We start from the raw sequence: 57,671 nt of genomic DNA, 5'->3' as shown, positions 1-57,671 counted from the left end.
CAAAAAAATTCAAATAAATATAGTATAATACTCTATAAAATAGAAAAAAAGCCCAGAAATTTCTGAGCTTTTCATCTTATTAGTCAAATAGATCTTTTGCTTTTCTACTTACCTTATCCAGGAAGCTTTCATCTTCTTCAACTTTTTCATTATTTAATTTAGCAAGTTCTAAGTATAACTCACGTTCTTTTGTTGATAGGTTTTTAGGAATTTCAATAGATACAACGATATAGTGATCTCCTTGACCATATCCCATAACGCTTTTAACACCTTTACCTGCTAGACGGAATTTACGTCCGTGTTGTGTTCCTGCTGGAACATTTAGTTCAATTTCACCTGTTAATGTACGAACATCAACTTTTGTTCCTAAAGCAGCCTGTGCTGGAGAAAGTTTTAATTCAGTGTAGATGTCATCATCTTCTCTATGGAAGTATGAATCCTCAGCAACGATTACCTCTATGAATAAATCACCTGCTGGACCTCCATTTTCTCCTGCTCCACCTTTACCACGAAGGCGAACACGTTGTCCTGAACTAATTCCTTCTGGAATTTCTACTTCGTATTCTACTTCACGGTTATTGTATCCTTTACCGAAACAGTGAGCACATTTATCTTTAATGATTTTCCCGCGTCCTTGACATTCAGAACATGTACGTTGACTTTGCATACGTCCGAATGGAGTATCTTGAATTACCGTTTCTTGTCCACTACCATTACATCTATGACATGTGTTTACAGATGAAGAATCTTTAGCTCCACTTCCGTGACAGTGATCACATTCTACATCTTTACGGATTTTAATAGTTTTTTTCGTACCAAATACGGCATCCTCAAAACTTATACGAATGCGGTGTAATAAGTCTTCTCCTTGACGTGGAGCATTTGGATTACGACGTGATCCTCCTCCACCGAAGAAACTTGAGAAAATATCTCCAAGGTCATCAAAACCACCTGAGAATCCAGAGAAACCTCCACCGAAGCCACCAAATCCACCTTGACCGGCTCCACCTTCAAATGCTGCGTGACCAAATTGATCATATTGAGCTTTTTTAGTATCGTCACTCAGTACTTCGTACGCTTCTGAAATTTCTTTGAACTTATCTTCAGCGCCCGGCTCTTTGTTGATATCTGGGTGATATTGTTTTGATAATTTACGATATGCTTTTTTAATTTCAGCTGCACTTGCGCTTTTACTTACGCCAAGTACCTCATAATAATCTCTTTTAGCCATCTTAATCTCTCCTATAATTATTTAACAAAGGGAGTGACTCAAAAATCGTGATTTCGGAGAAATCGATTTTGTCGAGTCACCCCCGCAAAGTTTATTAGATATCTAAAAGCTTTTATAAAGCAAATTTAGATATCAATAAACCACTGCGTCTATGAGTTCCCATATAAACTTTTTCAAAATTTATAACCTGTGGGTAACTCCCTTAGACTATTTATTTAATTATTTTTTCTCAGTGAAGTCTGCATCGATTGTATCATCATCATTGTTAGATGAAGTTGCTCCTGCATCTGCTCCTTGAGCTCCAGCTGCAGCATTAGCTTGCTCGTAAAGTTTCATAGTCATTTCTTGAACAGCTTTGTTTAATTCATCTTTAGCAGCTTTAATTTCTTCTAAGTTATTGTTTTTAATAGCTTCTTTTAATGTATCGTTTTTAGCTTTAATGTTATCTAATAAGCTTTGGTCTACTTTATCTTTAGCTTCTTCTAATGCTTTATCTGCTTGGAATGAAAGTTGATCAGCTTCATTACGTACGTCAGCTTCTTCTTTACGTTTAGCATCAGCGTCAGCATTAGCTTCTGCTTCTTTAACCATTCTATCGATATCTTCATCTGTTAATGAACTACTTGATTCAATAGTAATTTTTTGTTGTTTTTGAGTTCCAAGATCTTTAGCTGTAACATTTACAATACCATTTTTGTCGATATCGAATGTAACTTCGATTTGAGGTACTCCACGTGGTGCTGGTGGTATATCTGAAAGTTGGAATCTTCCAAGAGTTTTGTTGTCAGATGCCATTGGACGTTCACCTTGTAATACGTGGATATCTACTGCTGGTTGGTTATCTGCAGCTGTAGAGAATATTTGTGATTTAGAAGTTGGGATTGTAGTATTTCTTGGAATTAATACTGTCATAACTGATCCCATTGTTTCAATACCTAATGATAATGGAGTTACGTCTAATAATACTACGTCTTTAACGTCCCCTGTAATTACTCCACCTTGGATAGCAGCACCCATAGCTACTACTTCGTCAGGGTTTACTCCTTTATGAGGCTCTTTACCCATTTCTTTTTTAACAGCTTCTTGTACTGCTGGGATACGAGTAGATCCACCAACTAAGATTACTTGATCGATTTCACTTGGATTTAATCCAGCATCTTTAAGAGCTTGACGAGTTGGAATTAATGTTCTTTCTACTAAGCTGTGAGTAAGTTCATCAAATTTAGCACGAGTTAATGTGTTTTCTAAGTGAACTGGTCCGTTAGCTCCAGCTGAGATGAATGGTAGTGAAATTTGAGTTGAAGTTACACCAGATAAGTCTTTTTTAGCTTTTTCTGCTGCATCTTTAAGACGTTGCATTGCCATTTTATCTTGTGATAAGTCAATAGCTTGTTCTTTTTTGAATTCATCTACAAGGTAGTCGATAATAGCTTGGTCGAAGTCATCTCCACCTAGTAAGTTATCTCCTGATGTAGCTAATACTTCGAATACTCCATCTCCTAATTCTAAGATAGATACGTCGAAAGTACCACCACCTAAGTCGAATACTAATACTTTTTGATCTACATCTGTTTTTTCTAATCCGTATGCTAATGCTGCTGCAGTAGGTTCGTTGATAATACGTTCTACTTCTAATCCAGCGATTTTACCAGCGTCTTTAGTTGCTTGACGTTGAGCATCGTTGAAGTAAGCTGGTACTGTGATAACAGCTTTAGTTACTTTTTCACCTAAGTAAGCTTCAGCAGTTGCTTTTAAGTTTTGTAAAATCATTGCTGAGATTTCTTGTGGTGAGTATTTTTTACCATTTACATCTTCTTTGTAATCTGTACCCATGTGACGTTTGATAGAAATTACTGTGTTAGGGTTAGTAATTGCTTGACGTTTTGCTACTTCCCCTACTTGAATTTCATCACCTTTGAATGCTACTACAGAAGGTGTAGTTCTGTTACCTTCTGGGTTAGGGATTACTTTAGCTTCCCCACCTTCTAATACTGATACACATGAGTTAGTTGTTCCTAAGTCGATACCTATAATTTTTGACATATTCTTGTCCTCCTTAAATTTATAATAACTATATTTTCAAATTTATTTGTTAAAATGATTATTTCACTCTAACAAAGTCTTATATTACTTTTTTAAATGCTTTTCAGCTTTACACTGAAAATATTCTACGTAGTGGCTACATACCAATCATTTCGTTGCTACGCTCCTCATTCTTGGTGTAGCTGTGCGATTCTTACTCCTAACTTTTTTCTTCACCTTCTAGGTTCGAAAAAACTAAGGATTAATAATTACGAGTTAACCTTAACCATTGCCGGTCTGATTACTCTATCTTTTAGTTTGTAACCTTTTTGGAATGTATCTAAGATTACTCCGCTTTCTTTGTCACTTTCTTCTCCTTGCATTACTGCGTGGTGGAAGTTTGGATCGAACTGAGCATTTTCAGTTTCTACTAGTTCAACACCTTCTGATTTAAGTACTGCTTGTAATCCTTCGTATACCATTTGTACACCTTTTAAAACTGTTTGTACTTCTTCATTAGTTGACTCAACTTGTAAAGCACGTTCTAAGTTGTCCAAACTTGGTAAGATTTCTGTAATTACTTTTTGACTCTTATAAGCATTTATAGTGTCAATTTCTTGATTCTTACGTCGTTTAAAGTTTTCAAATTCTGCGTAAAGTCGTAAGTATTTGTCTTCTGACGCTTTTACTTCTTCTTGCAGTTTTTCAATTTGTTCTTGCAATAACTCTTCTGCAGTTTTTTCAACTACTTCTTCAGAGTCTGTCGTTTCTTCAGTCTCAACAGTTTCTTCTGCTGTTACTTCTTCTTGTAGAGTTTCTTTTTGTTCTTCAGTAGCCATCTCTACCTCCTAATTATTTTAAATTATTATTTAAATTATCACGAACACAAGCTATAAGTGTCATGATTTTCGAATAGTCCATTCTCTTTGGTCCAAATACGGCTATTACACCTTGACCTTTAGATGTGTTATAACTACTAGACACTAATGAAAGATCATCTATATTCCCAAGCTTAAGCTCAGTTCCTATTTTAATAGATGGTTTGTCTGTTACTTCATTATTATCTAGAAGCTCGACTATCTTATCATCTTCTAAGAGCAATACTACTTCTTTTAGTTTTTCTACATTGTCTATATCGGGTTGTTTAAGTAAATTGTACTTACCCCCTAATGCTACAGTCTTTTTAATTTTATTTTGCAACAATCTGTTTAAAGCTACCACTATCATATCGTAGTTGTTAACTTTATTCTTTAGATATTTTTCTAACTCACCGTGAATCATTACGTGAGCTGTTGCCATATCCACATCATAGAAGTAACTTTGAAGAAGTTTATTAATCTCCCCTATATCTTCTGCGGTGAAATCTGCATCAAGTTTATAGTTTTGTTGGAATACCTCTCCTATATTTGTTACTAAAATAACGAGAATACTACGACTACTCAGAAGAATAACCTCTATCTTATTAATGCGCCTATCCGTTTTTGTCGGGGCTAGTATCACCGCCGTACAATCAGTTAAGTCCGATAGTACTATTGCATTTTTTTCTAGATAGTTATTTTCTGAGACTATATCATCACCAGAAAGTTGTTTAAGTTTTTCATTCTCACTATTCGATAGTTCATAATCTTTTTTTATATAATCTACATAATAGCGATAACCTTTTTCCGAAGGTACTCGACCTGATGAAATATGAGTCTTTTTAATCAATCCTTCTTTTTCTAACTTACTCATATCATTTCTTATCGTTGCCGAACTGAAATCAATATTTTGAGCAATTTGCTTAGAACCTACAGGTTGATTAGTCGTAATAAAATTTTCGACTATAGATTGAAGAATGAGTACTTGTCTATCTATTAACATCGTCATCACCTATTCTCCAATTTTGTGTTTTAGCACTCTAAGTATCTGACTGCTAATCACATATATAATAATATCATTAAGGTCAAAATAAGTCAATAGGTTTTCGAAAAGTTTTTTGACTTTTTTTGACTTTTGTTTTTTATGCAACAAAAACTTGAAATAACTGTTCTTGTAATTTTAATTTATATTATTAAATTAAAGTTAAAAAGTAAATCAACGTTTTAACTTATTATTTTCACTTATTATTTTAGTGTGATATAATAGATACTAATACAATAGAATAAGAGGTGTTATAATGAAAAAAATATTAAAATTCTGTGCCTTACTTTTATCTTTTGCACTATTATTAACAGCTTGTGGTAGCGAGGAAAAGACAAAAGTTTATACAGAAACAAGTAATAATCAAGAACATGTATCTACTATTTATTATAAGGGCGATACAGTGAATAAAGTCATTACTGTTTCAACTCTAAATGATAATGTTTCAAACCTAGATAGCGCTCTAGAAACAGTCAAAAAATCTTTTTTAAAGAAACCAAATTTCGATGGATATACGCGCTCTGCTGAAATTAAAGATGGAAAAATTGTTCTTACTACTGAAACTGACTACAATAAACTAGATTTTGAAACATATAGAGGAAGAATCCATCTATCAGGTTCTGCCACACTTGAAAATGAAAGAAAGTTAAGTAACGTAGAAAATAATCTTAAAAAAGAAGGAGCTACTGAGAAAAAATAATACAAATTATATTAAGGTGAAAAAATGAAAAAAATATTAAAATTAATTACACCATTACTTGCAACACTATTCTTGCTTACAGCGTGTTCTAGCGAAAAAACAAAAGTATATACTTCAACTTTTAATAATAATCAAGAAAATGAAACAACTATTACTTATAAAGGTGACGTTGTAAATAAAATAAAAACTGTAGCTAATATTAAAGATCTTGGTACAGATACAGAGTCTGCTTTTGAATATATCAAAAAAACAGTTAATGAAAAAAACAAAGATATCAAAGGTGTTACATACAATGTAGAAAGAAAAGGTGACAAGGTCATAATCACTTTGAATTTAGACTTTGACAAAATAGACTTCGATAAAGATAAAGATCGTCTAGAATTTAAAACTTCTTCTTTAGATGAAGCAAGAAAATTAAGTTATGTTGAGGAAAATATCAAAAAAGAAGGCGCTACTGAGAAAAAATAATACAAATTATATTGAGGTGAAAAAATGAAAAAAATATTAAAATTAGTTACACCATTACTTGCAACATTATTCTTACTTACAGCATGTTCTAGTGAAAAAACAAAAGTATATACTACAACTTTTGGAAATGGTCAAGAAAATGAAACAACTATTATTTATAAAGGAGATGTTGTAAACAAGATAATAACTATATCTAATATTAAAGAACTTGGAGCGGATAGTAATTTTGCTTTTGAATCTATCAAAAAATCAATTGATGAACAAAATAAAGATATCAAAGGTCTTACGTATAATGTAGAGAAAAAAGACGACAAAGTAGTTATTACATGGGATTTAGATTTTTCTAAAATAGATTTTGATAAAGATAAAGATCGTCTACATCTTAAAGGTTCTTCTTTAGGTGAAGAAAGAAAATTAAGCTACGTTGAGGAAAATATCAAAAAAGCTGGTGGCGTAGAGAAAAAATAACAATTTATTAGCGTTTGAAAAGTTAGAATTAATAGTCTAATTTTTTGAACGCTTTTTATTATATAAGTAAAAATGGTTTTTATTCTCAGCTTTCTTGTATATTCAGAGAAATTCTTGTATAATATTAAACGAAATACAGTGAGGTAAATAAATTTGGAACTTATAGAACTTAAAAAAGAATTGGAAGAAGTAAATAAACAAATATCAGAGTTCAAAACTTCATTAAAGATAGAAGAAAAAGAGCAAAGAGTAGCTGAAATTGAAAATATGATGCTAGAGGCTGATTTTTGGAATGATAGTGAAACAGCCAGTCTATTAGTTACAGAATCAAAAAGTATAAAAAAAGAACTTGATGAATTTAGTGAAATGATAGACTATCTAGAACACTCTGAAGAGATGGTTGAATTTCTAAAAGATGAAGATGACGAAGAAATTTATCAAGATTTACTAGAAACAGTAGTCAACCTTAAATCAAGCGTTGAAGATTTTAGCTTTAGATTATTATTCTCAGAAGAATACGACAATAATACTGCTATTTTAGAAATACATGCTGGGGCTGGCGGTACTGATGCTACAGACTGGTCAGAATTAATGTTACGTATGTATGAAAGATTCTTCACAAAGCAGGGGTTAAAATACAGCTATTTAAACTATCAATCTGGTGATATCACTGGTGTTAAATCAGCAACTATAAAAGTTGAAGGTGACTTTGCATATGGATTACTAAAAGGAGAAAAAGGTGTTCACCGGGTTGTTCGTATCTCACCTTTTGATCCGTCTGGAAAAAGACATACATCGTTCGCTTCAATCGATGTAATTCCAGAATTTAACGATGATGAAATAAATATAGAAATCAATAATGAAGATTTAAAAATAGACACATACAGAGCTCAAGGAGCTGGTGGACAACATATTAACACTACAGATTCAGCGGTTCGTATTACCCACCTTCCTACTGGCATCGTAGTTCAATCACAAGCTGAACGAAGCCAAATTAAAAATAAAGATGCTGCTATGAAAAACTTAAAATCAAAACTTTATCAACTTGAAATAGAAGAAAAAGAAAGAGAATTAGCCGCAATTCGTGGTGAACAAAAGGACATTGGTTGGGGTTCTCAAATTCGTTCTTATGTATTTACTCCATATACAATGGTAAAAGATCACAGAACAAACTACGAAGTATCTACAGTAGACAAAGTAATGGATGGCGAGATAATTGATTTTATCGATGCTTATCTACATTACAATATGAAAGAAAAAGAAGTACTATAGAAAATGGACCTACCGGTGTGAACCGATAGGTCTATTAATTTTTATTTCTTCTCATCAAATCTTTCTTCTATAAGTTTTTCTTCTGTTTTTTTCAAACTTACTTTTTCATTTCCTACACCTACACCTGGTAACCCTGATAGTTCATGGACATTTGCAATAGAATAATCAACCGTTACAGTTTCTATAGCAACTTTATCTTGATAATCAACCTTGTCTTCTAAACCTTTTATATCTTTGTATCTTTGACCAAGTTTCTCAGCTTGTTGTTTAAAGGCTTCTTTTGTTGTTTTTAATTCAGAATAAGTAATAATATTTTTGGCTGTTTGTTTTGTTACAACATCACCTTTATAATAAAGTGTAATTTCCATCTGTACACCAGGTTGTTTCTTAACATAAACCTTACTACCTTCTTTTTCAGAACATCCGACTAAAAATACTAATAAAAAAACTGATATAATTTGTAATATCTTTTTCATTTTATAAACTCTCCTATCCTTTAGATAACAATATTATACCACAGTTTAAAAACAATGCAAATGTTATTAAAAAAGCGATACAAAATTGTATCGCCTTTTCTAATTATAGTTTTTCATATTCAGCTGGTACATCAAATGGATTTTCTTTATTAATATGATCGTAGAACATAACTCCATTTAAGTGATCGATTTCGTGTTGGAAACAAATTGCTGGTAAGTCTGTTAAAGTTAAAGTAACTTTCTCATCATTTTCATTATAACCAACTACTTTAATTTTTGAATAACGAGGAACATATCCTTTAATTTCTTTATCTACTGATAAACATCCTTCTCCACCAGCTAAGTAACATTTTGCAGCTGAGTTTGAGATAATTTTTGGATTATATAATGCATAAGAAACTGTATCTTCTGGGAACTCTTCGTCTGGGATGTGCACTGCGATCATTCTTTTTGAAACATTAATTTGCGGTGCGGCTAATCCTATCCCTGGTTTTAGTCCTAATTTTTCTGCTTTCTCATCATCTTGAGAAGCTATAACATATTCTAATAATCCACGTAAAATAGCTTTATCTTCGTCTGAAATCGGACTTTTTACTTCTTCAGCACGTGCTCTAAGTGTCGCATGTGGATCAATAATTATATCTTTAGTTGTTATCAATTTTTTTCTCCTTTATTTCTAATTATTTCTCTCGGTCTTTCATCCTTATTTTATTATTTCATAAATAGCTCAGAATGTCAAAGTTTCCTATCCGACAGTTTTTTAAAATTCTTTTTTACAAAACATATTAGTATAATTTTCAATCTTTGTTTTAGAATTTTCTGAATTTTACTTTTGTGTTTTTCTATATTTCATGATATCATAATAATATTGATAATTTATAAATAAGTTTTTTAGGAGGCTGTATTATGACTTTTGAAAATTACCAATATACTAGACCAGATACTGATCAAATAAAAAAACAATTAGAAACATTAATAGAAAAATTAAATTCGGCAAATACTGTTGAAGAAACTTTAGAAATTTTTAACGAATACAACAAACTTCGTAATAGCGTTGAAACATTAGCTCAGTTAGTAGAAATCCGTGCAACAATCGACACTACTGATAAGTTTTATGAAGCTGAAAGAGATTTTTGGGATGACTTCAATCCTGAATTGGCTTCTCTTCTTAGCAAATTCGACAAAGCAATTTTTGATTCTAAATTTAAAGAAAAACTTAAAAAAGAGATTGGGGAACACTACTTTAACCTAATTGAATCTTCTCTTAAAGTATTTAGTGATGAAATAATCGAAGACTTAAAAGAAGAAAATAAACTTACTTCTGAATATACTAAGCTTACTTCAAGTGCTAAAATTCCATTTGATGGTGGAATTCACAACTTAAGCGGTATGGCTAAATATACTCAAGATGCAAACCGTGAGACTCGTCTATTAGCAAGTCAGGCTGTTGCAAAATTCTTCAAAGAAAACTTAGAACAATACGATAGCATTTACGACCGTATGGTTAAAGTTCGTACTCGTATTGCAAAAAAACTTGGTTTTGATAACTTCATAGAAGTTGCTTACCTTCGTCTACGTAGAACTGACTACAATGCAAAAGACGTAGCAAACTACAGAAAACAAATTTTTGAGGAAATCGTACCTGTAGTTGAAGAACTTAAAAAAGCACAAGCTAATCGTCTAGGACTTGAAAAACTTTCATTCCATGATGAGGGTGTAACATTCAAATCTGGTAACCCTACTCCAAAAGGTGACCGTCCTACACTTGTTGATTATGCTAAAACAATGTATAAAGAATTATCACCGGAAACTGATGAATTCTTTACATTTATGACTGAAAACAACTTATTAGATTTAGATACAAAACCAGGAAAAGCTGGTGGTGGTTACTGTACATTTATTCCAGATTACAAAGCACCATTTATCTTCGCTAACTTTAACCAAACTCCACATGATGTTACGGTCTTAACTCATGAAGCTGGACATGCTTTCCAAGTTTTCCAAAGTAGAAATCATATGCCAGATTACGTTTGGCCAACATTCGAAGCTTGTGAAATTCACTCAATGAGTATGGAATTTTTAACATGGCCATGGATGAACCTATTCTTCAAAGAAGATACTGATAAATTCAAATACTACCACATGACTACAGCAATTAAATTCTTACCTTATGGTGTTACTGTAGATGAATTCCAACACGAAGTATACGAAAATCCAGAATTAACACCACAAGAGCGTCGTATGAAATGGTTAGAAGTAGAAAGAAAATACCTACCATCACGTTACTACGAAGAAATTCCAGAACTTGATGAAGGATTATTCTTCTATAGACAAGGACATTTATTTAGTGTACCATTCTACTACATCGACTATACTCTAGCTCAAGTCTGTGCCTTCCAATTCTGGAAAAAAGCTAACGAAAATAGAGAAAAAGCATGGGAAGAATATCTACACCTATGTAAACAAGGTGGAACTAAACCATTCTTAGAATTAGTTAAAGAAGCAAACCTAGAAAATCCATTCAAAGATGGAACTATTTCTAATATTGTCCCAGAGCTTAAAAAATACCTTGACTCTGTAGATGCTACAAAATTCTAAAACTATACTTAAAGGAGCTAACCCAAAAGACCTAAATTTTAACGAAGTGTATATGAGAACTCATAGACGCAGTCGTTTATTGATATCTAAAATCGCTTTAGAAAAGCTTTTTAGATATCTAATAAACTGTGCGGGGGTGACTCGACGAAATTGATTTCTTCGAAATCACAATTTTTAAGTCACTCCCTTAAACATAAATAATCATTGATTTAGGAGGAAAAATATGAAAGAAAAGAAAATAGCTGCATTTTTCGATATTGATGGAACTCTATATAGAGATTCTCTAATGACAGAACATTTTAAAAAATTAATAAAATACGAAGTTGTAGATGAAAGATATTGGATAAACGGTGTAAAAGATACATACATCAACTGGGATAAGCGTTTTGAAGATTATGACAACTATCTATTCGGTGTATCTGAAGCTTACGTTCAAGCAATAACAGGTCTTCATAAAAAATATATTGATTTCGCTACTGAACAAGTAATGAAACTTAAAGCAGATCGTGTTTATAAATTCACTAGAAATATTATTGAAAAACATAAAAAGAATGGTCATTTAATTATTTTCATTTCAGGTAGTCCTGACTATCTTGTTGAAGCTATGGGGAAAAAACATCATGCATTTCTTGCGATTGGTAGTAAATATATTATAGAAGATGATAAATTTACAGGTGAAGTAATTCCAATGTGGGATGCAGATAGTAAAAACAATATGATTGATAAATTGGTAGAAGAATATAACATAGATCTTTCTGAATCATTCGCTTACGGAGATACTAATGGGGATTATAATATGCTAAGACGCGTCGGCAATCCCGTTGCAATGAATCCGAGTCGTGAACTTCTTAGTAAAATCAAAGAAAACAAAGAGCTAGCTGAAAAAGCTACTATTTTAATCGAAAGAAAAGATGTTATTTATAAAACACGAGCAACTATCGACATTGTTGAAATATAAACACAACAAGAGCCTGACCTAATCGTCGGACTCTTGTATTTTTTATTCTATTCAATCATTTTCTTCAGACTATTCTTCTGAATCTTTCCACACAAATAGTGCTCCAACACTGTTGATAATGTAGAAGATATATTTACCAACATTAGCAAAATTCCCTTGAACAATTGCTTTTGTAAGTTGAACAAAATTATATAGTAACCAGAATGGCCATTGTGTCGTTAACTTGAATGTATTTAATCCATTACCCATTAATGAAAATGCAAACGCAATTGTAGTAATATACGCAAGAGTACTCATTTTACCATGATATCCAATGTAGTTTGTCGCATAAGAAAATACAAATGAAAGAACTGCAATTGCTGTTAATACTGAATATAATTTCGCTTTAGACATTGTATTTGGTTTGTCTGTAGACTTATTCCACACATAGATTGCACCTAGATAGATTAAAAATGTCACTGGATATGTAATGATTGCCGCCTTATTTCCTAAAATATAATCAATCACTCCCGATAACACTGCATTAATAATACCTAAATAGTTTCCAAGCTTACTTAATTTTCCTGTAAATCTTGTCGATAACATCGAAATACCAACATTAATAACAGAAATAAGTCCAAATGGTACAAGTGCAGTCCACGGTCCCCAATCAACGAATTTATCCAATCTCGTTGCTAAATAACCTGATGCAATAGCTATGCTAATTACTAAAATAACTCCTAATAAATCAAACCATTTTGATGTTGCAAATATTTTTAACTTTTGTTTCATAAAGTATTTTATTCCTTTTTTTAATTATTACATTTTTATTATGTAATCCTAATTTTTTAGGTTCTTAGTAACTTTTTTATACCGCTTACTAAAAATCTTATTTTCATTATACATCAAACATTTTCAACTTTCAATATAATTATTTTCACGCTTTCACATAATTATTATATAACATAAATAATTTCTTAATAGATACTGACTACATTTCCTCTATTAAAGTTTTTAATCTGATACATAAAAATCATTTATTTTTTTACTTCATTAGAAATTTTTTTATTTTTATCATAAAACTTTTATTTTTTAAAAAATTTCTTTCTAATTACTTTACTTTCTAATTGATAATGATTATAATTTATAATAGAACACATATTAATCATGAAAGTGAGTTTAAATTAATGAAGAAAAATAAATTATTTTTAGCACTAATGGCTGGAACTATCGTAATTAGCGGATGCTCTGCTAAATCAGAAAAAAAAGAAGAAAATAAATCAGCACAAGTTGATACATCAAAAGGAACAAAAGAACAACTTAAACAAGCTACTGAGCTTTATAAAAAATTCGTAGAAAACCAAGTAGATACTTTACTTAAAGATACTGAAAAATTTGCTGAAACTATTAAAGCAGGAAATCTAGAAGAAGCTAAAAAACAATACCCACTTATTCGTATGGCATATGAACGTTCAGAACCAATTGCTGAAAGTTTTGGAGAATTAGACGTTAACATCGACTTCCGTCTTGCTGACTACTTAGAAGAAAATAAAACTGAAGACGGATGGCGTGGATTCCACAGAATAGAAAAAATTATGTGGGAAAATAATACTACTAAAGGTACTGAAGAATATGCAGACCAATTAGTAAAAGACGTTAAAGAACTAAAAGCTAAAGTTGCTACTGTTGAAGTTACACCTGACTTAATGGTAACTGGAGCTGTTGACCTACTTAACGAAGTTGCAACACAAAAAATTACGGGTGAAGAAGAAATATTCTCTCACACTGACCTTTATGACTTCAAAGCTAATATCGAAGGTGCTGAAGAAATCTTCAAAATCTTTAAACCTTTAATCGAGAAAAAAGACAGCAAATTAGCAAAAGATTTAGTTGAAAAATTCGCTACAATCAACGGTCTATTAGATAAATACAAAACTGATGACAAACACTATAAACTATATACTGACTTAACAAAAGAAAATACAAAAGAACTTTCTGAAGCAGTAACAAAATTAGGTGAACCACTTTCACAAATGGGTGTAATTTTAGACGAAGAGGCTAAGTAATATGGAAGAATCTGGTAAAAAATGGATTGACAAAAAAATAACAAGACGTGATTTCCTAAAGAAAGCAGGAATGACTGGAGCTGGTGCCGTTGTTGGAGCCTCTGCTCTTGGAGGATTTTTCGCTAACAAAGCTGAAAATAACAGAGTTATTGCTGATGGAGACGAAAAGATTACATTCTACGGTAAACATCAAGCTGGTATTACTACTCTTATGCAAAAGTGCGTTTATTTCGTAGTATTAGATTTACACTCTACTAAACGTGATGATATTATTGAGATGTTCAAAGAATGGACAAAATACAGTGAAAAATTAATGAACGGCGAATTAGTCGAACCTGCGCTTAAAAACCATTATTTACCACCAAAAGATACTGGAGAAACGGTAGGACTAAACCCCTATCGTTTAACCCTTACATTCGGAATTAGTCCAAGTTTTCTAAAAAAAATGAACTTGGAAAATAAAAATCTTGAAGAGTTTAAAGACCTACCACCTTTTGCTAGGGAACAACTTAAAGAAAAATATACTGGTGGAGATATATGTATTCAAGCATGTGCAGATGATGAACAAGTAGCCTTTCACGCTGTTCGTAACCTAGTTAGAAAAGCTCGTTCTACAGTAACTATGAAATGGAGTCAATCAGGTTTTGCTGCAATTGGAAATCGAGTTGAAACACCTCGTAATCTTTTTGGATTTAAGGACGGTACTGCCAACGCTACTAAAGAAGAACAATTTGATAAAATCGTATGGTGTGATAAAGATAACTGGATGAAAAATGGAAGTTATATGGCTGTTAGACGTATTCAGATGCACCTTGAAACTTGGGATAGAACAAATTTAAATGAACAAGAAAATACCTTTGGAAGATATAAAGAAAGTGGTGCTCCTTTCGGTGAAACTGATGAATTCGCACCAATAGACCTTAACAAAAAAGGTCCAGATGGAAAACCTTTAATACCTGTAACTTCACATGTCCATTTAGCACATAAACCGGGTGTTGAATTACTTAGACGATCGTATTCTTATTCAGACGGCATAAATGAAACTACAGGTCAATTTGACTCAGGTCTCCTATTTATTTCTTTCCAAAAAGATCCAAAACAATTTATTACAATTCAAAACAGCTTAGGAACTGAAGATAAGATGAATGAATACATAACTCATATAGGTAGCGGCCTATTTGCATGTTTTGGAGGAATTAAGGAGGGTGAATATATTGGCCAAAAACTTTTTGACTAAAATTATTTTAGCCTTTATCGTGATTCTTAGTTTCAGCTCACCGTATTTAAAAACAATTGTAGCTAAAGAATCGTATAGTACTCTTTTCATAAAAATTACAGATGCCAACACCGCATTAACAAACAATGATAAAGATAAAGCTAAAAAATTAATAGATGAATTTAAAACAGAATTTGAGTCTACAAAAAATTCAGATTCTGAAGCTGGAAAAAAAGTTAAACAAACATTAAAATCAAACGATATCAATGAAGATCAACTTAGAGAATTATCAACTACCCTACTTGCTTTTGAAAACGAACAAAATCCTCTTGATGTTGAAGCAGAAAAGAAAGCTTTTAAAACAAAACTTTTCCCTGCTTTTGATAAACTAGAAAAAGCGATTGATACAAAAAATGTAGAAACTATGAAAGCAGAGTATGTAAAATACAATGCTGCTTGGGTTAGAAATGAAGGTATCGTAAGAACACTTGAACCTGCTTACTATGGAAAAATCGAAACAACAATGTCATTTCTTCGTAGTTCAATGGAAGTTGAGCCTTATGACTATCAAACTACAAAAATGTATTTAACAGATTTAAAAAACTACCTTGATGATTTTCTAGCTGGTAAAAAACTAGAACAATCTTCAGATGTAAAAACACTTGAACAAGGTATAAAACTTTTAGAAGAAAGTTACTCAGCATTTAAAGATGGTAACAAAGCTCAAGGTTCTCAAAAAATGAAGAAATTCATTGAAGTTTGGCCTGTTATCGAAGGAGAAGTTCGTACACGTAACGCTTCGTTATATACTAAAGTAGAGAGTGAAACTCCTATAATAATGGTTAAAGGTAACGAGCAAAAATATCAAGACCAACTTAAAAACTTGATTTCAGAGCTTTCTAAAATCGATACGAAGTCTAACTATACTTCATTAGATTCTATGCTGATTTTACTTCGTGAAGGTGTGGAAGCACTTATTATCGTTCTTTCATTAGCCAGCGCATTAAAAGCAGCAAAACAAAGAAAAGGTTTAATTTGGATATACACAGGATCTGTAGTAGGTATTCTTTCTAGTATTCTTGCAGCTGTAATCTTAAAATATTCATTCCCAGCTCTGTCATCTGGTACTAACAGAGAAATTATCGAAGGTGTTGTTGGTATCTTCGCAGTAGTAATGATGATAGGTATCGGAATTTGGCTACATAGTAAAAGTTCTGTTAAAGCATGGAAAAAATATATGGACACTAAACTAAATCTAGTACTTTCAACTGGAAGTTTCATATCTATGTTCACACTTAGCTTCCTAGCTGTATTTAGAGAAGGTGCCGAAACTATTCTATTCTATGCTGGTATCATGCCACTTATTTCAACAACTAACTTATTAATCGGTATAGTGCTTGCTGTTGTTGCATTGATTATTATCGGTATAATCATGATAAAAGCTTCAGGAAAACTTCCTATCAGTAAAGTATTCCTAGTACTATCTTGGTTAATCTATATTCTAGGATTCAAGATGCTTGGAGTAAGTGTACATGCTCTACAAATAACTGATATTGTTTCAAATCATATTATAGACTACTTACCTACTATCGAAATCTTAGGAATTTATCCTAGTTACGAAGTAGTAATAGCTCAACTAATTTATATCGTCGTTGTAGCTATTAGTATATTCTATGAAAAATCTAAAAATAAATAGGTAACAAATGATGAAATATGGAGATAAAATATCTACCGTAGATCATCTAACTGAACTAAGAAAGAGACTAATACTAAGCCTTGTGTTTTTTATTGTCTCTTTCATAGTGAGTTTATTATGGTCTGCGGATATTTATAAATTTTTAACTAGTAATTTTAATAATAAATTGATTGTTCTTGGACCTAATGATATACTATGGATATATCTAACACTCGCAGGTATTTGTGCCTTCACTTTTTCGATACCATTTATCTGTTATCAAATCTTGGCATTTATAAAACCTGCACTAGAAGAAAAAGAAGCCCGTGCATTACTAGCTTATATACCAGCGGTATTCATTTGCTTCACAGTAGGTTTAATCTTCGGGTTCTTTCTAGTAACCCCAGCTATTTTAAATGTGCTTCTTTCTATTGGTGATGACTTGTTCAATACACAATTAACAGCTCAAAATTATCTATCGTTTGTTATTAATACTACGATTCCGATAGCAATACTTTTTGAATTCCCTGTTGTTGTAGCATTTTTAACATCATTAGGTATTCTAACACCATCATTTTTAACACGTAATAGAAGATATGCATATTTTATACTAATCGTAATAGCTGTTGTTATTACGCCTGCTGACTTTATCAGTGACATCGTTATGTCTATACCATTAATTTTGATTTATGAAATTAGTATCGTTATTAGCAAGTATATTTACAACAAAAGAGGTGAAAAATAATGGGATTTTTACGTGATATCGGGGCTCCTGGAGTTATAGTTCTTATTATAGCTGCTCTAATTATCTTCGGTCCTAAACGTCTACCTGAACTTGGAGAATCAATAGGAAAAATGTTCACATCATTTAAAAAATCAATTTCGGGACTGACTGAAGAAGAAAACTCAACAAAACAAGACGAAAAAAAAGAAAACTAAAAATAGACTTTACAATATGTTTAAAAGCATATCTGTAAAGTCTATTATTTTGTCTTTATTTTGATAGTTCAGTTAAATCATATGGTGTTTGTTGATAAACTTGGTTTAACCAGTTGTGATAGAATAAGTAAGCTACACCTCTCCATCTATTTTTAGGAGTTTTTGTATCATCATTTCCTGGGTAATAATTCACCGGAACTTCTATTGGTAGATTACTATTTTTATCACGAACATACTCATTGTGAAGTGTATCAGCATCATATTCAATGTGCCCTGTCACAAATACTTTTCTTAAATCTTTAGTTGCTGCAAGAAGTGTTCCAACCTCTTCTGATCTAGCTAGTACATCAAGCTCAGAAATAGTAGGAAGTTTTTCTTCCTCTATCTTAGTATGTCTAGAATGAGGAGCTAAGAATGTATCTGTAAATCCTCTAGTTAGTGTGTGATTTTCTATAAGAACATCGTGTTCAAAAACCCCAAATATCTTATCATCAACTTGCTCTTTTTTTACACCAAAATGGTAATATAAACTTGCTTGTGCAGCCCAACATATATTTAATGTTGAAAATACATGCGTTTTACTCCAATCAAAAATTTGATTTAACTCTCCCCAATAGTTTACATCTTCGAATTCTAAATGTTCAATTGGCGCTCCCGTAATAATTAGCCCATCATAATAGCTGTATTGCACTTCATCAAATGTTTTATAGAATTTTTCTAAGTACGATTGTGGCGTATTTTTTGCCACGTGACTAGTAGTATGTAAAAATTCTACTTTGATTTGAAGTGGAGAATTCCCTAAAAGCCTTAATAACTGACGTTCTGTTTCTTCTTTCTTCGGCATTAAATTCAAGATTAGTATTTTTAAAGGTCTAATATCTTGGTTTTTCGCCCTATTTTCCTCTATTACTACTACCCCTTCTTCCAATAATTTATTTTTCACTGGTAATTCATTTTGTATACATATTGGCATTGTCTATCTCCTTAACTACTCTTTTTCTTAAATAAAAAAACTCGCCACTATTACAAACTTATGTAATAGGGACGAGTCTATCGTGTTACCACCCATGTTCGTGAATATATTTATTCACCTTTATCGATACGTGTTCATATCGTTGTGCTGTATCGCGCACTTACGTAATTACCTATTAGATAATTATTACTCCGAGACCATTTTCAATTATATCTTTTCTTACTTTCTTCCACCAACCGAAAGTTCTCTGCTTTGAATCAATTATAACCTACTTATCTCTTCAATGTGTTTCATATTAGTTTACTTAACATTATAAAGAATTTAACACTATTTGTCAATAGAAAGCGCCTTAAAAATCTTAAAAGCAAAGAAATCTATGATTCTCCATTACCGATGAATTATTTATTAAATTCAATAAGTTCAAACTTTTCTCCATCATAGTCAAGAACACTAACAGAAGTATTTACTATTACTCCACGCCCTACATCTTTAATACCTTTTTGAGTTAAGAAAGAGCGAATTAATCCACCATGACATACTGCCAACATAGTTTTATCTGGGTGTTCCTCATATTTTTCTTTAAAGAATGCTTCTACTCTGTCTGCAGCATCTGTATCTAACTCCATACCTCTTGTTTCACCCGCTTTAAGACCAGCACCATATTCAGCAAAAGATACGCCTTCATATTCTCCATATGATTTTTCTATTAATCTTTTATCTTTGATTACTGATAATTTCTTATTATCTTCACTATTTGAATTGTCTAGCATATATCTCGCTGTATCATATGCTCTACCTAAAACACTACTATAAGCTATATCAATATCATATCCTTCAATTTTCTTACCTGCAGCAATCCCTTGACGGATTCCTTCTTTATTCAATGGAATGTCTGTATGTCCTTGAACTAATTTATTTTTATTATAATCTGTTTCTCCGTGTCTCGCTAAAATAATACGCATGATCTCATCTCCTTACTAAAAAATAGGGAGCGGCCAAATAAAATCAATTTTTATAAAACTATGATTTCTTAGCCGTTCCCTTAATAATTTTAAATATTAAATTTCTCTAATATATAGTCTTTTCCGTCATAGTGCAGCACGTTTAACGCTGTGTTGTTAATCAACATATTAGATTCAGGATATAATCCTAATGTACGTAAAAATATACGAATAAATGCACCATGACAAACAACTAAAATTGTTTCATCTTTGTGATTTAAATATTTTTCATTGAAAAATGAACTTGCTCTTTCATAAACATCTTCGTCTTTTTCTATAGACTCTAAACCAGATTGAGCTTCTAATGCTGAAAAATATTCATCAAAAGTACTCTCTTCGAAAACACCGAAGAATTTCTCTATTAAACGAGCATCTTCAGTAATTTCTTTATCTATATTAATCTCATTGTTAGAATTATCAAGCATAAGTCTAGCTGTCTTTACAGCACGTTTTAACGGGCTACTAAAGGCAAAATCAATGTCATACTCAGTTAACTTTTGACCTGCATTTCTCGCTTGACCTCTACCAGTTTCATTTAATTCAATATCACTATGTCCTTGAATTAATTTATTTTTGTTATAATCAGTTTCACCATGTCTTACTAATAATATTTTCATGATTTTTACCTATTCAAAAATGAAATCTTCATCTTCAATTGATTCAACATTCATACTTACAACATATCCATCACCTTTAACACTGAAGAAGTCATGGTTTTTAGTGTTAGTATTCATTGCATTTTCAATGATTGGATTAATTTCTTTATCTTCGAAGTATCCAGGGTATCCTAAGTTAGCTAAAGCACGGTTAGCATTATACTCTACGTAGTCTTTAACATCTTCATATAGACCAATCTCGTCGTAAATATCTTTAGTATATTTTAATTCATTTTCATATAAATCTAATAATAATTTATACATTTCTTTCTCAGCACGCTCTTGCTCTTCTGGAGTTAAAGTTTTGAATAATTCTTGTGCATCAAATCCAGTAAAACTTCCGTGAATAGTTTCATCTAATAAGATTTTACGGATAATTTCTCCAGATGTCGTTACTTTACCTTGCCCAGCAAGATATAATGGATAGAAGAAACCACTATAGAAAATATAACTTTCTAAGAATACTGAAGCTACACGAGCCATATATAAGTCATAAGTTGGAACTTCTGGTTTAAATAACTTCATATAATAATCTTCAATTAATTTCGCTTTGAATTGAAGCTCTGGATTACTTGGAACCCATTCGTCTAATAAGTAATCTGTTTCTTGTGAAGGGATTAATGATGTAAAGATTGTTGAGTAACTTTTCGCGTGAATTTGCTCCATCATTCCCATAAAGCTGTACACAGCTTGTTTTCTCATATCTTCAGTATGTAGAGATACAAGTGGCATACCTTTATCACCTTGTTGAGTATCAAGACCAGTTAAACCAGCTAATACTTTTTTGTAAGCTTCGCGTTCTTTATCATTTAAATCTTCGTTCCAGCTCTTAATATCTTTTGACACTTTAAACTCAGTATCAACCCAAAATTGAGCAATATTTTGACGCCAATACATAAATGTTAAATCATCTTGTTTATTCCAGTTTACAGCTTTCATAATTAGTAATTTTTCCTCTCTTTTCTATATAGCACATGAAGTACATTCTTCAACAGAAAGTAGTTTGTTTCTTGTGTAATATAGTGATTTCAATCCTTTGTGATGAGCATAAATATAATATCTAGCAAGTTCTCTTGTTGTGATATCAGAATTTACGAATAAAATCACAGAAACACCTTGGTCTACGTGTTCTTGAATAACTGCCATTAAATCAATAAGTTTCATTTGATCAATAGTAAATGCAGATTTATAGAACCATTGAGTTTTTGGACTTAAGTAAGGCATTGGGTAGAATGTTTCAGCATTCCCATAACTTCTACGTTCTATTTTATCAACGATCGGTAATACACTTGATGTTGAGTTTTGAACATAAGAAATACTTTGTGTTGGTGCAATCGCCATTCTATATGCGTGATATAGTCCATTTTCTTTTACTCTATTTTTTAGACTTCTCCAGTCTTCTCTTGTTGGAATATGAATTCCTTCAAATAACTCTTTTACTTTATCAGTTACTGGTAAGTAGTCATTTTCAATATATTTAGTGAAGTATCTACCATTGTAGTAATCTGATTTTTCAAAATCTTTAAATGTTTCATTACGTTTTTTAGCAATTTGCATTGAACGTTCTAATGTATAGTAATTCATCATCATGAAGAATACATTTGCGAAATCTTTCGCTTCTTCACTCTCATAAGCGATTAGGTTTTTAGCTAAATATCCATTTAAGTTCATTGCTCCTAATCCAACAGAGTGGAACTCATCATTAGCTTTTACTACACCTGGTGCATTTTTAATCTTAGTAGAATTACTTACGAATGTTAATGCATCCATACCTGAGTAGATAGATTCTTTGATTTTTTTACTTTCCATTACATTTACAATGTTTAATGAAGCCAAGTTACAAGAAATATCACGTTTAATAATATCATCTTCACCGTAGTCTTTGATTATTGAAGTTTCTTGTAATTGGAAAATCTCAGTACATAAGTTACTCATTTTAACCTGTCCAATTTCACGAAGTGCGTGATCTTTGTTCGCGTTATCTTTGAACATTAAGTATGGGTACCCTGATTGTAATTGAGTTTGTGCGATTAAGTTAAGCATATCACGAGCATCGAATTTACGTTTCATGATGTTTTCGTTCGCTACAAATTCATCATAATATTTAGCAATATCAATATCATCAAGGACTAATCCATACTCTTCATAAATTGAGTGAGGTCCAAACATATAGAAATCTTTGTTCTCACGAGCTAAATCGAAGAATAATGATGGTACGATAATACCTGTAGAAATTGTTGGAAGACGTAATTCTTCATCGGCATTAACCTTCTTAGTATCTAAGAATTCTAATACGTCATAGTGGAAAATGTTTAAGTAAACAGCTCCAGCTCCTGGACGTTGTCCTAGTTGATCAGCATATGCAAAACCTTGTTCTAAAGATTTAGCTACAGGAATAACACCTTTAGCTACCCCTTTAATACCTTTAATACTCTCACCACGCGCACGAAGTTTTGACAAGTTAATCGCAACCCCTCCACCAATTTTTGAAAGTTGTTTAGCTGTAGAATCGATGTAGTTAATTGAGTTAAGTGAGTCACCTACTTCTAATAAGAAACATGATACTAACTCACCACGACGACTTCTTCCAGAGTTTAAGAATGTTGGTGTCGCTGGTTGTAATCTTTGCTCAAGCATTGAAATCATAAGCTCTTTAGCTAAAGCAACATCTCCATCAGCTAAATACATGGCAACGATGAATACGTGTTGATTAAAGTTTTCTAAATATTGTTTTTTATCATTTGTTTTTAATGCATAATCTTTATAGAATTTACTTGCTGCCATGTAACTTTTGAATTCGAATTTAAAGTTTGCAGCTAATTCTAGACATTCTAGGATTTCATCTTCAATATATTTATCAAAGATATTATAGTAGAAATTCTCCTCTACTAGATATCTAAGTCTTTTGATTTCTGAACTGAATTTCTTTGTACGAAAGTCTACTTCACGAAGAAATTCTTCTATAGCTTCAACATCCTTTTCTAATTTGAAAAATCCATTGTCGCCTCTTTTTGTCACTTCATTATTTAGTTCAATATGGTTAAATTTCTCCATTCTTTACACTCTCCAAATATATTTTTTTAAATTTTATTAAGTCTTTTGTATTACCGTGTAATTCTATTTTCATAAGTAATGGTACATTATACTTCTCGCTAATCGTCTCTGAAGCTTTAGCAAATCTATTACCCCAGTTTTTATTTCCACTACCTACTACTCCTTTTAAGTGCTTGTGATTAGTTTCTAAAAACTCTTCTACACCATCAGGAACTTGTCCAAAACCGATCGTAGGCGTTATTAAAATATAATCAAAATCAACTTCATAATCGATATCAAATAGGTCAATAACATCCTCTTCGGGAATCTTACACATATCTACAAATCTCTTGCAATTTCCAGTTAATGAAAATACAATTATCTTCATTCTCTCTCACGCTCCCACAAAAATATTTCCAAGATTATTTCCTGGAAATTTAAGACTTATATTAATTATACACTTTATTTTATTATTTTTCAATCATTATTTTTCCCATGAAAAAGCTACAAATCTTTTTTGGAAATTTGTATATCTATTTAATATTTCGGAATACTATTAGTAACTTTACACACTACAAAGATTAAAATCATTATAAGAAAAAAATTTTTTTTTCCTTTTATTTTTCTCAATTTCACATAAAAAAACTTTAAACAAAATTACCCTGTTTAAAGTTTTCTTCTATAATATGTTTAGTTTATTCTATCACTTTTTCTTCTCGCAAATTCAGAAAAATAGAATTTATCAACTCTATGACGACTCTCTGTATAATGTAGGAAATCTGTTCCTTCTGTGTATACATCACTTCGTAAAACTGCAATATGTTTGTGACCATTCAAATCAATATATGTTGAATCTTCCTCATTAGCAGGTTCAATTTTAAAATCCTTATTTCCATAAGAAATCTTAATACCTAAATCCTGTTCTAAATACTCATATAACGATTCCTCAACGCGATTAGTAGGAAGGTCTCCTATTGCATTCTTTCTTATATAATCTTTGTCTAATATTACTGCTTCTCCATCAACGATTCTTTGACGCACCAGATAGATTAGTTTTTCATCTGGCTTAACTAGACCAAGCCTTACTAAAAAATCTGGAGCATCTACTTCTTTATTCACTAACACTTTAGTCGTAGCTTCAACATCTTGATATTGACGGCGTTCTTTAAAACTTAATATCCCCGTAACAGGTAATCTAAATCTGTGAACATCTAGTACAATAGATCCCTTACCTTGAATTTTGTGGATATAACCATTCTCTAATAATAGAAATAATGCTTTTCTTATAGTTTCCCTAGAAACATTATATTCTCTTGCGAGTTCATTTTCACTTGGTAAGAGAGAGTTAGACCTGTATTGCCTATGCTCTATTTTTTCTCTTAGCTCTAAATAGATCTTAAAAAACTTATTCATGATTTCCCCCAAAATAAATAACTATATGTGTATATTTTACCATAATTCATCTAAATATTAAATGTTTTTTACTCAAAAACTTTTATAATTCTTACTATTTTTGTTAAATTATGTAAATATGTAAACCGAATATTGTATAAACCTAATTACTTCTGCTATATTTATGTGTTATAATGATAATTGGAGGTGTAATAATGAGAAAACATATTATACAATTTCTTATTGTTTTAGAAAATTTTTCACTATTTATTAGTGGGATACTCGCCATAATATTTTACAATTGTTTTAATTTGTATTTTTATAAAAACTTCTATCAAAAAGAAAATTTAGCCCCTAAAATAGGAACTACATATGAAGAATTAATAAAAAATACCACTAATTTATTAGATTATCTTAATCATAAAGCAATGTTAAATCTTGATTGGTATACAGATAAAGATATACTTCATATGCAAGACGTTAGGACACTATATAGTTTAAGTTACAAAACAATGATATTTTTTATAGTAGTTTTTACTATTTCTACTATATTACTGATAATACTTTGTAATAAAAGAACTGTTTTCTATATAACAAATACATTTAACAAAGTACTACTTGCATTTATTATAGTAATAGGTATCCTATCTTGTATTATTTCATATAATTTTACATCTTTTTGGATAAAATTCCATCAGTTGCTATTTTCAAACGATCTTTGGTTACTTAGTCCTGATGAATCGAACTTAATTCAAATGGTGCCTGAAGAATTCTTCATAAGTCTTATTACAACAATAATCTTACATATCTTTATACTATTTATTTCATTGTTTATATTAAATACTATAGTAAAAAAAAGAATAAAAAATAATTAATCTTAAAGATGATATTAAAAATTTAATTTCTTATAATTATGTGATATAATTAATTTTAGTTTCAAATAAATAAATTACGAAAGGATAAATTATGGCTCAAAATGATAAAAATGTTGTTACTGAAGATAAAGTAACATTTAGATTGTGTGATGATTGCCTTGGTGTAAATCTTAAAACTTTGATTCCAAAACTAAAAAAGAAAGCACCTAATGCAGAATTTATCATAGGATGTCAATCTTATTGTGGACCTGGAAGAACTCAGACATTCACGCTTGTTAATAGTAGAATTTGTATAGCAGATACTGAAGTCGAACTGATGCCTTTAGTTGATGAAAAACTTAGAGATCGAATGAGTGCCGAAGACGAAGAAAAATACAGAAAACGTCTTGAACGTCGTCTAGAACGTACTTTCTACTTCATTATACCTGAAAATATAACGATTAAAGTTGGTGAAGAAGTAGATGTCGATAAAGAAGGCGTGATCGCTCGTAAAGCAGGAAAATCTTATCTTGATGATCTTATTATCGAAGGAGAAGTTGATAATACTAAACCTGGAACTTATGAACTTGTATACCGTGTTAATATCGATAATAAAGAACATAAGAGAAAAAGACTTATCACTGTTGTTGATGAAAACGTATAATCAACATTTATAAAATTATCAAAATATAAACCTAGAAGTTAAAAGCTATACATACCGCTACTTCTAGGTTTTTTCTCTATTTTCATGAAAAATATTTATACTGTTTTTTTGAAAATAACGTTTACTTTTTTTGTAAATATGATATAATATAAGTAAAGATATAGAAGTCGGAGGTTATGATCATGGAAAATAAATATTCTAAAATTTTAGTCGCAGTAGATGGTTCAAAACAAGCTGAATGGGCTTTTAGAAATGCCGTTGCCATTGCTCAAAGAAACGAGGATGCAGAGTTATACATCGCGTCTGTTATTGATGCGACAATCGCAACTTCTGGTTTATCAGATCCTTACATTTTCAACTCTTTCTACAAACGTACTAAAGAATTAGTTGATAGCTATGTAGAATCTGCTAAAGAAGACGGATTAACTAAAGTATTCGGTATTGTTGAACAAGGTATTCCTAAAATTGTTCTTAGTGAAGATATTGTTGACGAAAAAGGTATCGATCTTGTAGTTTGTGGATCTTCTGGTTTAACTGGATTCAAACGTATGCTTATGGGATCAGTGTCTGAAGGTATCGTTAGATATGCTAAATCTGACGTAATCATCATTAAACAACGTTCTATCCCAGCGGATTTCGAAGCAACTATCGCTAAAAAATTCCAAGAAGAACAAGAAAAATAAGCATCTCTAAATTAGATTTAGATTAATATATTTTAATTTAAATTCATTTAAAATTTTTCCTTTTTATAATGAACGACGCATACATTATATGCGCCGTTCGTTTTTTATTAATATATCTTCTTAACTTTTAAACTATTATAATTCAAAGCTGCAAGTTGCACAGAATTCGGTCCAAAATACTTAGTATAATCATGAAGTTGCTGCTTATCGTCATAAATATAAACCCTATCTCCGATACTTTCTTCTTCACCTATTTCTACTACTAAGTGACTCATCATCGTTGAGTAAATATTTCTCTCTTTACCATTAATTAAACATGTTTTTCCTTTTAATCTATCTCTTAGTATTCCATCACCATAACCAATATTAACTACCCCAACCTTCTTCTTAGCATCCGCTATATAAGAATTAGAGTACCCAATACATTCACCTTTATTCAAGGTTACTATATTAATTATTTCACCATAAACAGTAATTGGATTTTTTATAATCAAATCTTTTAAGGCCACTGGATTTTCCTTCACATTATAAGGCATAGCTCCATAAAGAATAATCCCTAATCTCTGATGTGTTGTTTTCTCAAAAACACCATCTCGTAAAAACGAAGCACTATTTTGTAAGTGAATTACTTCAAAATCATGATGTTTCTGTGCTTCATCAAGAACTTTCAATACCAATTCTTTTTCTTTTTCATAGAAACCATCAAACTCATCAGCAAATGAAAAATGAGACCAGAATCCTTTTAATTTTAGGGTGTTTTCTTTACAGAAATTTATAATTTCTAATACTTCTTCCAAATTTCTTGCTCCGGCACGTCTCATACTACCCGCAAATTCTAATTGAAGCGTTAAGTTTCTAACATTTTCAAGATTTTCTTTTAAATATTCAAGACTCGCTATATTTATCTCAACATTGTATTCTCTAACTAAATCAAAGTTATAAGTTGGATTTAAAAGAAAAATATTAGCATCTTTTCCTAATGTTTCTCTTATTACTTTACACTCCTCTTCTTTTGTCGTTGCAAAGTAATTTATCCCTATTTCTGAGTATAATTTTACACATTCTCTTAAATTTAAATTATACGCATTATTTTTAACTACAGCTATTATGTTCTGTGATTGTTCTTTTAAATTTATTCCATTTTGTCGTATGTTATTGTAATTTAACTCAATTGTTGCCATAAAAATCCTTTCTTAGATAAAAAGGAGTGACTCAAAAATCGTGATTTCAGAGAAACCGATTTTTTAAAGCCACCCCCGCAAATTTCATCAGATATCTAAAAACTCTTATAAAGTAAATTTAGATATCTATAAACCACTACGTTTATGAATTTTCATATAAACTTTTTAAATTTAGGACCTTTAAATCAGCCCTTTTTATATTACTTAAAATCAACAAAGTTATTTGCTGTAATGGCTCAATATTCCTAGGTAATATTTAACCCCTACTTTTAATATTTTTTCATCGAAGTTGAAAGTTGGTGTATGTAACCCTGAAACATAGTTTTTCTCTTCATTTCTTAAACCTAAAAAACTATAGTTTATAGGAGACAATCTACTAAAGAATGAGAAATCTTCCCCGTATAGATAAGCTTCTTCTAACTCAATATAATCAATATTTTCTTTTTCTATAACTTCTTTAATTACTTGATAAGGAACTTCATCATTAATTACCGCTGGATATCCTCCAGCAAAGTCGACACGAATACTTGCTCCAGTAAGATGTTCAAGCCCTACACGCGTATTTTCAATTGCAGCTTTGATTGTAGCTAAATCTTCCATGCTGTATGTTCTAATAGTTCCTTCTAGGTATGCATTCTCCGCAACAACATTCATAGCATCTCCACCGTACATTTTACCAATATGAATAATATTAGTATTACGAGCTTTTGTATGTAATGCATTAAGTTTTAACATCTCTTGGAAAAACATTGTAGCCACATTAAGAGCATCGATTCCAGTATTTTTTAAACCAACATGAGCTGCACGTCCTTTAATATAAATTCTATATTCATTAGCACTAGCCATGATTTCCTTTGGTTTAGAAACTATATGCCCTTCTGGATAATCTGGATTCATATGCAGGGCATAACTTGCTAAAATGTTATACGATGAAAAATCAAAATCATTGATTAATAAATTTCCACCACCGAAAGTCTCTTCAGCTGGTTGAAATACGAAAATACTATTCACCTTCGTACTATTATTTTTGTAATAATCAGCCGCTTCTATAACACTTCCTAAAAGCATAGTAGTATGTCCATCATGTCCACAAGCATGCATCACACCATTGTTATTAGATTTAAAATCAACATCATTTTCCTCTGTAATAGGTAATGCATCAATATCAGCTCTAAATAAAATCGTATCTTTAGTTTCTACACTTGCTTTAAAGATTACTACTAATCCTGTCTCAAGAGTTTCTTGATATTCTATACCATATTCTTTTAAGACACTAGCGATAAATTCTTTAGTTTTATGCTCTTCCAAAGATAACTCTGGATTTTGGTGCAAGTATCTACGCCATGATGTTAAATTCTCTTCAGTAATTACTTTCATCTTCTCTTCCTACTTTATTATAAGTTTCTTAATTCTGCGATAATATCTACTTTTTCTTCTGCAACTTCACTACGTGTTTTGATTACTCGTGCTGGAACTCCCGCTACTACTTCTCCACTAGCTACATCTTTCGTTACTACACTTCCAGCTGCGACAACAGCGTTGTCTCCGATTTGCACACCTTCTAAGATAACAGCATTAGCTCCGATAAGAACATTGTTACCTACACGTACTGGTGTAGCATTAGCTGGTTCAATAACACCTGATAACACAGATCCAGCACCAACGTGAGAGTTTTCTCCAACTTCTGCACGTCCACCTAAAATAGCATTCATATCGATCATAGTATTTTTACCAATTTTAGCTCCGATATTAATAACAGCACCCATCATGATTACCGCATTATCTCCGATACTTACGTGTTCGCGAATCGAACAACCTGGCTCGATACGAGCGTTAAACTGAGTTAAATCAATCATCGGCACACCACTATTACGGCGATCATTTTCTACACGGTGATTTACTACTACAGCTTTATTAGCTTCGTAAAATTCCACCCAATCAGCAAAGTCTGCAAAAATAACTCTTGAGTTCCCTTCACCATAAACTTCTAAAGTTTCTGGAAATTCTACATCAGCGTTAAAATTAACGTAAACTTTTACCGGTGTTTTCTTTTTTGATGTTGCTATAAATTTAATAATCTCTTCTGTTGATTTCATTTCTTTCTCCTATTATCTATATGATTTTTTTCTATTTTATATCTAATTTTTACATATGTCAAACTAACTTTATTATAATATTCTTTGTTTAAGTGTTATACTAGATTACTTTCTCCATTAATCTAGTTATAAACTATTTCGAGATGACTCTATTATCACCTCTATAGACTCATTTGAGTCGCTTCTGACTTTATTATTTAATACCTAGTACATCTTTCATAGAATATAATCTAGGTTCTTCTATACCATTAAGCCACTGTGCAGCTGTAACAGATCCTTTTGCGAACATTTTTTTACTTAGAGCTGTATGTTTAATCTCGATTACCTCATCTTCTCCAGCAAAAATCACTTCATGTTCCCCTACTATAGTTCCACCACGAACCGCGTGAATTCCAATCTCTTTTTCTTGGCGTTTCATATCCCCGTGACGACCATAAATTCTATTATAATCTTCTACGTCTTTAACCGCATCTACTAACATTTTTGCAGTTCCACTAGGTGCATCCACTTTTTTATTATGGTGTTTTTCAATAACTTCGATATCATATCCTAGTAGTAATTCACTAGCTTTTTTCACTAATTCTACTAAGACATTTACTCCTAAGCTGTAATTCCCTGCATAAACTACACCTACTTGCGTAGCTAGTTCATCGATTAATTCCAATTCTTCTGGAGTGTGTCCAGTTGTCGCAATTACAACTTTTGTTGCTGTACGTTTTGCATATTCAACTAATTCAGCAGTTCCAGCATGATGTGAAAAATCAATAATCACATCTGCTATCTTTTCTAATTCTTCATATGAAGTATAAGTAGGAAATTTCTCTTCTAATAATTCACGACCTACACCTGCAACAATTTCTAAATCAGTACTATCTTGAAAATAGTTTTTTAGAACTTGTCCCATAGTTCCATTATAACCACTTAATAAAACTCTCATTTTTACTCTCCTTGTAATGAATTAAGTCTTGCAATCTCTTGCTCTAATTTTGTCGCTAATGTTGGAGCAACATGTGTCATTGGTAGACGGTAGTGACAAGCTGATTTTCCAATTAATTCTACACATTTTTTAACTGGCATTGGGTTTGGTTCAGCAAATAACATGTGGATGAAGTCTAAATATTTAAGTTGTAATTCAAACGCTTTGTCCACTTCTCTTTCTAAAGCATATTTACACATTAAGTGAGTTGCTCTTGGATAAATATTTGCTAAAACAGAGATTGTTCCTTTACCACCTGCTAAAATAATCGGTACGTTGATATCATCATTACCTGAGTAAATATCAATTTTATCACCTACTAGGTTTCTAACTGCTAAAGTATGAGCAATATCCCCTACAGCATCTTTGTACGCCACGATATTTTTGTGTTGAGATAGGTGTAAAATAGTCTCAGGCGCCATAACTTGTCCGGTTCTTCCTGGTACATTGTAAAGAACGATTGGTAAATCAACACTATTCGCGATTGCTTCAAAGTGTTCAATTAAACCTTGTTGGCTAGTTTTAATGTAATAAGGTGTTACTACTAATAATGCATCTGGTCCTAGTTTTTCAATCTCTTGGCTTAATCTAATTGAGTGAGCTGTATCGTTAACCCCACTACCTGCGATAACAGGTACACGTCCTGCTACTCTATCAATAGCGAATTTAATTACCGCTACTTGCTCATCATCAGGCATAGTTGAACTCTCACCAGTAGTTCCCGCTACAATAATCGCATCTGTACCTTCAGTAATTTGAAATTCGATTAACTCTCCAAACGTCTCATAATCTACACTTCCATCCTCGAAAAATGGTGTTACTATTGCTACTCCGCTTCCTGTATAAATTGTCATAATCTTGTTCTCCTTGTTTCTATCTTTTATTGTTTTTGTATTAAAATTAAATATCTTGTCTAATTAAATCTTCTAAAGTCTCACCTTTTACTACTAGCCGACTAGTTCCATCTTTTACAAACACAACCGGTAATTTTGGTAATCTATTGTAATTGCTACTCATACTGTAGTTATACGCTCCTGTCGATGATACTAATAGTAAGTCACCTTGCTCAGCTTTAGGTAATTTCGCATCCATTACTAGCATATCTCCAGATTCACAACACTTACCAGCAACTGTATAAGTTGTATCAGCTTCTTGGTTCATCTTGTTAGCTAACATCGCTTCGTATTTTGCTTTATATAATGCATAACGAGGATTATCTGCCATACCACCATCAACAAACACATATTCACGACCTGCAAAAGTCTTCTTAACTCCACCAACACTGTATAATGTGCTACCAGCATTACATGTTAAACTTCTACCAGGCTCAATAACTACCTTAGTTAAATCTAAACCGAAATTGTCACTCTCACGTTCAACTACTTCTATATACTCTCTTAAAAATTCAGCAAGTTCAAAAGGTCTATCTTCTTCAGTATAATAAACCCCGAAACCTCCACCTAGATTAAGAACACTTATAGTTAAACTTAATCTTTCTTGAACTTTTTTCGTAAATTCCATTACTACTTTTACTGCTTCGAAAAATGAAGTTTTCTCAAAAATTTGTGATCCGATGTGTGAGTGGAATCCTACAAAATTAAGATTACTTTGATTATTAATATCTGCGATTAACTCATAAATTGTTTCATCGTATACTGAGTAACCAAATTTTGAATCATCTTTTGCTGTTTTGATGTATTCATGAGTATGGGCGTCGATTCCTGTATTAATTCTTAATAATACGTCTACTCTATTTCTACTCTCTCTTACGATTTCATTAATCATTTCATATTCATAGTCATTATCTATGACGATAGTTCCTACTCCAACTTCAAGAGCATATTGTAATTCCTCGCGAGTTTTATTATTTCCGTGGAAATAAGCTTTCTTCATATTATATCCAGCTTTGTACGCTGTATGAATCTCACCAAGTGACACTACATCAACACCTAAACCCTCTCTACTAGCAATTCTCAACACCTCTAAACAACTAAAAGCTTTCGATGCAAAAAGAACTTCTGTATTGAACTTCGAACTTTTAAAGTTATTAATAAAAGTTCTACATTGGTTCACTAGCATATTCTCATCATAAACATAAAGTGGTGTCCCGTATTGAGCCTTTAACTCACTAACTCCAACACCTGAAATATTCAGTTCATCATTTTCTACCGTCATACCATCAAATAATCTCATTACTTTCTCCTTCATAAAATGTTATAAAAAATAGACTACAAGAACAAAAGGTCCTTGTAGTCTAGCTTATATTTCTATCCTATTCCTCTTGCCCTTATTATAAAAAGCTCACCATGAAGAAAATGGGCATTTTCTAATGACAGTGCTATGCCTATTCGACATAACCCCAGTGAAATTAATCACTTCGGCGATGCTACCTTTTAAATTAGTCATCGCGGCCTCTTTTTATAATACTTATCTATTTACGTTGTATAAATAATATCATGTTTTAAAACTATTGTCAATAGTTTTCAGAAAATTTTTATAATATTCTAGTTTTGGTGTTTACATATACACAATTAGTATTGGTTGTAATTACTCTTTAAAACAACTATAATATACTCATATTAAAAGAAGATTGCACAATATACTCTTCTTAATATAAAAATTAAGGATTATAAAATATGATTGAATTCACAAAAAATGACGACTTAAATAAAATCATTAGTGACAATGACATAGCGATTATTCAATACGGAACAGCTACATGTATGCCATGTCACTCAATAAAAAACAGAATTACTACGTGGCAAGAAAATCACAAAGACGTAGCAGCATACTACATCTCATTAGAAGAAAATATGGAAATTGCTGCTCAACGTGGTATTCTCTCTTCACCAACTGTAGAAGTATATATCGAAGGGAGACTATCTATTCAAAAAAGCGGCTACTTCAGTCTAGATGAAATTCTAGAAAAAGTAAGCACTGTAAGTGAACAAATGAAATAAAAAATAAGAGCGATTCAAAATAATAATTTTGAATCGCTCTTTTTATTAGTTATTGATTTATTTGGCTAATATATCTACAAGTTCTTCACCCAGTAACAGTTTTACATCATTAATGTCAACAATTCTAAAACCTTTAATTTTTGATTCCAATTGCCTTACTGACTTAGTCACCCTAGATGTATCAACAAGTAAAATTCTCTCAACTCCAGGTAAAGCTTTTTCTGCTCTCTTAAGGAAGATTTCAACATGTTCAGGATGAAGATATGAATTTCCTCTATAAGATTTTATCTCAATAACATATTTCTTACCATTTTTTTCAAGACATAGATCAAAATCCCTACTTCTATTTTTTGGTTCTTGAACATCATAACCAACTTTTCTAAATGCATATGCAAGTAATAACTCTTTCCCAATTGGCGAAGTTAATTTCTCTAGTGCAGTAAGTAATGGTTTAGGTTTAATCTTAATAACAGATTTCTTTAATCCCTCTGGATCTTTTGTTAAAAATTTCTTATTAAATCCAATAATATAATCTTCCACTATCGCAAAATGACCATGAGCTATACAATTTCTAATAGCTGTTAGTAAAGCATTAATTTTTGAAAAAGTAGTATACTTCGCAACTATTATTTTTTGACAATTAGGACAAATATTCCCCTCAAAAAATTTCCAATCATCATTACTTATTACATCCTTCGAACCTATCCACTTCACATCACGACTTTCATTCATTCCCATTTGATCCATAACATAGGTAAATGAAAATTCATCATATATCTTATCAGAAACTAATTCATTTTTAATAGATTGATATGAATCAATATTAGGAGTATACCAAAGTAAATTTTTTATTACCTTATCCATATCATCTGAAAGCTTAATCGGTCTAGGGCTGTGTTCTATTTTATAATCTAGCTCTTTTCTATTGCCGCAACATCTTTTAAACATATCCTTCTCCTCAAGTTAGTAATAATATGAAATCAGTTTATATCAATTTTATTATAGCATATATCATATACATAAAAAAAGACACATCGGGGTGCATATGCATAAAATAAAAAAGAGATATTGATCCATCCTACAAAAACTTTTGAAAAAGACGTCCGATATCTCTCATTACCTTATAGTAATATATACATAGATACGTTTAAAAATGACAATAAAAATAACCATCTTTTTATACACAGTAAGATAACAGCTCCAAAAATCAGATAAATTTTAGAAGGCTATTGCCATTATAATATTTTCCTCACTTTTTTCATTAAACTAGGAAGTTGTATACTGTCATTTATATCGTTTACATATTTTTACAAGTATATTATGTTGTAAAATACTTTTTAATTATTTTACAACAATTCTAATAATCTCCCTTTGTTTATTGTTTTAAATTTTCATTCGTAAGTATATGCTCAATCCATAATGTATCATCAATTTTTCTATCTTCATTTATATTATGAACTGTTATATTCTCCCTTTTTTCTATTATTAGTCGATTTATAATTTCCTCTTTCGAAGAATTTCGTCCTACTATAATTACTTTTTTATTATCATCATTAACCAATGTTCTTATAATTCCATTAATATGCTCATCATCTTTATTAAATCCAAAACCTACTATTACAATATAATCAGCTTCTTTCCAATTCCTATATAAATCTACATATTCACAAGATTTAAAAATAGAAGTCATTGGTTTCGTTCCACTTTGTGTAAACAGTAAAGGAACGATAAATTTTCCTTTCAGATTCTCTTTTTCACTTATTTTATTTAAATACGGATCATACCACTGATCTACAGAACCATTTAAATAAGTAATGTTTTCCTTTTCACCAAGTTTATCTGCAATTATTTTATTATAATTTGTTGTAGCAATCTTAGCAACTTCTAACTTTGATTCATCAATACATTTTTTTAAATCACTATAATATCCCTCGTCAGCTATATCAGATGGAAGACTATCTACTATATAGTTTTTGACAGTCAATAAAAATATAGATATTTTACAAAATTTTGCCCATTCATTTTTAGGACAATACAAATAATGCCAATTAGAATCAATTAAAGACTTATAGTCCAATACTGATGAAAAAATATCTTCTAATATATACTTTGCAAAATATACTATTTTTGATTCTTCATCTAAAGTACCTATATCTATATTTTTAAAATTATCGTATAAATATTCTATGCCAATCACTCCTGCAGATTGATAATTTAATCTCAGTACTTCTCCTATATCATCAAACAGATCAATTTCTTCATCTTTTTTGTCAAAGATATTATCATTAATATTTTTCACAAGGTATGATCCTAATGCTCCGATTTGTAACTGTAAAATTGAGACGATAATCTTTTTAAGTTCAAATTGCAAGTCATCTCTCAAATTTTTATTCTTATATATTAATAAAAGAGCAGAAAAATAATGACTTTTGAATATCTTATTTCCTCTATTTAATGCACTATTAAAAGATATAACGGTATTAAGTTGACAATTACTAACTTGTCTATTTAACATGTTGCTTATTATATCATCTATATTTTCTATGTGCTTTTTCGCATTTTTAGCATATGAGTCAAAATCATTCAACTTGCTAATGATATACTCACGCTTATGTTCAAGGGTGTCTTTTATTATATTTTCAATTACAGATTTTCCATATGAACTTACACTTCTAGTTTTGTAGTCATCAGGTAACCATTCCCCTGCATATGCAGTAGAACCATCTATAGAATCCCTCATTTCAATAAATTCTTTTTTACTAATAGACACATCTTGTCTAAAAATATCTAAAGCGAACTTCCCACCTGTGGGTAACCCGTAACAAATCTCCGCTCCTGCACCAAATAAAAAACCTACTTTTTGCATAAAACCTCCTACTTTCTATTTTATCAATACTCTATCATTTAAATTTAATATTAAAAAAATATCTATTTATCACATCATTTTATCACTTTTCAAGTAAAGTCTTATAACTATAACGCACCTTTATTGTAGTAGGAAATAAATTAATACTATTTTTATCGTCCGTAATATTTTAAATAGAAGTTGCTTTTTCATCATTAATAAGCCTTGTCGCCTTAATAATAAATTCCTCTTGGATCGATTAAGATAGTTAATTTAATAATCATTTAACAAGCTACCATCTTTTAAGTTAGTCGTTTATTTTTAAAAGTCACAGACCGAAGAAAAATATTACGAATAATTTATACTACGACTACTTAAAGTCAGTGCTAATAGCTACCCTTACTTTTTAAATAACAACATAAATCTACATATAAATCAAAAATTTTATCTAATTTAGAAATACGTTAATCCCTATATTATGAAATAAAATTAGATAATTTTTACTATATCCCTACAAATACCTTAACTATATCTTTCAATTTAGAAAGAACCGATTGTTTCTTAGCTTCTCTAGCTCCACCACGACGGGCTACTCCTTGCAAAGCATCATCTAATTCAGTTCCACCTTGAGAAACATATCCTCTACTAATTGATTTTTCTATGAATTTCTTAGATTTTTCTTTTAAATTTTCTTCATAAATAAGTTCATTTATTTTTTGTTCTTTCTCAATCTTAGCATATGCATAGAATGCTTCTAATATGTCTTCATTTTTATCGAATTTAGTTAAGTCTGTACGGTTTATAAATTCAATAATCAATTCCTCTTTTGCTCTTGTTCCAAGTGAAGAACGAATCAATCTTCTAATTTCTTCTTTTAATGTTTCGTTATTTGTTCCTTGCTCTTTAGCTTTTTCAAGTATTAAGGCTAGGATATAATCAAGATTCACCTCTTCAGTTTTTAGAAGATCAATGTGGAATTCAACATCAGTAAAATCAATAATAGGTCCATCAGGATCTATTATCGGTGGTTTTTGTGATATACGCTCTTCTTTTATCTTGATATACGTACTCGTCATATCCTGTTTCAATCTCTCAGAAATTATCTTCTCAAAACTACTGAACTCATCATAGTTTCTCAAGATGTTTTCTCTCTTCAAGATTTCACCAAATAACTTAACAAACTCTTTCTTATCTTTTTCTAATTTTATTTCTGTAGGGTCTGGGAATTTTTCTATGATTTCTTCACATAATTCCTTATACCCTTTAAATACTACTCCTGAGTCTTCATCCGTAAATCCATTTATGTATTCATCATAACTTCGCTCGATAATTACATTAATACTATTTTCATCACCAAATACCTTAATCGCATCTTTAGTAGCTTTTTCTAAGTTTCTGAAACAAACTATATTACCGAAGGCTTTCATCTTATTTAGAATCCTGTTTGTTCTAGAAAATGCTTGAATAAGCCCATGGTATCTTAAGTTTTTATCAACGAATAATGTATTCATAGTTGGAGCATCGAATCCAGTTAAGAACATACCAACAACGATTAGTAAATCTACTTCTTTATTTCTTACTCTACTTGATAAATCTTTATAATAATTCTCAAATCCATTACCATCTATAGTGAAGTTTGTTTGGAAAAATGAATTATAATCATCAACTACGTTAGTTAGGAATTGTTTTGCAGTCGTTGACAAGGCAACTGACGACATACTCTCTTCTTCAATCTCCCCTGAAGCTCTTTCTTCATTTGGAGCATAACTAAATATTGTCGCAACTTTTAGTTTTTTATCTTCAGGTAAATTTGCCTGCTGTTTTTTAAACTCTTCATAGTACATCTTCGCAGCATCTACGCTTTGCACCGCAAACATCGCATTAAATCCGTTTATACGTTTATCTTTTACAGTATATTGCGTATTACGATAAGTTTTAGAATCAAACTTTTCAAGAATATAATTAGTAATTTCTGAAATACGTTCTGGGTGTAAGAACATTTTATTCTCAAGAGATTTTAGTTTCTCATCATCTGTTTCTTCTTCGGAACTCTTGAACTTCGGATTAATACTGTTGTAGTCAATCTTGAATTTAAGAACCTTACCATCTCTAATCGCATCAGTAATTACATAACTATGTAATTGTGCACCAAATACGCTAGCCGTTGTAGTTTTTCCATCTATTGAATTCTCTACAAGAATTGGTGTCCCTGTAAAACCAAATTGGTAATAGTGCTTAAATGAACTTTGAATATTCTTCTGAGCTAAACCAAATTGTGACCTATGACACTCATCATAAATAAATACGCAATGCTTGTTATAAATTTCATGCCCTTTATTACTCTTAACAAATTCATTTAATTTTTGAATTGTTGTAACAACTATTTTATTATCTTGTTTTTCAATACTAATTTTTAATTCTTTAGTATCCTTACTTCCATTTACACTATCTTTTTGGAATTTTTGGTATTCACGCATAGTTTGATAGTCTAAGTCTTTTCTATCAACTACGAAAAATACTTTATCGATATAATCTAACTCAGTAGCTAGCCTTGCTGATTTGAATGATGTTAGAGTTTTACCAGATCCAGTAGTATGCCAGATAAATCCCCCAGCTTCTACACTTCCAGCTTTTTTATTTTCAAAACTAGAATTAATTCTCCATAATAGTCTTTCAGTCGCAGCAATTTGATAAGGACGCATGATTAAAAGAACATTTCTTGAATTAAATATACAATATTTTGTTAGAATTTCTAGAATAGTTCTCTTCTCAAAGAATGTAGCTGTAAAATCTTCTAAATCTACAATAACCCTATTCTTAGCATCTGCCCATTCACAAGTGAACTCATAATTACTCTTATCGCGTTCAGTCGTATTGGCGAAATACCTTGTGTATGTCCCATTTGAGATTACAAAAATTTGAACAAACTTATAAAGCGAATTATCTAGATTGAAACTTTCATCTTCATACCTTTGAATCTGATTAAAAGCTTCTCGAATATTAACCCCACGTTTTTTCAATTCAATATGAACAAGAGGTAATCCATTTACTAAAATACTTACATCATATCTGTTTTTAGCGACAGTTACTTGATTAACTACTTGCAGATGGTTGTTGTGAATATTTTTCTTATCTATTATCTTAATATTTCTTAATCTACCATCATCAAATATGAAATCATAAATATAATTCTCCTGAATTTTACGAGTTTTTTCGATTATTCCATCATTAGGAGCATCTAAATACTCAAGTAAAAATCTTTTCCATTCACTATCACTAAATTTCACATCGTTTAACTTCTCAATTTGTACTCGAAGATTACTATATAGATCATCCATGCTTCTAACATCAAGACGTTCATAACCTTGTGAAACTAAATTATTAATCATGTTTTCTTCTAGCTGTGATTCAGTTTGATATTCTTCGACTCTACGTTCAGGCTTTTCGAATTTAGCCAAAACTATTCCACCTTGCATCTCTGCGATAGGTGAAGTTTTATACCTGAATTTTTCTTCTGACATACTCTCACTCCTTTTGCTTTTTATTTATATTTCAAATTTTTCATAATAACTTGTTATCCTGAAAAGTTTAACAAACATTCTCTCCAATATTCATATTGTTTTTGACGTTGTTCTATTTCTTTTGGTAATCCCTCTTTAATATCATTTACTATAGTGTCGAACTTATCAAGTATAGATACAACATATTGTTGAACGTGAAGAGGAGGAATAGGGATTTTATAATTTTTAATTTCACTATCTGATATAGCTGGATAGCTTGTTCCTTTTTGATTTAGTTCAACATACTTATAGAAATCTGTTTTCAACAAATTATAATATATCCATTTTTCTTTAACAATTTCTTTGTCACCTCTTAGAACACAATATCCTGTACTACAAATTTGATTATCTAACGAATCTGGGATTAATGCCAAACGTTCTTGCATTGGTCTTGTAGTTCCAAATATAATATCTTTAGACTTTACAATCTGCTTAGCTCTACTTGGTGCATTAGTTTTTGTTATTAATTCTGTAGCTTCAATTTTTTTATTTCCTGTATTAACTGAAGATAAGTCTATATAATGTAACTCTTCATCCATTACTTTCCAATTAATATTATCTACTTTTTTGGTTATATTTAATAATTTTTTCAACTCTATCTTATCTTCTATATCTACTTCAACTATATTAGCAGCTTCTTGTAAAATATCATAGTATAAACTAGTTATGAATCGAATCGAATCGAATCTATCAGAAATCATGTCAAATGTCAAGAGTTTTTCTCGATAATATTCATATTGTTTTTGTCGTTGTTCGATTTCTTCAGGTATCAATCCTTTTGTATCTGACAGCAATACTTGGAACTTATCTAATACTTTCACTATTTTATCTTGAAGTGAAAGAGGTGGGATTACAACTTTTACTTTCCCAAGTTCTTGACCACTCAATGATGCCCTAGTTGTAAATGAGCTTCTTTTTATTATTTCTTTTCTTATTTCATGGCATCTAAATAAATGAGCACTATATTCTGGTAACAATAAATCTCTATTTTTAAGTCTCGCTCTTATTGTGAATCCATTAAATACAGTATTTTTCAAATCCTCAATCACTACAGATGAGTAACCTACCTCTTCTTTAACTTCTGAAGTACGTGTGAAAAGTACATCACCTTTTATCACACTAAATCTTTCTATCTCATCTTCTGTCAAATCTACATTTTCTATTATATCTTCTTCTTGTAATCTGTCTAATTTATAAACATTTACATAACTAATAAAAGGAACACCTTTTCCAAAAAACTCTTTTCCCTTATTTAATCCATTTTTAAAATCAAATATTTCATCTAACTTAAAAATATTTAATCTCCTATCTTCTTCCATTTCCTTAGTCACTTTAGTCAAATATTCTTCACTTAATAGCTTATCTCTATAATAAGTATATTGTTTAGTACGTGACTGAAGTTCCGACTGAAGTTCCGTAACATAATTTGTGAATTTGTCAAGTATTTTCACTATTTTTTCTTGGGTTTCTAGTGATGGGACAGGGATTTCAAAGTTTTCAATCATAGGTTTTCTAATCGAAGTTACCGTAGATCCCACCATATTTTTCACAATAAATTCTTTAAATTTTGTTTTCATATAATAGTATACATATTTAGTAATAATATTCTCATGTAAATTTATTCTATATGCTCTTTGATGTAATGCATACTTCCCTTTCACATAATGAAAAATTTCACCAATTCCACCTTCTCCAGGGATTATTATTGCTTCTTCATCAAATTCGTACTTATTAATTCTTTTTACAAATTTTGAACGGACATAAAATGGATATAATCCATTTTCCACATGTTCGTTAGTGTTAGATTTACCTGTCCCTACTATGGCTACTTCCCCTAACTTCTTCCATTCTACTTTTTCATTTTTAAGCAATTCTAATATGTTCGTCACCTATTTTCCTCCTTTCTTTGCTAATTTTTCAATGTTTTTAATTTCTTCTAGATAGTCTTTTTCTACTGATGTTAAAGTGTGTTCTGAATACTTTTTATATTCTTCTTCCACCTTTTGTTCCATTTGTTTTCGTGATATACTACCTGCATTTTCTAATACATCTTCACCTGTTGCTCGTAGAATATTATCTACATGTTTTATCCAATCTGTCATTGTCATAGCTATTTCACGTTCTGCTTGTCTTTCAGCAAAATCAAAGTATCCAGATACAAGTTGATTCAAACCACGTAATTCTTTTTCACTTAAATAGTTTTTAGCAGTTTTAGCTTCTAATAATGTTGGTAATTCTCCTTTAAAGGTAGTTAATCCCATAAATTCTTTATCACCATCTACTCTAACAAATATTAATTCACTTGCCGTATGATGATGTATTGCGTAATGCATTTTATTTTGAACAGTTGAGAAGAATTTTTTTGCTTCTTCACTCTTTCCATCATAATCAATTGAAGTTGAGAATAAGTCTAATACTTGACGATAAAATACTTTCTCACTAGAACGAATATCACGAATACGATCTAAAAGCTCTTTGAAGTAGCTTCCACCACCAAAGTTTTTAAGACGATCATCATCCATAGTAAAACCTTTAATTAGATATTCTTTTAAGACTGTAGATGCATACTTTCTAAATTGTACTCCACGTGGAGAACGCACACGATAACCAACAGCAAGAATCATATCAAGGTTATAAAAAGCAATATTTCTTTCTATTTCCCTTTTTCCTTCTTTTTGAACTGTCAACTGATAGTTGACAGTTGAAACTTCACTCAGTTCACCATCTTCTAATATAGCTTTTATATGCTTACTTATATTCTGTTTCGTTGTTTGAAAAAGTTCTGCTATTTGTAATTGATTAAGCCAAACTGTACCATCTTCTAACTTAAGATTAATTTTTGACTTTCCATCTTCAGTATTATAAATAATTATTTTATTACTCATCACTCTCTAACTCCCTAACTATCTCATCTATAGATGCACGTAGTTTATCTATTTTCTTCACAGTTTCAGCAATTTCTTTATTTAATACTTTAATATCGATTTTTTCTCTAGTGTCTTCTTTTTCAACATATGTCGATACTGATAAGTTATAATCATTTTCTTCTATTTCAGCATTATCTACATAACGTGAGAAATATTCAACATCTGCTCTATTTCTAAATTCTTCAATGATGTTATCTATATTTTTTTCTTCTAATATATTATTGTTTGTTTCTTTTTTGAATTCTTTAGATGCATCAATAAATAAAGTTTTATTCTCTGTTTTATTTTTTGCTAATACTAATACGCATGTAGCAATCGATGTTCCAAAGAATAGATTATCTGGTAGTTGAATAACACAATCTACAAAGTTATTATCTACTAGATATTTTCTAATAGTTTTTTCCGCACCTTTTCTATAGAAAATCCCTGGGAAACAAACTATAGCTGCTCGCCCTTTACTTGATAAATAACTAAGTGAGTGCATAATAAACGCATAGTCAGCATATGACTTAGGTGCAAGCTTCCCTGCTGGCGCAAATCGTTCGTCATTAATTAATGTTGGATCCGCATCTCCTATCCATTTTATAGAATACGGTGGGTTTGATACTATAGCATCAAATGGTCTTTCGTCCTCATGCTGAGGATTTAATAACGTGTCGCCACGTTTAATAGAAAAATCATTGTAGTTCACATTGTGCAAGAACATATTCATCCTAGCTAAGTTGTAGTTAGTCAAGTTAATTTCTTGACCATAATAACCATCTTCTATTTCTACACCCTCGAATTTTCTCATTTGTAGTAGTAGCGAACCACTTCCACATGTCGGGTCGTACACTTTATTAATTTTTTCTTTTCCATCAACTACTATTTTAGCTAGCAGTCTCGACACTGTCTGGGGAGTGAAGAACTCTCCACCAGATTTACCTGCATTAGATGCATAATTAGAAATTAAATATTCATAAGCATCTCCGAATGCATCAATGTGATTGTCTTCAAATTTACCAAAATTCAATTCACTAATACCCACTAAAATACTAGTTAACTTTGCATTTTTTTCTGTTACCGTTTCACCTAGACGATCACTTGTTACATCGACATCTCTAAATAACCCTTTAAAATCTTCTTCAGAACCAGTTCCCATAGCACTCTTTTCAATACTATCAAAAATATCTTTTAATTTAGCATTTAATTCCATCTTTGAATTAATATTCTTTACAACATTTTCAAAAAGTTGACTTGGTAAGATGAAAAATCCTTTTTCTTTAACAATCCCAGGTTTAAAATCTTTTAACGCCTCTTCATCACTCAACTCAGCATAATTAAAATCCACAGCTCCTGCTTCACGCTCGGCTCTATTAAAATAATCTCTCATATTTTCTGAGATGAATCTATAGAATAGTATACCTAATATATACTGCTTGAAATCCCAGCCATCTACTGCACCTCGTACATCATCAGCAATCGCCCAGATTTTTCTATGTAACTCTGCACGTTGTATTGTTTCATAATTTTCTTTTACACTATTTCCCATTTTCATCTCCTAATTTCTTATATTATCCTTACTATTATAACACATAAAGTGTACATGAAAAAAGACACGTAGGAGTGCATATACATAAAATAAAAAAGAGATGTCGACCCCCCTCCAAAAAAATAAAAATGGGGGAGGAGGATAGACATCTCTCATTAGTTCAATTATACTACAAAAGCTTATAAAACACAATAAACCTTATTTAAAAAATACTTACTCGACAACAAACCTACTCGCTAATTTGTAGACTTGTTTTATTTCTTTTGTTTCTAAATTCCAAGTTCTCAATTCTTCTTTTATTAGTTCTGGAAATTTTCTACTTATATCTCTTAATGCATTTCCTACTGATTTTCTTACATATTTACTAGCATCTTCTTTTAATGCTCCTAGTCTTTTTATTGCTTCTTGTGGATTTTCTTTGAAATAAGGTCTATTAGTCCATATTCGTAATCCTTCTGTAACAGCCCTTCTAGTATTTGGATTATTATAGTTTAACCACTCGTCAATTACTGGTATTGAATTTTTGTAACCTTTATTTTTACAATATTCATCAAATGATTTTGCTAATACTTCTTGTACTCTCCAATTTTCATCTTTAGATACTTCATCTCTCATAAAAGTTAAAATATCACTATCATCAGATAAGTATCCAAAGAGAAATACACCGTACATTCTAACTTGATATACTATAGACTCATAGGATAAGAAAGCTAACTTCTTAATATAAACTCTATCATTATTTTTATAGTCAGTTAAGGCTCTTTTCTCTTCTTCCTTGAATCCACTCTTTATTAATGAGAATTCTTGCTCTAGGCTTTTAATATATTCTTTCAAATTTTATTCACCACCATATTATTCCTAAAAAAAGCATATAGAATGTTAGACACTCTATATGCTTAAGGATGATTTGCTAAAATTAGTTGTTAGCTTTTAAGAAATCAACAGTTTTTTGGATTACTAACTCACCACGTAAGTCTTCAACACTAATACGTTGTTTGATTCCTTCTTCAGTCATGTTGTACATAGTAGCAAGTTCTTTAACTTCTGCATCGATATCAGCGTCTGTTACTTCAACTTTTTCTACTTCAGCGATTTCACCTAGTACGAATGAAGTTTTGATTTTGTTTTCTGCGTCAGATTTCATTTCAGCTTTAAGTTCAGCTTCACCTTTTCCAGTGAATTGTTGGTATAAATCAAATGATAATCCTTGACGAGATAAGTTTCCAGTGAATTGTTCGAACATAGAGTTAACTTCTTGTTCTACTAATTTTTCTGGTACAGAAAGTTTTGCATTTTCTACAGCTGTAGAAATTACTTTATCAGAATAAGATTTTTCTGCTAAGTTTTCTTTTTCTAATTTGATTTCTTCTTTTAATTTTTCTTTGTATTCAGCTACTGTTGAAGCTGCTTCTTTAGAAAATTCTTTAACGAATTCGTCAGTTAATTCTGGTAAAACTTTTTCTTTTACGTCGTGAATTGTAACTTCGAATTTAGCTTCTTTACCAGCTAAGTCAGCTACTTGGTAGTTTTCTGGGAATGTTACGTTAACTTCTGTGTCAACTGGTGCAACTTTTCCTTCTAATTGTTCTTCGAATCCAGGGATGAATGAACCTGATCCTAATTCTAATTCGTAACCTTTAGCTTCTCCACCTTCGAAAGCTTCATCTCCGATAAATCCTTTAAAGTCGATAACTACGATATCACCTTTTTTAGATTCTCCTTCTTTGATTTGCCATTCAGCTTGACGGCTTAATAAGCTATCTAATCTTTCTTCTACATCAGCATCAGTTACTTCTACTGAGTCTTTTTCTAATCCAAGGTTTTTGTATTCACCTAATTCAACGTTTGGTTTAACAGTAACAACTGCTTCGAATTTAACACCTTCTTCTTTGCTGATTTCTTTAACATCGATATCAGGCATAGCTAATGGTGAAACTTCTAATTCGTCGATAGCTTTAGTGTAAGCTCTTGGTAATACATAATCAACTGCATCTTGGTATAATGCTTCTTCACCGTACATTTTGTTGAATACGGCTCTTGGTAATTTACCTTTTCTGAATCCAGGTGCGTTAACACGTTTAACTGCACGTTTGAATGCTTGGTCTAATCCTTTCGCAAATTCTTCTTTTGTTGCTGAAAAAGCTATAACTACTTTTCCATCTTCTTTATTTAAAATTTGTGACATTTATTTTTCCTCCAAAAATACTTTTAAGTATCATCAAAAATGTTAGTATAAAAATACTAAAAACTCTTGATTAATTATATAGTAAATAGCGTAAAAAGTCAATAATTACACATCTAAATTATTGTTTTCAAAAGTAATTTCCATACTTTCAAAAAATTTTCTAACTATAGATAATTTAATACTAAATTACAAAAAAATTGTAATACTTCTTGCTTTTTTATTATCTACCTACTATTTTTTTACTAAATTCTTTTATCAATTTATCATTTTCTCTAAAGTTTGGATAATATTTTCCTAACAATGCATAAAATCTAGGTGTGTGATTTGTTTCTAGTAAATGAGTAAGCTCATGAACAACTATATGCTCTAGACACTCAATCGGATATTTTATAAGTTCATAGTTTATCCAAATTCTTTTAGCTTCAATATTACAAGTTCCCCAACGGGTTTTCATCTTTTTGATTCTTAGTTGTTCAGCGTGGACACCCATGATTTTTTCGTATTTATTACTAAACTCTAAAGCTTTGTTATAAAGAACTTTTCTCAGATAACTTGTAACTATTTGTTCTCTGTCTTGATCTTTATCCTTTATAACTAAAATGATTTTATCATCGGATAATCTTACTACATTCTTATTTCCTAATTTTACTTCTAAAACAAATTCTTTTCCGAAAATAATATGTTTTTCACCAGTTACATACTGTTTCATAGTATAGTCATTCATTAATATATTGTTTCTTCTTAATTTAATTTCATCGATATTGTCTCTAATTAATTTTTTAATAAGATAGTTAGGTGTTCTTGGCGGGGCACTTACTACTACATCAGCGTTTTTTTCGACTTTTAAATAAATGTTTTTCATATTTTTTCTGTATTTAATCGTAACGACTAAATCATCCACATTTATTACTTTTTGCATACTACCCCTCCTCATATTATTATTTTAATTCACAACCTACCAAAGCAGTCCCAACTCGTATATGAGTAGCCCCTTCTTCAATCGCAATTTTATAATCATTACTCATACCCATAGATAAAAATTCACACGGTGCATATGACAATTCAAGTTCTTTTACTTCATCACGAAGCTGTCTTAATTTTCTAAAACAATTACGCAACACATCTTCGTCATCAACAAAAGGCGCCATTGTCATTAAACCTACAACTTTAATTTTTGAATATTGTTCTAATGATTTTATGAAATTTGTAGCTTCTTCTGGAGTTAAACCGTGTTTACTTTCTTCACCAGAAACATTAACCTGCACGAAACAATTGATTTCTTTTTCCGCACGTTTTTCGATTTCCTTTGCTAAGCTATCTCTATCTAGAGCATGGAAATAGTCAACCTCGTTAATCACATCACGTACTTTTCTAGTTTGCAAACTTCCTATTAAATGCCAAGTCTTATCAGAATATTTACTTTTTCTCTCAACATAATTTTGAGGACGATTTTCAGCAAAATCTGTAATTTTCGCTTCTATCGCTTCTTCAACTCTAGCATCTGTAACATATTTAGTTACAGCTATTAGTTTCACTTCATCGGCATTTCTACCGACTTTTTCACAAGTTTCAGCTATTTCTTTTGTTATAGTCTCAAAGTTTTCTCTAACGTTCATTTTCTCTCCTACTTACTCTATATTTAATTGCTATATTATAATTATAACATGATGATAATTATTTTGTTATTAATTCAATAAAAAAAGACACCTATTAAATAGATGTCACAACAAGTAGTCGAACGGAGTCGCACCGTCATCTCCCTTCTTAATTAAGAAGGACGTCTTCCTTTTTGAACTACTGCCCTACTTGTTACCCTAATTATATCAACTTCCTTTTCTCTATTCAAATTATTTCTATAGTATTCTACTATACTTTTTTTATTAAAAAATTGAAAGTAACAAGAAAACCTTATTACTTTCAATTTATTTTATTATTTTTTAGGTACTAGTTCCAATACTTTATCCTTAGGAACATTTCCTATAGATTCACTCGTATATTCTCCTTTTACCCATTTTTCTATTTGGTCATCATAATTATCACTCAAGAAATGACCACTTTGACCAGGTCCTACAATATGATGTCCAGTTTTAGCCTCAAAGTCATAAACAAATCTCCAAGAAGCACCGTGATTTACAAGTCCTTCTTCGTTTTGTTTCGCTGCTTGAACTGTAACTTTAGAACCTGAAATTGGATATTCTTTCGGATTTAAGAAGAATGCTAACAGTGCTGAAGATTTAGAAAGTGGATGTCTGAATCCTAATTTATGCGCCTCTCCCCATTTCCATTTAGATACGTTTGTTCCATATTTCCCTTCTAGTTCAGTTATAGTTTCATTTAAACTATTAGTTAATACTTCTTGAAGACCATTTTTCTCCTCAATAAGATTTACTTTTTTACCATTTATGCTATCTCTAAGTATCTTATCTACATAACTTTCTTTATGTGGCATAAATTTATATACATCTGCTGCCATCTTATCTTTTAGTATATAAGATTGGATTTTTTTCGTCCACAGATCGAAAATTAAAGGAGCTGCTTCATCTTTCTCATCTACATTATTCCATGATTTTAGTTTATCAACTATTTCTTTTTTAGAAATTTTATCAACATTTATATTTTTTAAGAAGTTTGGTAAAAACTCTTGAGCATATAGATTTTTTGTATCCATTTGAAGTTTCTTCATATCATCAACTGTTAAATTATTTTTCTTTGATAATACCTCATCGATTCGTGCTTTTCTATATGGTTGTGCCCAAACATTTGATGTGTGATAATCGGTTTTCACAGTTTCAGTATTCGCTGTCGCTATAAAACCTTCTTCTGGATTAACAAGTTTTGGCAATTTATCATAAGAGATATATCCACTCCAACCATAATCACTACTATATCCTGGAACAGGAAGATTACCATCACCTTTTTTCCTAATCGGTACATTCCCATTTGATTTATAAGCTATATTTCCATCATTATCCGCAAAAACAAAGTTTTGAGCAGGTGCTTTGAATTTTTCCAATGATTTCTCAAATTCTTGCCAATTTTTCGCTTTATCCATATTTAAGATAGCTTCTAGTTCTTGTGTAGATTCAAGTGCTGTCCACTGCATTGAAAAACTCGTATCTTTATTTCCTAATGGTTTCAACAGTTGATCAATTATTGGACCATGCTTCGTATTGACAACCTCAAAATCAACAGCATCTTTTCCTTTTACTTTTATTGAATACTTATCAACTTTAGCATCATAGTATTCATTATCATACTTAAATTTATACGGATTATTCTCTTGTCGTTTTTCAATATAAAGGTCTTGAACATCAGGTCCAAAATTCGTAACTCCCCATGCGATATGTTCATTATGACCAAGAATAATACCCGGTACCCCTGGGAAAATAACCCCTGAAACTTTGTTATTCGGTGTTGAAAGCGACATCTGATACCAAACTGATGGAGTGCCTAATCCTAAGTGAGGATCATCTGCTAATAATGGCTTACCAGATTTAGTTTTCTTACCAGAAACAACCCAATCATTGCTACCATTTTCCATCGGTGGTCGCTCAGCCTTAGCTGTATTCTTATCTATACTCACATCTATACCTTGATTTGCTTTTATAATTTCTTCAGTATCTTTATTTTTTGAAAAACTATCAGGAAGTATCTGTTTTAGATTTTCTTCACCTAAATTGTTTAATATCCAATTATTAAATCCTAGATGATCCCAGTGCCCACCTAAATCATAAGCCATATACTTCCCAACTGTTAATGAATCAATAGGACTCCAATTTTCCGGAGAATATCCTAATAAAGAAAACTCATAAGGTAATTTATTATCTCTCTTAGCTTCTTCAATAAATGCATTTACTCCTTGAGCATAATTTTCTAATATTTTTTTAGCTTCTTCTGAGTAATCCTTATAAGATTCTTCTGCTGCTTTTCTTAAAGAAAAAACTAGAAATTTCTTATCATTTTCTAATGCTGCTTCACCAACTACTTCAGAAAGTCTACCACTCGCTTGTCTTCTCGCTAAATCCATCTGAAATAATCTATCTTGAGCATGAATATAACCCTGAGCTTTGTATAAATCATTATCATTTTCAGCTTCAACTGTAGGAATTCCATTTTTATCTCGAGATATTTTCACACTCTTGTCTAATATCTTTAATTCTGTCTTCCCTTCTACTGTTGGTAAAGATTTATGAACAAAGTAATAACCATAACCTCCTACCAACAATAGCAAGGTTACTAACACTATTGCTAATCTTTTTAAAATCTTAATAACTTTATTTTTCATAAGTCCTCCTAAAAAATAAATTATACTAAGAATTATATTAGCTTTATCAACTTTTTGCAAACTGATATTTCCTAAAAAAACTCTAAATAAGTATAGTATTTTTTTTACTTTTATTTAATAATTATTATTTGATAGATACTGTCTATCTCTAAAGAATACTAGCAATATAGATTGAATGTATTTAACTTTACTATTTACCTAATAATGAATTTTCTTGTCAGATTTCTTGATATTTTTTAATATTTTACTATCTCATTACTTCAATATACTTATATTTTTATAAAAATTTCATAAAAAAATTTCCGAAGAAACTGAATTCCTCGGAAATTACGCTTCACGCTTATATTTTTCTGAATTTCTTATTAATATTATTCTTAATCCCAAGAAGAAATATATTATACAACTAATAAATAATATACCTAAACTAAAGATCAATAATAAAATACTATACACTAAAAATAGGAATGCTACAATATTGTGATTGATTCCTTTTTTTAGAATCACAAATAATAATAGTAAAAACAAAACTATTAAAAGTGCGAAATATACCCAAGCCAGTTGTCCCATCACCTGGAAGATAAAGTGCATATCCTTCGTAGAAACATTGGCACTATCTTGAGTAAGACGCGTTTGTTCACGAATTTGATCAACTATCTTATTTCTTAAATACTCGTTTCCTACATATCCTCGAAATAGATTAATCATCCCACCAACAAATGCAATATATACAATATAAACTATACTAGAGATAAGTAATAATATCTTCTCTAATTTATCAAAATACATTAATTCTCACCTTTATTTTTGCAGTTAGCACAAGTTCCATAAAATGATAACGAGTTATCTTGAACCTCAAAAGAATATTCTTTTTTCATATATTCAATAAGTTTATTAAATATTGGGTTAGATACTTTTTCAATACTATTGCAGTTAGTACATATTAAATGATGATGAAGTTCGTCATCTACAGATTGTCTCAAATGATATTTTGAAACACCATTACTGAAAGATATTTTCTCTAAGATTTTTAATTCATAAAAAATATCTAGAGTTCTATAAACGGTAGCTATACCAATGTCTGGTGTCTTTTCTTTCAGAATAAAATACAGTTCCTCTGCACTAAGATGTTTATCTTCATTTTCTACTAAAATCTCTACGATTTTCTCCCTTTGTGGAGTTAATTTATATGGAGATTTTTGAATAATTTTAATTATTTCATCATAAATACTCATATACTATTTCGCGCCTTTCCTATTTTTTAAGTAAGCTAATGCAAGCATAGTCTTACTATCAGTAATAACATTATCATCTAAAAGCTTGAATGCTTCTTCGATTTTATATTTTCTTAAATTAATAAATTCATCATCATCTGGATCAATTTCTCCAGCATATTCTAAATTGTCAACATAGTAGATCGTGATTAATTCAGAGCTATATCCTAATGCTACGTGAATATCGCATAGTTTTTCCAGTCTTTCTTCCTCTACTACATATCCAGTTTCTTCACGTAATTCTCTAATTGCAGATAATTTCTTATTATCTTCACCTGGTTCTAGTTTTCCTGCAGGAATTTCTAAAGTCACTGCTTCTATAGCTTTTCTATATTGTTCAACAAGAACTACTTCATCATTTTTTGTTAAAGCTAATATTGCTACAGCACCCCTATGATTTATCAGCTCACGTTTTGAAGTTTCTCCATTAGGCAAAGTTACCGTATGTACTTCTACATCTAAAACTTTCCCCTTAAATATTTTTTCAACTTCAATAGTTTTTTCTTCTAAATTCATTTCCACAATCTCCTCTACATTTTTATAAACTATATTCTTCCAGATCATGTGCTATCTTCACATTACATTTATCATGCAATGATTCTATAGCCTCTTTTTCAATATTTCTATCATATCTAGCACTAATATGTGTCAGGAATAAACTCTCAACCTTACTTTGTGCTATTATTTTCTCAATATCTAAAATACTTAAATGATAGTTTTTTCTCGCATGGTGTGCATCTTCTTTAAGTAAATAAGTGCACTCTGAAATAATAATATTACTGTTTTTAACAAACTCCCCTAAACCATCAAAGTATCTAGTATCTGGTATAATCGAAATCTCTTTTTCAGGTTTATCTTCAGATAAAAATTCACTTGAATTATACACTATTCCATTAAATTCAAAAGTATCTGCTTCTTTAATTTCTCTATAAAATGGTCCTGGCATAATCCCTAATTCTTTCAGTTTGTTTGCATCCAAGCTCCCTTTTTGTTTTTTGAATAAAATTTTATATCCAAAACATTCAACATTATGAGCTAAAGGATAACTAAAAACAGCTACAGATTTATTATCTATTATACACTGTTCACTAGAAATTTCAATATATTCTACGCTATAAGAAAGTGAACAATGTGTGAACAACAAATTGTTTTCTATGAAATCTTTAATACCCACTGGTCCATATATAGTAACATCCGAAGCATTTGTGTCTAAAAGGAAACTTCTAGATGATAAGAACCCTATTAATCCAAGGACATGATCTGCATGAAGATGGCTTATAAAAATTTTAGTTATTTTTGTCGGCTTAATATTTGTTCTTAAAATCTGATGTTGTGTCGCTTCACCACAATCAAACATCCAGCATTCTTTTAATTCTTGCATAAAATTAAAAACAAAACTCTGTGTATTTCTAAATTTTCCAGGAAGCCCTGCTCCTGTACCTAAAAATTGTACTTCCATCGTATTCCTCAATTCAATTTTCTAAAATAATAGTGGCCTAAAAAGAAACCCATTTAAGCCACCTTATGTAATTTATAATTTAACTACAAAAATCTGCGCATCTTGTAGACATGTAACCACATGCTCTACTCCTGCTGGGATTTCTAATAGTTCAAATTCATTTACAGTTTCTACTTCTTCTTCAAAAGCTACTGTAATTTTCCCACTAATGTTTAGTAATAAAATATTTTTATCATTACTATATGAGTCTGTTTGGTTCCCTGTTTTCAGATTCATGTGCACTACTTGATATCTATCGTTTTCTAAAACAATTCCACCTAACAATGCATTTTTATCTAATTTTATTTTTTTCATAGTCTTATCTTCCTTTGCGTTTGTATAACCCATCTTCTTCAATCATAATTAATTTATTCTTGAATAGTCTTCCTACAGCACGTTTAAAGCTTCCTTTACTCATTCCAAATACTGCTTTAATCTCTTCTGGATCAGATTTGTCAGTAAATTCGCAATAACCATTATTTTCAATATAGTCCATTATAGCTTGACCATCGCTATCCATTCTTTCGTGTGCACGAGGTAAGAATGAACCGTTGATTTCACCATTATCTTTAACTCCTATAACACGTAGAGTAACTTTCTCACCAAGGCGCGGTTCTTTTTCACGTTCACTTTCATGAACGAAAACTTTGTAACCATCTTTTGTTAGTAAAAATGTTCCTACACGCATTAAACGATAAGGATAAGCTTCAATGTCCTTGTTCTTCATACTCTTAGTAGCTTTTGAATATAAAGATGCTACGATTGTTTCTGTCGCTAAACGAGCGAATAATTGTCCGCTGAAATCACGACGAAGTGTAATAAACAGCTCGTCCCCCTCTTTTGGCCATACACTTCTTAACTTAGGTAAATCTTCTCCTAAAAGTGGGATTTCACGAGAGAACCCTATATCAAGCCCTACCCTATCTTCCTCAACTTTTACAACTTTACTAAATGCATAATCACCATAAGTTACTTCTGGTATATTTGGTGTAGCGAATAATTTCCCACTACGTGAAGGATATACGAACATTGAATACTCTTCTCCAATTTCGTAATCATCTAAACTTTCAACGTCAGATTCGTTACAGCTTATTTCTTCATCATTCGGTCCTTTAAAAACTAATGATGAACTTTTCTTTTCTACTAACTCTAAGAAATGAATTTCTCCAGTAATAAATTTTATATCTTCTCTTTCCATCAAGTACCTCTTTCTTTTATTCTTGTTAAATGGGAGTGACTCAAAAATCGCGATTTTGAAGAAATCGATTTTGTCGAGTCACCCCCGCAAAGTTTATTAGATATCTAAAAAGCTTTTATAAAGCGCATTTAGATATCAATAAACCACTGCGTCTATGAGTTTTCATATGAACTTTGTTAAATTTTAGAGCTTTTGGGTCAGCCCCTTTCTCATAAAAAAAGGCTGATACCTAATATCAACCTTTAAATTAATCGGTAAAAGTAGTATCAGGGCGTACTTACTTAACCATATTTTTTATTTGTTTTAATTGATTTACTCTTATTTCCTTTGGAAGGAATCTTCTTATTTCATCTTCATTATACCCAACTTGTAATCTCTTATCATCAACAATGATAGGTCGTCTAAGCATTCCTGGATTATCTTGAATAACTTTATATAACTCCTGAATAGACATACTTTCGATATCCAAGTTTAATTTTTGGAACGTTTTTGATCTAAAGGAAATTATATCTTCTGTTCCGTGCTCTGTGATAGATAAAATGTCTTTAATTTCATCTGTTGTTAGAGCTTCTGAAAAAATATTTCTTTCCACAAAGTCTATATCATTTTCTATAAGCCAAGCTTTTGCTTTTCTACAAGAAGTACAACTAGGCGATGTAAACAACGTAACTACCACCAGCACTCACACTCCTTTATAAAAATAACATTAATATTTTTATAATTCTATATACTACTATATTATACTACATATATTATCGTTTTACAATATACTATTAAAAAAAATATTTTAATTTGTCAACTAAAAACACTTATTTTACATTGTTTCACGCTTGACTATCCTTGTAAACACAAGAATAATGTTACACCCTTACATTTTTTATTTGATTAGTTAAAATAAATTATATAATAATAAACTCATAAAACACTTCTTTACATAATCTAACTATCATATTATACAATCTAAAACTAAAACATAAATAAAATCTATCCAAAATCTCTAATTTCTACTGAAATTATTATCTAGAGTGTCTACTTTATATCTTGTACTGAAATTGACAAAGTATTTTATGTGTGTTATCATAGACATATGCCAGCATGGCGGAATTGGCAGACGCACTGGACTCAAAATCCAGCGATGGCAACATCGTGCCGGTTCGACCCCGGCTGCTGGTATAATGATTAAGACAAGGTTTTTAAGCCTTGTCTTTTTTGTTTTTAAAAATATAATTTTCTAAAAATTACTAATAAAATTTATCTTAAGTTATCTCAATGGACAACAACCTAAATAATATGCGGATAACGAATACTAACTCAACAACTGAATTAATAAATAATCCCATAATAATCCAGTTTGGACAATGTGCTGGTAAAATCGCGATAGCTCCCACAAAAAGTAAATTAAATATAAAAATTCTGTAACAAATCGAAATCAATCTATGCCAAAGTGATTCATAACCTTTAGATTTTTGATCGTATAACTCTTTCCTTAATGAAGAAGAAAAAATTATTGCAATTGCTGATAATATAAAACCAATAATAACAGTTAATATTGTAATTATGAATTCATTTTTTGCAAAAAAAATACTTTTTAAACAATAAGATGAAACCAGACACATGATTATTGTACTCCAAAATATCCTTCTATCTTTTTTACTTAGTTTTAACATCAGTAAGCTCCTTAATCTTTCTTTGAAGATTTATTTTAACATCCTCTGCATAAAATTTACCTGAATATTTTTCTGCCTCAACAGTTATTTTTTTTATAAAAGTTTGTTGATTATATACATGTTCAAATCCACTCTCATCACTACCACGTATTAACAAACCACTAATTGCATAATCTTTCTCCTCCTTCATTAATTTATTTAAAAGATTAATAGGATTGAATCTATGTGAATTAGCCTTTATATCCAGTGTTAAATCAGTAATTTCATT

General features: G+C 30.8%; 55 protein-coding genes, 1 tRNA gene, 1 pseudogene, 1 riboswitch and 1 other annotated feature (1 of these 59 only partly in view). Of the genes and pseudogenes, 17 read left to right on the top strand and 40 right to left on the bottom strand.

Annotation, left to right across the window (positions count from 1 at the left end):
- Window positions 1-79 precede the first annotated feature (79 nt).
- The 4 genes from dnaJ to hrcA form a co-directional block, all read right to left on the bottom strand.
- A complete protein-coding gene (gene dnaJ, locus ACWOA3_RS05040) occupies window positions 80-1,231 on the bottom strand; it encodes a molecular chaperone DnaJ (protein ID WP_456884451.1) in 1,152 nt (383 codons plus the stop codon).
- Between the two features lie 219 nt (window positions 1,232-1,450).
- Complete coding sequence (gene dnaK, locus ACWOA3_RS05035; protein ID WP_003147275.1) at window positions 1,451-3,274, bottom strand: molecular chaperone DnaK; 1,824 nt, start codon at window positions 3,272-3,274, stop codon at window positions 1,451-1,453.
- 248 nt (window positions 3,275-3,522) lie between these two features.
- Complete coding sequence (grpE, locus tag ACWOA3_RS05030) at window positions 3,523-4,092, bottom strand: nucleotide exchange factor GrpE (protein WP_456884450.1); 570 nt, start codon at window positions 4,090-4,092, stop codon at window positions 3,523-3,525.
- A 13-nt stretch (window positions 4,093-4,105) separates the two neighbouring features.
- Complete coding sequence (hrcA, locus tag ACWOA3_RS05025; RefSeq protein WP_456884448.1) at window positions 4,106-5,119, bottom strand: heat-inducible transcriptional repressor HrcA; 1,014 nt, start codon at window positions 5,117-5,119, stop codon at window positions 4,106-4,108.
- 289 nt (window positions 5,120-5,408) lie between these two features.
- Between hrcA and ACWOA3_RS05020 the strand changes: the two genes are divergently transcribed.
- The 4 genes from ACWOA3_RS05020 to prfB all read left to right on the top strand — a co-directional run bounded on the left by ACWOA3_RS05020 (window position 5,409) and on the right by prfB (window position 8,060).
- Window positions 5,409-5,852: a DUF1307 domain-containing protein gene (locus tag ACWOA3_RS05020; RefSeq protein ID WP_003147278.1), complete on the top strand. Its 444-nt coding sequence runs from the start codon at window positions 5,409-5,411 to the stop codon at window positions 5,850-5,852.
- A gap of 24 nt (window positions 5,853-5,876) precedes the next feature.
- Window positions 5,877-6,320 carry a DUF1307 domain-containing protein gene (locus tag ACWOA3_RS05015; protein WP_003147279.1) on the top strand — a complete coding sequence of 148 codons (444 nt, stop codon included), beginning with the start codon at window positions 5,877-5,879 and terminating at the stop codon, window positions 6,318-6,320.
- Window positions 6,321-6,344: 24 nt separating this feature from the next.
- The gene (locus ACWOA3_RS05010) at window positions 6,345-6,788 is read left to right on the top strand and encodes a DUF1307 domain-containing protein (RefSeq protein WP_456884446.1); all 444 of its coding nucleotides are present in this window, start codon (window positions 6,345-6,347) and stop codon (window positions 6,786-6,788) included.
- 153 nt (window positions 6,789-6,941) lie between these two features.
- Window positions 6,942-8,060: a peptide chain release factor 2 gene (gene prfB / locus ACWOA3_RS05005; protein WP_003147281.1), complete on the top strand. Its 1,119-nt coding sequence runs from the start codon at window positions 6,942-6,944 to the stop codon at window positions 8,058-8,060.
- A 41-nt stretch (window positions 8,061-8,101) separates the two neighbouring features.
- Here prfB and ACWOA3_RS05000 read toward each other — a convergent pair whose 3' ends face one another.
- Both ACWOA3_RS05000 and def read right to left on the bottom strand, forming a co-directional pair.
- Window positions 8,102-8,536 (bottom strand): DUF1307 domain-containing protein, encoded by a 435-nt coding sequence (locus ACWOA3_RS05000; protein WP_003147282.1) that lies wholly within the window; start codon window positions 8,534-8,536, stop codon window positions 8,102-8,104.
- A gap of 103 nt (window positions 8,537-8,639) precedes the next feature.
- Window positions 8,640-9,194, bottom strand: coding sequence for a peptide deformylase (def, locus tag ACWOA3_RS04995; protein ID WP_003147283.1), 555 nt, complete (start codon window positions 9,192-9,194; stop codon window positions 8,640-8,642).
- A gap of 248 nt (window positions 9,195-9,442) precedes the next feature.
- Between def and ACWOA3_RS04990 the strand changes: the two genes are divergently transcribed.
- On the top strand, window positions 9,443-11,134 hold the full coding sequence (locus ACWOA3_RS04990) for a M3 family oligoendopeptidase (RefSeq protein WP_442566115.1): 1,692 nt from the start codon (window positions 9,443-9,445) through the stop codon (window positions 11,132-11,134).
- A 223-nt stretch (window positions 11,135-11,357) separates the two neighbouring features.
- Window positions 11,358-12,092: an HAD family hydrolase gene (locus ACWOA3_RS04985; protein ID WP_003147285.1), complete on the top strand. Its 735-nt coding sequence runs from the start codon at window positions 11,358-11,360 to the stop codon at window positions 12,090-12,092.
- Window positions 12,093-12,161: 69 nt separating this feature from the next.
- On the opposite strand, the gene ACWOA3_RS04980 is transcribed toward ACWOA3_RS04985, so the two are convergent.
- Window positions 12,162-12,863 carry a nicotinamide mononucleotide transporter family protein gene (locus tag ACWOA3_RS04980; protein WP_003147286.1) on the bottom strand — a complete coding sequence of 234 codons (702 nt, stop codon included), beginning with the start codon at window positions 12,861-12,863 and terminating at the stop codon, window positions 12,162-12,164.
- A gap of 395 nt (window positions 12,864-13,258) precedes the next feature.
- Here ACWOA3_RS04980 and efeO point away from each other — a divergent pair, with 395 nt between their 5' ends.
- Genes efeO through ACWOA3_RS04955 form a run of 5 tightly spaced genes read left to right on the top strand, consistent with a single transcriptional unit; the run spans window position 13,259 to window position 17,967 of the window.
- Entirely contained in the window at window positions 13,259-14,137 is an 879-nt protein-coding gene (gene efeO / locus ACWOA3_RS04975) for an iron uptake system protein EfeO (protein ID WP_456884444.1), read from the top strand.
- 1 nt (window position 14,138) lies between these two features.
- The gene (gene efeB, locus ACWOA3_RS04970) at window positions 14,139-15,374 is read left to right on the top strand and encodes an iron uptake transporter deferrochelatase/peroxidase subunit (RefSeq protein ID WP_456884443.1); all 1,236 of its coding nucleotides are present in this window, start codon (window positions 14,139-14,141) and stop codon (window positions 15,372-15,374) included.
- Window positions 15,352-17,049, top strand: a complete 1,698-nt coding sequence (locus ACWOA3_RS04965; RefSeq protein ID WP_456884441.1) for an FTR1 family iron permease — start codon at window positions 15,352-15,354, stop codon at window positions 17,047-17,049. Before efeB ends, ACWOA3_RS04965 begins: the two co-directional genes overlap by 23 nt.
- Before the next feature lie 7 nt (window positions 17,050-17,056).
- Window positions 17,057-17,773, top strand: a complete 717-nt coding sequence (tatC, locus tag ACWOA3_RS04960; RefSeq protein WP_456884439.1) for a twin-arginine translocase subunit TatC — start codon at window positions 17,057-17,059, stop codon at window positions 17,771-17,773.
- Window positions 17,773-17,967 (top strand): twin-arginine translocase TatA/TatE family subunit, encoded by a 195-nt coding sequence (locus tag ACWOA3_RS04955; RefSeq protein ID WP_003147294.1) that lies wholly within the window; start codon window positions 17,773-17,775, stop codon window positions 17,965-17,967. The genes tatC and ACWOA3_RS04955 overlap by 1 nt, the downstream gene beginning before the upstream one ends.
- A gap of 55 nt (window positions 17,968-18,022) precedes the next feature.
- On the opposite strand, the gene ACWOA3_RS04950 is transcribed toward ACWOA3_RS04955, so the two are convergent.
- The 7 genes from ACWOA3_RS04950 to treR form a co-directional block, all read right to left on the bottom strand.
- Complete coding sequence (locus ACWOA3_RS04950; RefSeq protein WP_003147296.1) at window positions 18,023-18,940, bottom strand: homoserine O-succinyltransferase; 918 nt, start codon at window positions 18,938-18,940, stop codon at window positions 18,023-18,025.
- Between the two features lie 64 nt (window positions 18,941-19,004).
- Window positions 19,005-19,233: a binding site (T-box leader), on the bottom strand.
- A gap of 105 nt (window positions 19,234-19,338) precedes the next feature.
- A complete protein-coding gene (locus ACWOA3_RS04945) occupies window positions 19,339-19,902 on the bottom strand; it encodes a histidine phosphatase family protein (RefSeq protein WP_456884437.1) in 564 nt (187 codons plus the stop codon).
- Between the two features lie 89 nt (window positions 19,903-19,991).
- Window positions 19,992-20,558, bottom strand: a complete 567-nt coding sequence (locus tag ACWOA3_RS04940; protein WP_003147298.1) for a histidine phosphatase family protein — start codon at window positions 20,556-20,558, stop codon at window positions 19,992-19,994.
- Between the two features lie 9 nt (window positions 20,559-20,567).
- Window positions 20,568-21,536, bottom strand: coding sequence for a class 1b ribonucleoside-diphosphate reductase subunit beta (nrdF, locus tag ACWOA3_RS04935; RefSeq protein ID WP_003147299.1), 969 nt, complete (start codon window positions 21,534-21,536; stop codon window positions 20,568-20,570).
- A 24-nt stretch (window positions 21,537-21,560) separates the two neighbouring features.
- Window positions 21,561-23,651, bottom strand: a complete 2,091-nt coding sequence (nrdE, locus tag ACWOA3_RS04930) for a class 1b ribonucleoside-diphosphate reductase subunit alpha (protein WP_456884435.1) — start codon at window positions 23,649-23,651, stop codon at window positions 21,561-21,563.
- Window positions 23,638-24,018 carry a class Ib ribonucleoside-diphosphate reductase assembly flavoprotein NrdI gene (nrdI, locus tag ACWOA3_RS04925; RefSeq protein ID WP_003147301.1) on the bottom strand — a complete coding sequence of 127 codons (381 nt, stop codon included), beginning with the start codon at window positions 24,016-24,018 and terminating at the stop codon, window positions 23,638-23,640. The genes nrdE and nrdI overlap by 14 nt, the downstream gene beginning before the upstream one ends.
- A gap of 302 nt (window positions 24,019-24,320) precedes the next feature.
- The gene (gene treR, locus ACWOA3_RS04920) at window positions 24,321-25,043 is read right to left on the bottom strand and encodes a trehalose operon repressor (RefSeq protein WP_456884433.1); all 723 of its coding nucleotides are present in this window, start codon (window positions 25,041-25,043) and stop codon (window positions 24,321-24,323) included.
- Between the two features lie 194 nt (window positions 25,044-25,237).
- On the opposite strand from treR, the gene ACWOA3_RS04915 reads away from it, so the two are divergent.
- From ACWOA3_RS04915 to ACWOA3_RS04900, 4 genes and pseudogenes are all read left to right on the top strand, one after another.
- Window positions 25,238-25,897 (top strand): TIGR01906 family membrane protein, encoded by a 660-nt coding sequence (locus tag ACWOA3_RS04915; protein ID WP_456884431.1) that lies wholly within the window; start codon window positions 25,238-25,240, stop codon window positions 25,895-25,897.
- A gap of 91 nt (window positions 25,898-25,988) precedes the next feature.
- Window positions 25,989-26,303 (top strand): annotated as a pseudogene (locus tag ACWOA3_RS04910) (immunoglobulin-like domain-containing protein); the annotation flags it as partial.
- Window positions 26,304-26,315: 12 nt separating this feature from the next.
- A complete protein-coding gene (locus tag ACWOA3_RS04905) occupies window positions 26,316-26,540 on the top strand; it encodes an immunoglobulin-like domain-containing protein (RefSeq protein WP_442566118.1) in 225 nt (74 codons plus the stop codon).
- Window positions 26,541-26,722: 182 nt separating this feature from the next.
- Window positions 26,723-27,223 carry a universal stress protein gene (locus ACWOA3_RS04900; protein ID WP_442566106.1) on the top strand — a complete coding sequence of 167 codons (501 nt, stop codon included), beginning with the start codon at window positions 26,723-26,725 and terminating at the stop codon, window positions 27,221-27,223.
- Between the two features lie 107 nt (window positions 27,224-27,330).
- On the opposite strand, the gene ACWOA3_RS04895 is transcribed toward ACWOA3_RS04900, so the two are convergent.
- From ACWOA3_RS04895 to lysA, 6 genes are all read right to left on the bottom strand, one after another.
- Window positions 27,331-28,404, bottom strand: coding sequence for an alanine racemase (locus ACWOA3_RS04895; protein ID WP_456884429.1), 1,074 nt, complete (start codon window positions 28,402-28,404; stop codon window positions 27,331-27,333).
- 219 nt (window positions 28,405-28,623) lie between these two features.
- Window positions 28,624-29,781: a M20 metallopeptidase family protein gene (locus tag ACWOA3_RS04890; protein WP_456884427.1), complete on the bottom strand. Its 1,158-nt coding sequence runs from the start codon at window positions 29,779-29,781 to the stop codon at window positions 28,624-28,626.
- Window positions 29,782-29,798: 17 nt separating this feature from the next.
- Window positions 29,799-30,500 (bottom strand): 2,3,4,5-tetrahydropyridine-2,6-dicarboxylate N-acetyltransferase, encoded by a 702-nt coding sequence (dapD, locus tag ACWOA3_RS04885; RefSeq protein ID WP_442566103.1) that lies wholly within the window; start codon window positions 30,498-30,500, stop codon window positions 29,799-29,801.
- Window positions 30,501-30,693: 193 nt separating this feature from the next.
- Window positions 30,694-31,437: a 4-hydroxy-tetrahydrodipicolinate reductase gene (gene dapB, locus ACWOA3_RS04880; protein WP_456884425.1), complete on the bottom strand. Its 744-nt coding sequence runs from the start codon at window positions 31,435-31,437 to the stop codon at window positions 30,694-30,696.
- Between the two features lie 2 nt (window positions 31,438-31,439).
- Window positions 31,440-32,330, bottom strand: a complete 891-nt coding sequence (gene dapA, locus ACWOA3_RS04875) for a 4-hydroxy-tetrahydrodipicolinate synthase (protein ID WP_456884423.1) — start codon at window positions 32,328-32,330, stop codon at window positions 31,440-31,442.
- A gap of 46 nt (window positions 32,331-32,376) precedes the next feature.
- Window positions 32,377-33,669: a diaminopimelate decarboxylase gene (lysA, locus tag ACWOA3_RS04870; RefSeq protein WP_456884421.1), complete on the bottom strand. Its 1,293-nt coding sequence runs from the start codon at window positions 33,667-33,669 to the stop codon at window positions 32,377-32,379.
- Window positions 33,670-33,765: 96 nt separating this feature from the next.
- Window positions 33,766-33,901, bottom strand: a riboswitch (Lysine riboswitch).
- Window positions 33,902-34,112: 211 nt separating this feature from the next.
- On the opposite strand from lysA, the gene ACWOA3_RS04865 reads away from it, so the two are divergent.
- The gene (locus ACWOA3_RS04865; RefSeq protein ID WP_456884419.1) at window positions 34,113-34,436 is read left to right on the top strand and encodes a thioredoxin family protein; all 324 of its coding nucleotides are present in this window, start codon (window positions 34,113-34,115) and stop codon (window positions 34,434-34,436) included.
- 57 nt (window positions 34,437-34,493) lie between these two features.
- Here the strand turns inward: ACWOA3_RS04865 and ACWOA3_RS04860 are convergent, their stop codons facing one another.
- From ACWOA3_RS04860 to spxA, 18 genes are all read right to left on the bottom strand, one after another.
- A complete protein-coding gene (locus tag ACWOA3_RS04860) occupies window positions 34,494-35,384 on the bottom strand; it encodes a restriction endonuclease (protein WP_456884417.1) in 891 nt (296 codons plus the stop codon).
- 427 nt (window positions 35,385-35,811) lie between these two features.
- On the bottom strand, window positions 35,812-37,302 hold the full coding sequence (locus ACWOA3_RS04855; protein WP_456884415.1) for a hypothetical protein: 1,491 nt from the start codon (window positions 37,300-37,302) through the stop codon (window positions 35,812-35,814).
- A 482-nt stretch (window positions 37,303-37,784) separates the two neighbouring features.
- The gene (locus ACWOA3_RS04850) at window positions 37,785-40,802 is read right to left on the bottom strand and encodes a type I restriction endonuclease subunit R (protein ID WP_456884414.1); all 3,018 of its coding nucleotides are present in this window, start codon (window positions 40,800-40,802) and stop codon (window positions 37,785-37,787) included.
- Window positions 40,803-40,855: 53 nt separating this feature from the next.
- Window positions 40,856-42,730 (bottom strand): restriction endonuclease subunit S, encoded by a 1,875-nt coding sequence (locus ACWOA3_RS04845; RefSeq protein ID WP_456884412.1) that lies wholly within the window; start codon window positions 42,728-42,730, stop codon window positions 40,856-40,858.
- Complete coding sequence (locus ACWOA3_RS04840) at window positions 42,731-43,726, bottom strand: virulence RhuM family protein (protein WP_456884410.1); 996 nt, start codon at window positions 43,724-43,726, stop codon at window positions 42,731-42,733.
- Window positions 43,719-45,299: a type I restriction-modification system subunit M gene (locus ACWOA3_RS04835; RefSeq protein ID WP_456884408.1), complete on the bottom strand. Its 1,581-nt coding sequence runs from the start codon at window positions 45,297-45,299 to the stop codon at window positions 43,719-43,721. The genes ACWOA3_RS04840 and ACWOA3_RS04835 overlap by 8 nt, the downstream gene beginning before the upstream one ends.
- Window positions 45,300-45,512: 213 nt before the next feature.
- Window positions 45,513-46,133, bottom strand: coding sequence for a DNA alkylation repair protein (locus ACWOA3_RS04830; protein ID WP_456884406.1), 621 nt, complete (start codon window positions 46,131-46,133; stop codon window positions 45,513-45,515).
- An 82-nt stretch (window positions 46,134-46,215) separates the two neighbouring features.
- On the bottom strand, window positions 46,216-47,484 hold the full coding sequence (gene tig, locus ACWOA3_RS04825) for a trigger factor (RefSeq protein WP_442566093.1): 1,269 nt from the start codon (window positions 47,482-47,484) through the stop codon (window positions 46,216-46,218).
- A gap of 220 nt (window positions 47,485-47,704) precedes the next feature.
- Entirely contained in the window at window positions 47,705-48,403 is a 699-nt protein-coding gene (locus tag ACWOA3_RS04820) for a M48 family metallopeptidase (RefSeq protein ID WP_456884403.1), read from the bottom strand.
- A gap of 19 nt (window positions 48,404-48,422) precedes the next feature.
- Window positions 48,423-49,100 (bottom strand): YggS family pyridoxal phosphate-dependent enzyme, encoded by a 678-nt coding sequence (locus tag ACWOA3_RS04815; protein WP_456884401.1) that lies wholly within the window; start codon window positions 49,098-49,100, stop codon window positions 48,423-48,425.
- Window positions 49,101-49,414: 314 nt separating this feature from the next.
- Window positions 49,415-51,769 (bottom strand): penicillin acylase family protein, encoded by a 2,355-nt coding sequence (locus tag ACWOA3_RS04810; protein WP_456884399.1) that lies wholly within the window; start codon window positions 51,767-51,769, stop codon window positions 49,415-49,417.
- 327 nt (window positions 51,770-52,096) lie between these two features.
- Window positions 52,097-52,555: a DUF4064 domain-containing protein gene (locus tag ACWOA3_RS04805; protein WP_271965097.1), complete on the bottom strand. Its 459-nt coding sequence runs from the start codon at window positions 52,553-52,555 to the stop codon at window positions 52,097-52,099.
- A complete protein-coding gene (locus ACWOA3_RS04800) occupies window positions 52,555-53,001 on the bottom strand; it encodes a Fur family transcriptional regulator (protein ID WP_003147321.1) in 447 nt (148 codons plus the stop codon). The genes ACWOA3_RS04805 and ACWOA3_RS04800 overlap by 1 nt, the downstream gene beginning before the upstream one ends.
- Window positions 53,002-53,004: 3 nt before the next feature.
- The gene (locus ACWOA3_RS04795) at window positions 53,005-53,556 is read right to left on the bottom strand and encodes an NUDIX hydrolase (protein WP_003147322.1); all 552 of its coding nucleotides are present in this window, start codon (window positions 53,554-53,556) and stop codon (window positions 53,005-53,007) included.
- 22 nt (window positions 53,557-53,578) lie between these two features.
- Complete coding sequence (rnz, locus tag ACWOA3_RS04790; protein WP_456884397.1) at window positions 53,579-54,499, bottom strand: ribonuclease Z; 921 nt, start codon at window positions 54,497-54,499, stop codon at window positions 53,579-53,581.
- Between the two features lie 72 nt (window positions 54,500-54,571).
- Window positions 54,572-54,853 carry a hypothetical protein gene (locus tag ACWOA3_RS04785; protein ID WP_456884394.1) on the bottom strand — a complete coding sequence of 94 codons (282 nt, stop codon included), beginning with the start codon at window positions 54,851-54,853 and terminating at the stop codon, window positions 54,572-54,574.
- 4 nt (window positions 54,854-54,857) lie between these two features.
- Window positions 54,858-55,736, bottom strand: coding sequence for a CvfB family protein (locus ACWOA3_RS04780; RefSeq protein WP_271965094.1), 879 nt, complete (start codon window positions 55,734-55,736; stop codon window positions 54,858-54,860).
- A gap of 277 nt (window positions 55,737-56,013) precedes the next feature.
- On the bottom strand, window positions 56,014-56,412 hold the full coding sequence (gene spxA / locus ACWOA3_RS04775; protein ID WP_172497960.1) for a transcriptional regulator SpxA: 399 nt from the start codon (window positions 56,410-56,412) through the stop codon (window positions 56,014-56,016).
- A gap of 413 nt (window positions 56,413-56,825) precedes the next feature.
- Here spxA and ACWOA3_RS04770 point away from each other — a divergent pair.
- Window positions 56,826-56,909, top strand: a tRNA-Leu gene (locus ACWOA3_RS04770).
- 83 nt (window positions 56,910-56,992) lie between these two features.
- Here ACWOA3_RS04770 and ACWOA3_RS04765 read toward each other — a convergent pair.
- Together ACWOA3_RS04765 and ACWOA3_RS04760 are read right to left on the bottom strand one after the other, a co-directional pair.
- Window positions 56,993-57,352, bottom strand: a complete 360-nt coding sequence (locus tag ACWOA3_RS04765) for a hypothetical protein (RefSeq protein ID WP_456884391.1) — start codon at window positions 57,350-57,352, stop codon at window positions 56,993-56,995.
- Window positions 57,353-57,386: 34 nt separating this feature from the next.
- Window positions 57,387-57,671: the final stretch of a hypothetical protein gene (locus ACWOA3_RS04760; protein ID WP_456884390.1), read on the bottom strand. Its footprint extends 528 nt past the window's final position; 285 of the gene's 813 nt are visible here — the last part of the coding sequence; its start codon lies beyond the right edge, outside the window — the gene reads right to left on this strand; it ends in the stop codon at window positions 57,387-57,389.

This window comes from Gemella taiwanensis (assembly GCF_054054385.1).
The sequence above is the reverse complement of the archived record's forward strand: the minus strand, read 5'-3'. Positions and strand labels throughout refer to the sequence as shown.

Excerpts from the sequence above, each read along its gene's own strand:
- dnaJ (WP_456884451.1), bottom strand. The coding sequence starts at position 1,231 with ATGGCTAAAAGAGATTATTATGAGGTACTTGGCGTAAGTAAAAGCGCA.
- dnaK (WP_003147275.1), bottom strand. The coding sequence starts at position 3,274 with ATGTCAAAAATTATAGGTATCGACTTAGGAACAACTAACTCATGTGTA.
- grpE (WP_456884450.1), bottom strand. The coding sequence starts at position 4,092 with ATGGCTACTGAAGAACAAAAAGAAACTCTACAAGAAGAAGTAACAGCA.
- hrcA (WP_456884448.1), bottom strand. The coding sequence starts at position 5,119 with ATGACGATGTTAATAGATAGACAAGTACTCATTCTTCAATCTATAGTC.
- ACWOA3_RS05020 (WP_003147278.1), top strand. The coding sequence starts at position 5,409 with ATGAAAAAAATATTAAAATTCTGTGCCTTACTTTTATCTTTTGCACTA.
- ACWOA3_RS05015 (WP_003147279.1), top strand. The coding sequence starts at position 5,877 with ATGAAAAAAATATTAAAATTAATTACACCATTACTTGCAACACTATTC.
- ACWOA3_RS05010 (WP_456884446.1), top strand. The coding sequence starts at position 6,345 with ATGAAAAAAATATTAAAATTAGTTACACCATTACTTGCAACATTATTC.
- ACWOA3_RS05000 (WP_003147282.1), bottom strand. The coding sequence starts at position 8,536 with ATGAAAAAGATATTACAAATTATATCAGTTTTTTTATTAGTATTTTTA.
- ACWOA3_RS04990 (WP_442566115.1), top strand. The coding sequence starts at position 9,443 with ATGACTTTTGAAAATTACCAATATACTAGACCAGATACTGATCAAATA.
- ACWOA3_RS04985 (WP_003147285.1), top strand. The coding sequence starts at position 11,358 with ATGAAAGAAAAGAAAATAGCTGCATTTTTCGATATTGATGGAACTCTA.
- ACWOA3_RS04980 (WP_003147286.1), bottom strand. The coding sequence starts at position 12,863 with ATGAAACAAAAGTTAAAAATATTTGCAACATCAAAATGGTTTGATTTA.
- efeO (WP_456884444.1), top strand. The coding sequence starts at position 13,259 with ATGAAGAAAAATAAATTATTTTTAGCACTAATGGCTGGAACTATCGTA.
- efeB (WP_456884443.1), top strand. The coding sequence starts at position 14,139 with ATGGAAGAATCTGGTAAAAAATGGATTGACAAAAAAATAACAAGACGT.
- tatC (WP_456884439.1), top strand. The coding sequence starts at position 17,057 with ATGATGAAATATGGAGATAAAATATCTACCGTAGATCATCTAACTGAA.
- ACWOA3_RS04955 (WP_003147294.1), top strand. The coding sequence starts at position 17,773 with ATGGGATTTTTACGTGATATCGGGGCTCCTGGAGTTATAGTTCTTATT.
- ACWOA3_RS04950 (WP_003147296.1), bottom strand. The coding sequence starts at position 18,940 with ATGCCAATATGTATACAAAATGAATTACCAGTGAAAAATAAATTATTG.
- ACWOA3_RS04945 (WP_456884437.1), bottom strand. The coding sequence starts at position 19,902 with ATGCGTATTATTTTAGCGAGACACGGAGAAACAGATTATAATAAAAAT.
- ACWOA3_RS04940 (WP_003147298.1), bottom strand. The coding sequence starts at position 20,558 with ATGAAAATATTATTAGTAAGACATGGTGAAACTGATTATAACAAAAAT.
- nrdF (WP_003147299.1), bottom strand. The coding sequence starts at position 21,536 with ATGAAAGCTGTAAACTGGAATAAACAAGATGATTTAACATTTATGTAT.
- nrdE (WP_456884435.1), bottom strand. The coding sequence starts at position 23,651 with ATGGAGAAATTTAACCATATTGAACTAAATAATGAAGTGACAAAAAGA.
- nrdI (WP_003147301.1), bottom strand. The coding sequence starts at position 24,018 with ATGAAGATAATTGTATTTTCATTAACTGGAAATTGCAAGAGATTTGTA.
- treR (WP_456884433.1), bottom strand. The coding sequence starts at position 25,043 with ATGAATAAGTTTTTTAAGATCTATTTAGAGCTAAGAGAAAAAATAGAG.
- ACWOA3_RS04915 (WP_456884431.1), top strand. The coding sequence starts at position 25,238 with ATGAGAAAACATATTATACAATTTCTTATTGTTTTAGAAAATTTTTCA.
- ACWOA3_RS04900 (WP_442566106.1), top strand. The coding sequence starts at position 26,723 with ATGGAAAATAAATATTCTAAAATTTTAGTCGCAGTAGATGGTTCAAAA.
- ACWOA3_RS04895 (WP_456884429.1), bottom strand. The coding sequence starts at position 28,404 with ATGGCAACAATTGAGTTAAATTACAATAACATACGACAAAATGGAATA.
- ACWOA3_RS04890 (WP_456884427.1), bottom strand. The coding sequence starts at position 29,781 with ATGAAAGTAATTACTGAAGAGAATTTAACATCATGGCGTAGATACTTG.
- dapD (WP_442566103.1), bottom strand. The coding sequence starts at position 30,500 with ATGAAATCAACAGAAGAGATTATTAAATTTATAGCAACATCAAAAAAG.
- dapB (WP_456884425.1), bottom strand. The coding sequence starts at position 31,437 with ATGAGAGTTTTATTAAGTGGTTATAATGGAACTATGGGACAAGTTCTA.
- dapA (WP_456884423.1), bottom strand. The coding sequence starts at position 32,330 with ATGACAATTTATACAGGAAGCGGAGTAGCAATAGTAACACCATTTTTC.
- lysA (WP_456884421.1), bottom strand. The coding sequence starts at position 33,669 with ATGAGATTATTTGATGGTATGACGGTAGAAAATGATGAACTGAATATT.
- ACWOA3_RS04865 (WP_456884419.1), top strand. The coding sequence starts at position 34,113 with ATGATTGAATTCACAAAAAATGACGACTTAAATAAAATCATTAGTGAC.
- ACWOA3_RS04860 (WP_456884417.1), bottom strand. The coding sequence starts at position 35,384 with ATGTTTAAAAGATGTTGCGGCAATAGAAAAGAGCTAGATTATAAAATA.
- ACWOA3_RS04855 (WP_456884415.1), bottom strand. The coding sequence starts at position 37,302 with ATGCAAAAAGTAGGTTTTTTATTTGGTGCAGGAGCGGAGATTTGTTAC.
- ACWOA3_RS04850 (WP_456884414.1), bottom strand. The coding sequence starts at position 40,802 with ATGTCAGAAGAAAAATTCAGGTATAAAACTTCACCTATCGCAGAGATG.
- ACWOA3_RS04840 (WP_456884410.1), bottom strand. The coding sequence starts at position 43,726 with ATGAGTAATAAAATAATTATTTATAATACTGAAGATGGAAAGTCAAAA.
- ACWOA3_RS04835 (WP_456884408.1), bottom strand. The coding sequence starts at position 45,299 with ATGGGAAATAGTGTAAAAGAAAATTATGAAACAATACAACGTGCAGAG.
- tig (WP_442566093.1), bottom strand. The coding sequence starts at position 47,484 with ATGTCACAAATTTTAAATAAAGAAGATGGAAAAGTAGTTATAGCTTTT.
- ACWOA3_RS04820 (WP_456884403.1), bottom strand. The coding sequence starts at position 48,403 with ATGCAAAAAGTAATAAATGTGGATGATTTAGTCGTTACGATTAAATAC.
- ACWOA3_RS04815 (WP_456884401.1), bottom strand. The coding sequence starts at position 49,100 with ATGAACGTTAGAGAAAACTTTGAGACTATAACAAAAGAAATAGCTGAA.
- ACWOA3_RS04810 (WP_456884399.1), bottom strand. The coding sequence starts at position 51,769 with ATGAAAAATAAAGTTATTAAGATTTTAAAAAGATTAGCAATAGTGTTA.
- ACWOA3_RS04805 (WP_271965097.1), bottom strand. The coding sequence starts at position 52,555 with ATGTATTTTGATAAATTAGAGAAGATATTATTACTTATCTCTAGTATA.
- ACWOA3_RS04800 (WP_003147321.1), bottom strand. The coding sequence starts at position 53,001 with ATGAGTATTTATGATGAAATAATTAAAATTATTCAAAAATCTCCATAT.
- ACWOA3_RS04795 (WP_003147322.1), bottom strand. The coding sequence starts at position 53,556 with ATGAATTTAGAAGAAAAAACTATTGAAGTTGAAAAAATATTTAAGGGG.
- rnz (WP_456884397.1), bottom strand. The coding sequence starts at position 54,499 with ATGGAAGTACAATTTTTAGGTACAGGAGCAGGGCTTCCTGGAAAATTT.
- ACWOA3_RS04785 (WP_456884394.1), bottom strand. The coding sequence starts at position 54,853 with ATGAAAAAAATAAAATTAGATAAAAATGCATTGTTAGGTGGAATTGTT.
- ACWOA3_RS04780 (WP_271965094.1), bottom strand. The coding sequence starts at position 55,736 with ATGGAAAGAGAAGATATAAAATTTATTACTGGAGAAATTCATTTCTTA.
- ACWOA3_RS04765 (WP_456884391.1), bottom strand. The coding sequence starts at position 57,352 with ATGTGTCTGGTTTCATCTTATTGTTTAAAAAGTATTTTTTTTGCAAAA.